This is a genomic window from Pseudomonas sp. USTB-Z (assembly GCF_019691255.1).
In the GTDB taxonomy this organism is placed as follows: domain Bacteria; phylum Pseudomonadota; class Gammaproteobacteria; order Pseudomonadales; family Pseudomonadaceae; genus Aquipseudomonas; species Aquipseudomonas alloputida.
This window is the reverse complement of sequence record NZ_JAECZP010000002.1, coordinates 169,502-226,533: the sequence shown is the minus strand read 5'-3', so window position 1 is coordinate 226,533 and position 57,032 is coordinate 169,502. Positions and strand designations below refer to the sequence as shown.

52 protein-coding genes (2 of these 52 running past the window's edge) are annotated in these 57,032 nt (G+C 63.1%); 22 read left to right on the top strand and 30 right to left on the bottom strand.

What is annotated here, in order from left to right; genetic code table 11:
* Window positions 1-408 carry the 5' portion of a TetR/AcrR family transcriptional regulator gene (locus tag I8746_RS03005; protein WP_070095891.1) on the bottom strand. The gene continues 156 nt to the left of window position 1, outside the view, so the window shows 408 of its 564 coding nt (coding positions 1-408); the start codon lies at window positions 406-408; the stop codon falls past the left edge of the window.
* An 89-nt stretch (window positions 409-497) separates the two neighbouring features.
* Here I8746_RS03005 and I8746_RS03000 point away from each other — a divergent pair, with 89 nt between their 5' ends.
* Window positions 498-1,229, top strand: a complete 732-nt coding sequence (locus I8746_RS03000; protein WP_221100140.1) for an SDR family oxidoreductase — start codon at window positions 498-500, stop codon at window positions 1,227-1,229.
* A gap of 29 nt (window positions 1,230-1,258) precedes the next feature.
* Complete coding sequence (locus I8746_RS02995; protein WP_161773604.1) at window positions 1,259-1,873, top strand: 2-hydroxychromene-2-carboxylate isomerase; 615 nt, start codon at window positions 1,259-1,261, stop codon at window positions 1,871-1,873.
* On the opposite strand, the gene I8746_RS02990 is transcribed toward I8746_RS02995, so the two are convergent.
* The 5 genes from I8746_RS02990 to I8746_RS02970 all read right to left on the bottom strand — a co-directional run bounded on the left by I8746_RS02990 (window position 1,846) and on the right by I8746_RS02970 (window position 5,644).
* The gene (locus I8746_RS02990; protein ID WP_237617314.1) at window positions 1,846-2,145 is read right to left on the bottom strand and encodes a hypothetical protein; all 300 of its coding nucleotides are present in this window, start codon (window positions 2,143-2,145) and stop codon (window positions 1,846-1,848) included. The two genes, I8746_RS02995 and I8746_RS02990, sit on opposite strands and share 28 nt — an antisense overlap.
* A gap of 2 nt (window positions 2,146-2,147) precedes the next feature.
* Window positions 2,148-2,693, bottom strand: a complete 546-nt coding sequence (locus I8746_RS02985; RefSeq protein WP_003248033.1) for a cupin domain-containing protein — start codon at window positions 2,691-2,693, stop codon at window positions 2,148-2,150.
* 81 nt (window positions 2,694-2,774) lie between these two features.
* Complete coding sequence (locus tag I8746_RS02980; RefSeq protein ID WP_221100139.1) at window positions 2,775-3,980, bottom strand: MFS transporter; 1,206 nt, start codon at window positions 3,978-3,980, stop codon at window positions 2,775-2,777.
* 81 nt (window positions 3,981-4,061) lie between these two features.
* Window positions 4,062-4,595, bottom strand: a complete 534-nt coding sequence (locus I8746_RS02975) for a cytochrome b (RefSeq protein WP_003248038.1) — start codon at window positions 4,593-4,595, stop codon at window positions 4,062-4,064.
* Window positions 4,592-5,644 carry a catalase family peroxidase gene (locus I8746_RS02970; RefSeq protein WP_221100138.1) on the bottom strand — a complete coding sequence of 351 codons (1,053 nt, stop codon included), beginning with the start codon at window positions 5,642-5,644 and terminating at the stop codon, window positions 4,592-4,594. Before I8746_RS02970 ends, I8746_RS02975 begins: the two co-directional genes overlap by 4 nt.
* A 124-nt stretch (window positions 5,645-5,768) precedes the next feature.
* Between I8746_RS02970 and I8746_RS02965 the strand changes: the two genes are divergently transcribed.
* Window positions 5,769-6,290 carry a sigma-70 family RNA polymerase sigma factor gene (locus tag I8746_RS02965; RefSeq protein ID WP_221100137.1) on the top strand — a complete coding sequence of 174 codons (522 nt, stop codon included), beginning with the start codon at window positions 5,769-5,771 and terminating at the stop codon, window positions 6,288-6,290.
* Window positions 6,287-7,039, top strand: coding sequence for an anti-sigma factor (locus I8746_RS02960; protein WP_012052546.1), 753 nt, complete (start codon window positions 6,287-6,289; stop codon window positions 7,037-7,039). Before I8746_RS02965 ends, I8746_RS02960 begins: the two co-directional genes overlap by 4 nt.
* A gap of 40 nt (window positions 7,040-7,079) precedes the next feature.
* Here I8746_RS02960 and xthA read toward each other — a convergent pair whose 3' ends face one another.
* Window positions 7,080-7,892: an exodeoxyribonuclease III gene (gene xthA / locus I8746_RS02955; protein WP_221100136.1), complete on the bottom strand. Its 813-nt coding sequence runs from the start codon at window positions 7,890-7,892 to the stop codon at window positions 7,080-7,082.
* Window positions 7,893-8,054: 162 nt separating this feature from the next.
* On the opposite strand from xthA, the gene I8746_RS02950 reads away from it, so the two are divergent.
* From I8746_RS02950 to I8746_RS02940, 3 genes are read left to right on the top strand one after another with little or no spacing between them, the layout of a single operon-like run.
* A complete protein-coding gene (locus tag I8746_RS02950) occupies window positions 8,055-8,705 on the top strand; it encodes an N-acetyltransferase (RefSeq protein WP_004576713.1) in 651 nt (216 codons plus the stop codon).
* A 52-nt stretch (window positions 8,706-8,757) separates the two neighbouring features.
* Entirely contained in the window at window positions 8,758-10,500 is a 1,743-nt protein-coding gene (locus tag I8746_RS02945; protein WP_029611748.1) for an autotransporter assembly complex family protein, read from the top strand.
* Complete coding sequence (locus tag I8746_RS02940; protein ID WP_014756434.1) at window positions 10,497-14,171, top strand: translocation/assembly module TamB domain-containing protein; 3,675 nt, start codon at window positions 10,497-10,499, stop codon at window positions 14,169-14,171. Before I8746_RS02945 ends, I8746_RS02940 begins: the two co-directional genes overlap by 4 nt.
* 19 nt (window positions 14,172-14,190) lie before the next feature.
* On the opposite strand, the gene I8746_RS02935 is transcribed toward I8746_RS02940, so the two are convergent.
* The 4 genes from I8746_RS02935 to I8746_RS02920 all read right to left on the bottom strand — a co-directional run bounded on the left by I8746_RS02935 (window position 14,191) and on the right by I8746_RS02920 (window position 16,620).
* Window positions 14,191-14,745, bottom strand: a complete 555-nt coding sequence (locus I8746_RS02935) for a DUF2589 domain-containing protein (RefSeq protein WP_017147663.1) — start codon at window positions 14,743-14,745, stop codon at window positions 14,191-14,193.
* Between the two features lie 74 nt (window positions 14,746-14,819).
* A complete protein-coding gene (locus tag I8746_RS02930) occupies window positions 14,820-15,464 on the bottom strand; it encodes a DUF2589 domain-containing protein (protein ID WP_012052541.1) in 645 nt (214 codons plus the stop codon).
* 65 nt (window positions 15,465-15,529) lie between these two features.
* Window positions 15,530-15,910 carry a Mor transcription activator family protein gene (locus I8746_RS02925; protein ID WP_003248057.1) on the bottom strand — a complete coding sequence of 127 codons (381 nt, stop codon included), beginning with the start codon at window positions 15,908-15,910 and terminating at the stop codon, window positions 15,530-15,532.
* A 251-nt stretch (window positions 15,911-16,161) separates the two neighbouring features.
* Entirely contained in the window at window positions 16,162-16,620 is a 459-nt protein-coding gene (locus tag I8746_RS02920) for a hypothetical protein (RefSeq protein ID WP_003248060.1), read from the bottom strand.
* Between the two features lie 151 nt (window positions 16,621-16,771).
* Here I8746_RS02920 and I8746_RS02915 point away from each other — a divergent pair, with 151 nt between their 5' ends.
* The gene (locus tag I8746_RS02915) at window positions 16,772-16,960 is read left to right on the top strand and encodes a hypothetical protein (RefSeq protein WP_003248064.1); all 189 of its coding nucleotides are present in this window, start codon (window positions 16,772-16,774) and stop codon (window positions 16,958-16,960) included.
* Between the two features lie 36 nt (window positions 16,961-16,996).
* Here I8746_RS02915 and I8746_RS02910 read toward each other — a convergent pair whose 3' ends face one another.
* Complete coding sequence (locus I8746_RS02910; RefSeq protein WP_012052539.1) at window positions 16,997-17,371, bottom strand: hypothetical protein; 375 nt, start codon at window positions 17,369-17,371, stop codon at window positions 16,997-16,999.
* Between the two features lie 196 nt (window positions 17,372-17,567).
* Between I8746_RS02910 and I8746_RS02905 the strand changes: the two genes are divergently transcribed.
* The gene (locus tag I8746_RS02905; protein WP_311044806.1) at window positions 17,568-19,880 is read left to right on the top strand and encodes an acylase; all 2,313 of its coding nucleotides are present in this window, start codon (window positions 17,568-17,570) and stop codon (window positions 19,878-19,880) included.
* Window positions 19,881-20,001: 121 nt separating this feature from the next.
* Here the strand turns inward: I8746_RS02905 and I8746_RS02900 are convergent, their stop codons facing one another.
* Together I8746_RS02900 and I8746_RS02895 are read right to left on the bottom strand one after the other, a co-directional pair.
* Window positions 20,002-20,724 (bottom strand): UDP-2,3-diacylglucosamine diphosphatase, encoded by a 723-nt coding sequence (locus I8746_RS02900; RefSeq protein ID WP_012052537.1) that lies wholly within the window; start codon window positions 20,722-20,724, stop codon window positions 20,002-20,004.
* A complete protein-coding gene (locus I8746_RS02895; RefSeq protein ID WP_003248071.1) occupies window positions 20,721-21,221 on the bottom strand; it encodes a peptidylprolyl isomerase in 501 nt (166 codons plus the stop codon). Before I8746_RS02895 ends, I8746_RS02900 begins: the two co-directional genes overlap by 4 nt.
* Before the next feature lie 248 nt (window positions 21,222-21,469).
* Here I8746_RS02895 and I8746_RS02890 point away from each other — a divergent pair, with 248 nt between their 5' ends.
* Complete coding sequence (locus I8746_RS02890) at window positions 21,470-23,173, top strand: glutamine--tRNA ligase/YqeY domain fusion protein (protein ID WP_003248073.1); 1,704 nt, start codon at window positions 21,470-21,472, stop codon at window positions 23,171-23,173.
* A 9-nt stretch (window positions 23,174-23,182) separates the two neighbouring features.
* The gene (cysS, locus tag I8746_RS02885) at window positions 23,183-24,565 is read left to right on the top strand and encodes a cysteine--tRNA ligase (protein ID WP_103444506.1); all 1,383 of its coding nucleotides are present in this window, start codon (window positions 23,183-23,185) and stop codon (window positions 24,563-24,565) included.
* A gap of 314 nt (window positions 24,566-24,879) precedes the next feature.
* Here cysS and I8746_RS02880 read toward each other — a convergent pair whose 3' ends face one another.
* The 3 genes from I8746_RS02880 to csiR form a co-directional block, all read right to left on the bottom strand.
* Window positions 24,880-26,271, bottom strand: a complete 1,392-nt coding sequence (locus tag I8746_RS02880; RefSeq protein WP_017147660.1) for a HAMP domain-containing sensor histidine kinase — start codon at window positions 26,269-26,271, stop codon at window positions 24,880-24,882.
* Complete coding sequence (locus tag I8746_RS02875; protein WP_010953809.1) at window positions 26,249-26,929, bottom strand: response regulator transcription factor; 681 nt, start codon at window positions 26,927-26,929, stop codon at window positions 26,249-26,251. The genes I8746_RS02880 and I8746_RS02875 overlap by 23 nt, the downstream gene beginning before the upstream one ends.
* A gap of 74 nt (window positions 26,930-27,003) precedes the next feature.
* Entirely contained in the window at window positions 27,004-27,699 is a 696-nt protein-coding gene (csiR, locus tag I8746_RS02870) for a DNA-binding transcriptional regulator CsiR (RefSeq protein WP_003248079.1), read from the bottom strand.
* Between the two features lie 195 nt (window positions 27,700-27,894).
* On the opposite strand from csiR, the gene glaH reads away from it, so the two are divergent.
* The 6 genes from glaH (at window position 27,895) to proP (ending at window position 35,591) form a co-directional block, all read left to right on the top strand.
* Entirely contained in the window at window positions 27,895-28,872 is a 978-nt protein-coding gene (glaH, locus tag I8746_RS02865) for a glutarate dioxygenase GlaH (protein WP_003248080.1), read from the top strand.
* Window positions 28,873-28,986: 114 nt separating this feature from the next.
* Window positions 28,987-30,237 (top strand): L-2-hydroxyglutarate oxidase, encoded by a 1,251-nt coding sequence (lhgO, locus tag I8746_RS02860; RefSeq protein WP_012052531.1) that lies wholly within the window; start codon window positions 28,987-28,989, stop codon window positions 30,235-30,237.
* Window positions 30,238-30,387: 150 nt separating this feature from the next.
* Complete coding sequence (gene gabP / locus I8746_RS02855) at window positions 30,388-31,779, top strand: GABA permease (RefSeq protein WP_012052530.1); 1,392 nt, start codon at window positions 30,388-30,390, stop codon at window positions 31,777-31,779.
* A gap of 87 nt (window positions 31,780-31,866) precedes the next feature.
* Entirely contained in the window at window positions 31,867-32,760 is an 894-nt protein-coding gene (locus I8746_RS02850; RefSeq protein ID WP_003248085.1) for a PA4780 family RIO1-like protein kinase, read from the top strand.
* Window positions 32,761-32,955: 195 nt separating this feature from the next.
* On the top strand, window positions 32,956-33,930 hold the full coding sequence (hemB, locus tag I8746_RS02845) for a porphobilinogen synthase (RefSeq protein WP_010953815.1): 975 nt from the start codon (window positions 32,956-32,958) through the stop codon (window positions 33,928-33,930).
* 158 nt (window positions 33,931-34,088) lie between these two features.
* A complete protein-coding gene (gene proP / locus I8746_RS02840) occupies window positions 34,089-35,591 on the top strand; it encodes a glycine betaine/L-proline transporter ProP (RefSeq protein WP_003248089.1) in 1,503 nt (500 codons plus the stop codon).
* Here the strand turns inward: proP and I8746_RS02835 are convergent, their stop codons facing one another.
* From I8746_RS02835 to I8746_RS02820, 4 genes are all read right to left on the bottom strand, one after another.
* Window positions 35,592-36,293 carry a YoaK family protein gene (locus I8746_RS02835; RefSeq protein ID WP_003248091.1) on the bottom strand — a complete coding sequence of 234 codons (702 nt, stop codon included), beginning with the start codon at window positions 36,291-36,293 and terminating at the stop codon, window positions 35,592-35,594.
* A 9-nt stretch (window positions 36,294-36,302) separates the two neighbouring features.
* Window positions 36,303-36,932, bottom strand: a complete 630-nt coding sequence (locus I8746_RS02830) for a riboflavin synthase subunit alpha (RefSeq protein ID WP_161774890.1) — start codon at window positions 36,930-36,932, stop codon at window positions 36,303-36,305.
* 172 nt (window positions 36,933-37,104) lie between these two features.
* A complete protein-coding gene (gene treS / locus I8746_RS02825; RefSeq protein ID WP_161774889.1) occupies window positions 37,105-39,171 on the bottom strand; it encodes a maltose alpha-D-glucosyltransferase in 2,067 nt (688 codons plus the stop codon).
* Between the two features lie 191 nt (window positions 39,172-39,362).
* Window positions 39,363-40,280 carry a LysR family transcriptional regulator gene (locus I8746_RS02820; protein WP_161774888.1) on the bottom strand — a complete coding sequence of 306 codons (918 nt, stop codon included), beginning with the start codon at window positions 40,278-40,280 and terminating at the stop codon, window positions 39,363-39,365.
* Window positions 40,281-40,400: 120 nt separating this feature from the next.
* On the opposite strand from I8746_RS02820, the gene I8746_RS02815 reads away from it, so the two are divergent.
* The 3 genes from I8746_RS02815 to I8746_RS02805 all read left to right on the top strand — a co-directional run bounded on the left by I8746_RS02815 (window position 40,401) and on the right by I8746_RS02805 (window position 43,107).
* Window positions 40,401-41,159: a 5-oxoprolinase subunit PxpA gene (locus tag I8746_RS02815; RefSeq protein WP_221100135.1), complete on the top strand. Its 759-nt coding sequence runs from the start codon at window positions 40,401-40,403 to the stop codon at window positions 41,157-41,159.
* Between the two features lie 92 nt (window positions 41,160-41,251).
* The gene (locus tag I8746_RS02810) at window positions 41,252-42,139 is read left to right on the top strand and encodes an allophanate hydrolase subunit 1 (protein WP_221100134.1); all 888 of its coding nucleotides are present in this window, start codon (window positions 41,252-41,254) and stop codon (window positions 42,137-42,139) included.
* Window positions 42,136-43,107 (top strand): biotin-dependent carboxyltransferase family protein, encoded by a 972-nt coding sequence (locus I8746_RS02805; RefSeq protein ID WP_014861077.1) that lies wholly within the window; start codon window positions 42,136-42,138, stop codon window positions 43,105-43,107. Before I8746_RS02810 ends, I8746_RS02805 begins: the two co-directional genes overlap by 4 nt.
* Window positions 43,108-43,168: 61 nt before the next feature.
* Here the strand turns inward: I8746_RS02805 and I8746_RS02800 are convergent, their stop codons facing one another.
* Window positions 43,169-44,017 carry a TIGR03915 family putative DNA repair protein gene (locus I8746_RS02800; RefSeq protein WP_108078615.1) on the bottom strand — a complete coding sequence of 283 codons (849 nt, stop codon included), beginning with the start codon at window positions 44,015-44,017 and terminating at the stop codon, window positions 43,169-43,171.
* A complete protein-coding gene (locus I8746_RS02795; protein ID WP_014591219.1) occupies window positions 44,008-45,228 on the bottom strand; it encodes a putative DNA modification/repair radical SAM protein in 1,221 nt (406 codons plus the stop codon). The genes I8746_RS02800 and I8746_RS02795 overlap by 10 nt, the downstream gene beginning before the upstream one ends.
* Before the next feature lie 142 nt (window positions 45,229-45,370).
* Here I8746_RS02795 and mqo point away from each other — a divergent pair, with 142 nt between their 5' ends.
* Window positions 45,371-46,990 carry a malate dehydrogenase (quinone) gene (gene mqo / locus I8746_RS02790; protein WP_221100133.1) on the top strand — a complete coding sequence of 540 codons (1,620 nt, stop codon included), beginning with the start codon at window positions 45,371-45,373 and terminating at the stop codon, window positions 46,988-46,990.
* Between the two features lie 9 nt (window positions 46,991-46,999).
* Here mqo and I8746_RS02785 read toward each other — a convergent pair whose 3' ends face one another.
* Window positions 47,000-48,328 (bottom strand): UDP-glucose/GDP-mannose dehydrogenase family protein, encoded by a 1,329-nt coding sequence (locus tag I8746_RS02785; RefSeq protein ID WP_221100132.1) that lies wholly within the window; start codon window positions 48,326-48,328, stop codon window positions 47,000-47,002.
* Between the two features lie 244 nt (window positions 48,329-48,572).
* On the opposite strand from I8746_RS02785, the gene I8746_RS02780 reads away from it, so the two are divergent.
* A complete protein-coding gene (locus tag I8746_RS02780; RefSeq protein WP_003248119.1) occupies window positions 48,573-49,619 on the top strand; it encodes a class I SAM-dependent methyltransferase in 1,047 nt (348 codons plus the stop codon).
* A 146-nt stretch (window positions 49,620-49,765) separates the two neighbouring features.
* On the opposite strand, the gene I8746_RS02775 is transcribed toward I8746_RS02780, so the two are convergent.
* The 6 genes from I8746_RS02775 to yghU all read right to left on the bottom strand — a co-directional run.
* Window positions 49,766-51,010 carry a saccharopine dehydrogenase family protein gene (locus tag I8746_RS02775; RefSeq protein ID WP_003248123.1) on the bottom strand — a complete coding sequence of 415 codons (1,245 nt, stop codon included), beginning with the start codon at window positions 51,008-51,010 and terminating at the stop codon, window positions 49,766-49,768.
* A 32-nt stretch (window positions 51,011-51,042) separates the two neighbouring features.
* The gene (locus I8746_RS02770; protein WP_221100131.1) at window positions 51,043-52,140 is read right to left on the bottom strand and encodes a carboxynorspermidine decarboxylase; all 1,098 of its coding nucleotides are present in this window, start codon (window positions 52,138-52,140) and stop codon (window positions 51,043-51,045) included.
* Window positions 52,141-52,324: 184 nt separating this feature from the next.
* Window positions 52,325-53,242, bottom strand: coding sequence for a pyridoxal-phosphate dependent enzyme (locus I8746_RS02765; RefSeq protein ID WP_003248127.1), 918 nt, complete (start codon window positions 53,240-53,242; stop codon window positions 52,325-52,327).
* Window positions 53,239-53,913 (bottom strand): transcriptional regulator, encoded by a 675-nt coding sequence (locus I8746_RS02760; protein ID WP_041168597.1) that lies wholly within the window; start codon window positions 53,911-53,913, stop codon window positions 53,239-53,241. Before I8746_RS02760 ends, I8746_RS02765 begins: the two co-directional genes overlap by 4 nt.
* Before the next feature lie 82 nt (window positions 53,914-53,995).
* The gene (locus I8746_RS02755; protein WP_088512225.1) at window positions 53,996-55,699 is read right to left on the bottom strand and encodes an amidase; all 1,704 of its coding nucleotides are present in this window, start codon (window positions 55,697-55,699) and stop codon (window positions 53,996-53,998) included.
* 585 nt (window positions 55,700-56,284) lie between these two features.
* Window positions 56,285-57,032 carry the 3' portion of a glutathione-dependent disulfide-bond oxidoreductase gene (yghU, locus tag I8746_RS02750; RefSeq protein WP_014756459.1) on the bottom strand. 95 nt of this gene lie beyond the right edge of the window, so only the last 748 of its 843 coding nucleotides appear in the window; its start codon lies off the right edge, out of view; the stop codon is at window positions 56,285-56,287.

Below are 57,032 nucleotides of genomic sequence, written 5' to 3'. Positions count from 1 at the left end.
GCTCCAGGCCTGGTGCAGCTCTACCAGCCAGTGCTCAGCCACTTCACGCACCGGCGTGTCGGCCCGGGCGATTTCCACACCCAGCGGCGGCAGCGGGCATCCACCTTCGGCATTGCGCAGGTGGGCCAGGCTCAGGTACTGCTGCAGACAGCGGCCCAGGCGTTCGCGGTTGGCGCCTTGGCAAGCCAGGCGTGCCAGGGGGCTGTTGCTCAGCTCCTGGCGTACCACCTCGGTAAACAGGTCGTCCTTGGACGGGAAGTGGTTGTAGAAGGCACCGCCGGTCAGGCCGATCGCTTTCATCAACCCGGCCACGCCGGTGCTGGCAAAACCCCCGCGTTTGGCCAGCGCGCCGCTGCTGGCCAGCAACCGTTCGCGGGTTTGCTGTTTGTGTTCGTTGGAATAGCGCATTCACATGCCTCGACAGACAGGCTTGACGATGACCGCGATCATAGCATAGCGTTCGTTTACTAAACGATCATTTACCCATGGAGGCAGGCATGTCAGAACAACAAAAAGTCGTGCTGGTGATCGGGGCGGGCGACGCCACTGGGGGTGAGATCGCCAAGCGCTTTGCGCGTGAGGGCTATATTGCCTGCGTAACCCGGCGCCAGGCCGACAAACTGCAGCCGCTACTGGAGGAAATACACGCCGCTGGCGGCCAGGCCTACGGTTTTGGCTCTGATGCGCGCAAGGAAGAGGAGGTGACCGCGCTGGTGGAGACTATCGAGCGTGATATAGGTCCGATTGAGGCATTTGTCTTCAATATCGGCGCGAATGTGCCGTGCAGCATTCTCGAGGAAACCCCACGCAAGTACTTCAAGATCTGGGAAATGGCCTGCTTTGCCGGTTTCCTCACCGCGCAGGCGGTGGCCCGGTGCATGGTTCAGCGTGAGCGCGGCACCCTCCTGTTCACCGGCGCTACAGCCGGTACCCGCGGCGCAGCCGGTTTTGCCGCCTTCGCCGGCGCCAAGCATGGCTTGCGTGCCCTGGCACAGAGCATGGCGCGCGAGTTGGGGCCACGCAACATCCATGTCGCCCATGTGGTGGTGGACGGTGCCATCGACACGGCCTTCATCCGTGACAGCTTCCCCGAGCGTTATGCCCTCAAGGACCAGGATGGCATCCTTGACCCGGCGCACATTGCCGACACTTACTGGTTCCTGCACGCCCAGCCCCGCGACGCCTGGACGTTCGAGCTGGACCTGCGCCCCTGGATGGAACGCTGGTAAACCCCCGTTAACACGCAAGGACCGTCACCATGCACACGTCTGTCGATTTCTTTTTTGACCTGGGCAGCCCGGCCAGTTACCTGGCCTGGACCCAACTGCCGAACCTGTGTGCCCGCCATGGCGCTACGCTGCGCTACCGGCCAATGCTGCTTGGCGGGGTTTTCCAGGCTACCGGCAATGCTTCGCCGGCCATGATCCCGGCCAAAGGGCGCTACATGTTCACCGACCTGGCACGCTTTGCCCAACGCTACGGTGTGCCGTTCGGGATGCCGCCGGGCTTTCCGGTCAATACCCTGACTTTGATGCGCGGCGTGACAGGTACCCAGTTGCATTCACCGGATCGGTTCGAGGCATTGCTATCGGTGCTGTTCACTGGGCTGTGGGTACAGCGCCGCAACCTGAGCGACAGCGCTGTGCTGAATGAAACACTCGTGCAGGCAGGTTTCGACCCGCAGGGTTTTCATGCCCTGGCCGCTGACAGCGAAGTAAAAGCAGCGCTAAAGCAGGCCACCGAGGCAGCTGTGGCGCGCGGGGTGTTTGGCGCGCCCACCTGTTTTGTCGGTGATGGCATGTTCTTCGGCCAGGACCGCCTGGACTTTGTCGAAGAGGCGCTGCGTCAGGGAGCCAGCAGCCTCTCCAGCTGAGTGCGCTCCCACAGGCTGAGCAGGTCGGTGGGGTTGGTGCCATAGCGCTGCCAGTGCTCGAGCCCGGCCTGTTCGCCGCCGGGGGCTTGGCAATGAACGCAATGCGCCAAGCCTTCAGTATCCAAGGCCAACGTCAGTTGCCAGCCCTGGATACCGACATCGACCAAGCCACCCTCGCGGCGTGCAACCACCTCAAGGTGGTGCACGCCAAGGGCCACATTGCGCAGGCACTGATAGACATCCCGGGCGCTCAGTGAAGGTCTGTGCGTCAAGATCAGAAATTCGCCGGCGTGTTGGCGCTGATGATCTCGGCCTCATCCGGGCCGATGTTCTTGAAACTGTGCGGCAGGGTCGTGGGGATGTAGTAGCCGTCGCCCGAATTGAGGACGCTGACCTGGCCGTCGACCCACAGCTCGACGGTGCCACGGGTGACCAACCCGCATTCTTCGCCTTCAGCGTGCACGATCGGTTCGCCAGAGTCGGCGCCGGGTGCGTACAGCTCACGCAGCATGCGCATTTGGCGGCCTTCGACGCTGGCGCCGACCAGCAGCATGCGCAGGCCATTGCGGCCCAGGTCGGGTTGTTCGCCACCACGGAATACGTAGCGTTCCTCACGCACCGGCTCGTCGAAGCTGAAAAACTCCGCCAGGCTCATGGGGATGCCCTCGAGCAGTTTTTTCAGGGAGCTGACCGAAGGGCTGACGCGATTCTGCTCGATCTGCGAGATCGTCGAATTGGTCAGCCCGCTGCGACGGGCCAGTTCCCGTTGGGAGAGGTTGTTGCGTTCACGCACCAGTTTGAGTCGCGTCCCCGTGTCCATAGCCGCCTTGTAATCAGAGGTGTCAATAATAATGAGCGATGCGCATTAAAACACACTCTGCGCCCTTGCGCGCTGTGCTTCTCAAACCCGCTGCTCACGCGGCATTGGCCACAGCCCGACCAGCAGCAACAGCACGGCCACGGCCAGGAATGGCAAGCGCGGATCAAGGGCATACACCAAGGTACCGGCGAGCGGCCCGATCACCGCGCCCATGCCTTGGGCGGCGCCAATGGAGCCGGCCGTGGCGCCTTGTTCGGAGGCCTGCATGGCATTGGCCGCCAGTGCCGAAAACGCCGGGAAGACGAAGCCCATGCCGGCCGCCGCAACAAAATAGCAAGCCCACAGCCAGGGGGCCGTGGTGGCCAGCGAGCCACAGGCAAAGCCCAGTGCCGATACCGTGGCACCCACCCGGATCATCTTCAGCGGTGGCCACTCCAGTTGGCGCAGTATCACCTGGGCCAGCATCAGTGCCACACCCACGGTGGTCAGGGCTATGCCAGCCGCCTGGGCCGCTTCGGCAGGGCCCAGATGCAAGCGGTCAAGGGCAAAGAAACCGACGATGATCTGCGACACGGTCACGCTGAGCATGGCGCTGAATGCCACCAGCAGCGGCCGGCGCAGGCGCGGGTCGTTCAGCCGCACCGGGCTGGGGGCGTGGCTGTGCGGCAGCGCCTGTGGTTTGAGGGTAAAAAGCAGCACCAGGAAGGCAGTGGCCGGCAGCAGCGACATGATATGGAACGGCAGGCTCAGGCTGTGCCGCGCCAGCAGTGCGGCCAGCGCCGGCCCGACCACCAGACCGACGGCGTTGGCCGCCCCCAGTGAGGCCATGGCCCGCGCCCGGCGTTGCGGCTCGACATGGTCAGCGATCAGCGCATTGCAGCCTACCGGGATGGCGGCATAAAAGGCGCCGATGCAACCACGCGCGATCATCAGGCCGATGAACGCCAAGGTCGCCCCCGGCATCCAGCGCAGTGCGCCTTCGACGAACAGGCACAGCAGCCAGTAGGCCAGGGTGAAGCCGGCGCTGCCCAGCAGCAGGATGCGCCGGCGGCCCAGGCGGTCTGCCGCGCGGCCCCAGGGCCGGGCCAGCAGCACCCAGACCACGCCGGCCACGGTCACGGCGGCGCCGGCTTGCCAGGTGGCCATGCCAAGCTGGCGGGCTATCGGGCCGATCAGGGCGACGAAGGCCATCATCGACATGGTGCAGGCCATGTTGGCCAGCAACAGCGGGCGCAGGTTCAGGGTGCTGGCAGGCAGAAGGGTTGCAGGATCCTTTGCGACGTTCATGGGCAGTCCAGGGCAGAGTGGCAAACAAAACCGATATTATTAGGAATCATTATCGATTGTCGAACCCCGTGCTGCTACCGTTCACTCGCTGCGGTGCAAGGGGCCAGGCCACATGCTACGCAACACACCGTCACGGCGCACCCACGCATGCATCAAAGCGGCCCCCACATGCACCAGCACCGTGGCAAACAGCAGGTAGCCGGCCCAGCCATGGGCCTGGCGCAACACAGCATATAGCTGCAGGTTGTGGGGGGCGATGGCGGGCAAGCCGAGCGGGCGCGGGTAATCGCCTGCCGACAGCATGGCCCAGCCCAGCAGCGGCATGGCCAGCATCAGGCCATAAAGCAGCAGATGCGAGGCTCCGGCGGCCCAGCGCTGCAGTTTTGGCAGATCGTTCGGCAGGGGCGGGTGAGGTAGGGTCAGGCGCACAGCAATGCGCAGTACCACCAGCACCAGCAGGGCCAGCCCGGTGGCTTTGTGCAGGCTGATCAGCACCGGGTGGCGTAGCGACAGGTCGGCGACCATGCTTACGCCGATGAACAGCATGGCCAGAATCAGCACGGCCATCAGCCAGTGCAACACGCGGGCGAAAGGGTGGAAGGCTTGAGGTTTCATGGCTTGGCTCCGGTGCTGAGCGATTCGCGGCTACGGCGGTTGAACGATTCGGAATAGGCGGCCGAGCGGGCGGCGAGGATCGGGTCGGCTGACGCCTCTATGCCGCGGGGCAGGATCAGCGGGTCGAAGTTGAGATCGCGGCAGGCCCCTTGCTCGGGGGCGTCTACCTGTTCCAGTACCAGAGTGCCAGCGTCCACGCTGCGCCGCTCGGCGGGCCACGGCCGGGCAGGGTCGTCCACGGCATCGCCAGGTTCGGCCAGTACCAGTCGCAGCGTCCAGCGCAACGGGCCTTGGGCAAGGCGCTGCTGCAAGTCGTGTTGCAGGAATTGCTTGTCATCAACCTGCGCGGGTAATGCCGCAAATACAGTTTGTGGCTCGAGCTGCCAACGCACCGGGTGGGCCGCACCCGCTGCGTCGATCAGGCGGAAGGCATTGATACTGTGATACTGCGTGTTGGCGAAGCTGTCGCTGGGTTTGTAGCCCGCCGCCCATTGGCGAAACGCCGCGCTTTCCGGGTGGTCGGCGAAGAACGCCTGCAGCTTGCCAGGGTCCGGTTTGCCGGTTGCCGGGTCTGGTGCGCTCGCCAGTACTTGCTGGTAGAACCCTTGCGGCGTGCTGACCGCCAGCACCGGAGGGTTGTTCATGCCGGTCCGCCAGACCTGGCCATCGTCGGTGCTCAGCTCAATCGCCAGGCTGCGTACGGGTATACCCGTATCCGGGGCGAACGGGTTGGCGCCGCCGATGGCAAAACGGCCCACCACCGGCACCCGTTGCTGGCTGAAGGCGCGCGCCGTGGACAGGTTGGCGGCCTGCCCGCTGGCCTGGAAGTAGCCGCTCACGCACAAGCCCTTGGCGTGGTTCTTGCGGTAGCCGGGGTAATGCCCGGCCTGGGCTTCGAAGGTGTCGATGATGCGCTGTGGCGTCAGTCGGGGGGCGCCGAGCCAGCCAGCGGCATAGGCAAAGCCGGCACCTGCGGCCAGCAGCACGCCGCCAATGGCGGCCAGGCGCAAGGCTTTGGCCGAGCCGTGCAAGGGTGTGTTCATGGTCATCGTCCGGTTCAGTGAAGGTGCCAGTACGACGTGTCAGAGAAAAAGTTATTCCCTCATCGGGAATAGAATGTGTTCACAGGCGTCTGCCCTTTACACTGACAACCCCAGAGGCCGGGACCTAGCCATGCATGATTTGGACGACCACCAGTGGCGCGAGCTGCTGGCCCGCCTGCGCCGCTTTGCCGTGTGGCTGACCCGTGAGCCGGGCAGCGCCGACGACCTGGTGCAGGCCACGGTCGAGCGGGCCCTGAGCCGTCGCGACCAGCAACGGGACGCTGATGCCCTGCGTGCCTGGCTGTTCACCATCCTTTATCGACAGTTCCTCGACAGTAAGCGCCGCGAGCGATTGCATGCGCGCTGGTTGTCCTGGTTCGGCCGTAACGAGCACGACGATGAGCCGGTCGGTGACAACCTCGAAACCATCGTTCTGGCACAGGCCGACCTGCAGGCGTTTGCCCGGCTGACGGCGGAGCAGCGTGCCTTGTTGTTGCTGGTCAGCATCGAAGGCTTGAGTTACAAGGAGGCCGCCCAGGCCTTGGGCATCCCCATCGGCACTGTGATGTCGCGCCTGTCGCGCGCGCGCAATGCCTTGCGCGAACTGACCGAGGGCAACCCCCAGCCCCCGGCCTTGCGGAGACTGAAATGAAGCGCCTGATCCCCAGCGATGACGAATTGCACGCTTACGTCGATGAGCGCCTGGAACCTGTGCGCCGGGCCGAAGTGCAGGCCTGGCTGGCGGCCAACCCGCAAGCTGCGGCACGGGTGGAAGGCTGGCGCGCCGATGCCCGGCGGCTGCGCACAGCGCTGGCCGGATTGGGCGAGCTGCCCGGTGCGGCGCAGCTGGACCTTGGCCAGTTGCGTCGGCAATTGCGCCAGCGTCGGCAGCGGCGTTGGGCGGCGGCGGCGGTGGTGATGCTGGCGTTGGGTGTGGGGGGCTTGGGCGGCTGGCAAGTGCGCGATGCAACCTTGGCGCGGGTCGACCTGCCCATGGCTGATGCTGTTCAGGCGCACCGTTTGTTCGCCAGCAGTGAAGCACTGGATATCCAGGCCAGTGATCCTGGGCAGTTACGTGACTGGCTGGGCCGCCATTTCAGCCGGGTGGGCCAGTTACCGGACCTGGCGGGGTATGGCTTCAAACCGGTGGGCGCCCGCCTGCTCAGCAACGAGCAGGGGCCGGCTGCATTACTGGTATTCGAAGATGGCAAGGGCCAGCGCATCAGCCTGTTCCTGCGCTCGCCGGGCGACCTTTATCGGCGCATGCCGGACGGGCAGCGGGTCGATGGCCAGCTGGAGGCGCGGTACTGGTCGCATGGGGCTTATAACTTTGCCTTGGTCAGCGCGGCGGACGATGTGCGTGGGGCGGGGGTGGGGGAGGCGTTGAGGTTGGGGTTGTGAGTGTGGGCCCAAGGTGTGCACCTTGGGCCCGTCACCCGAATCAGCTCAACTCCAGCCAGATCGGCGCATGGTCCGACGGCTTTTCCATCCCGCGCAGCTCATAGTCGACGCCCGCTGCCTTGATGCGCGGCACCAGTGGCTGCGAGGCCATGATCAGGTCGATGCGCAGGCCGCGCTTGGGCTCGTCCTCAAAGCCGCGGCTTCGGTAGTCGAACCAGCTGAAACGGTCGGTCACCTCCGGGTACAGGTGGCGGAAGCTGTCTACCAACCCCCAGCCTTTCAAACGTTCCATCCACTCACGCTCCTCCGGCAGGAAGCTGCACTTGCCGGTCTTCAGCCAGCGTCTGGCGTTGTCCGGGCCAATGCCGATATCACAGTCTTGCGGCGAAATGTTCATGTCGCCCATCACCAGCACTGGCTGGTCGTTGCGGAACTGGCTTTCCAGCAGTGCCTGCAGGTCGCTGTAGAAGCGCTGCTTGGCCGGGAACTTGGTGGGGTGGTCGCGGCTTTCGCCTTGGGGGAAATAGCCGTTCATGATGGTGATCGGGCTGCCGTTGGCATCGGCAAAGGTACCCCAGATGAAGCGGCGCTGGGCATCTTCTTCGTCGGTGGCAAAGCCCTTGTGCAGGCTCAGCGGCGCCTGGCGCGACAGCAGGGCCACGCCGTAGTGGCCTTTCTGGCCATGGTAGTGCACGTGGTAACCCAGTGCCTGCACGTCGGCCAGCGGGAACTGATCGTCGCTGACCTTGGTTTCCTGCAGGCCGATCACGTCCGGCTGGTGCTTTTCGATCAGCGCCGCCAGCTGATGCGGGCGGGCCCGCAGGCCGTTGATGTTGAAACAGACGATCTTCATGGAAAGACAATCCCGGTAAAAGGCGCGATGCTAGCCGACATCGACCTGCATCACCAGCATGGCGGCCAGGCGAGCCTGCTGCTAACGTGCTGTTGGGGGTGAACGAAGCACGCTGGGGCACCTCCAAGGCACTGAACGCCCATTCCAGGAGGTCTGCCCGCAATGCCCGAAACCACAGCCGCCCCGGCCCGTGTATGCCTGCTCGACGATGGTTACAGCCGCGAGGCACGTTCGCTGCTGTACAACGCCTACCGCCACGAGCCCACCTTCGCCTACATCTTCGAAGCCCAGCGCCCGGGGTATGAGCGGCGCCTGCGGGTGATGGTGCGCGAATGGGTGCGCCAGCACTTCTACCTGCAACTGCCCGCCATCGGCCTGCTGGTCGAGGACCGCCTGATTGCCCTGGCCCTGATCGTGCCACCGCAGCGCCGGCTGGGCGTGGCCGACAGCTGGGCCTGGCGCCTGCGCATGATGCTGGGTACCGGCCTGCGCTGTACGCGGCGCTACATGGACTACCAGGCTGCATTGGCCAGCTGTCTGCCCACTGACCAGGTGCATGTGTTGCCTTTGCTGGGGGTGCACCCGCAGTTTCAGGGCAAGCACTACGGCGAGCAATTGTTACAAGCTGTGCACGACTGGTGCGCGGAAGACCCAGGCACCCAAGGGGTGGTGCTGGACACCGGTAACGAGCACTACCTGGCTTTTTACCAGCGTCAGGGTTATGAGGAAATTGGCGAAGTGGCTGTAGGACCAATCCGAGAGAGGGTGTTCTTTCATCCTAATCCAGTCTCTTCAAAACCCGCTTTTGCCTGAACAGGCCGCCGGGCGGCTCCCTTGAGCGCCTGGCTCTGGTAGCATGCGCCGCATGACGTATTCAGGAAGATTGACCTGGGGCCTGGTTTTCTGGGTCGCCAGTTTCGCAGCATGGGGCCAGAGCGAGTTGTTGGTGAAGGTGAAGCCGGCCAACAAGGCGCTCAAGGCCAATGTCGAAGGCTATATAGGCACATTGGGTGACCGCGACGAAGAAGCACTTTTGCGCTTCAGTCGCGGGGCAGAGGAGCAGGCGCGCAAAGCGGCGCAGGCACTTGGCTACTATCAGGCGCAGATCGATACCGAGGTCAAGCCCGCCAGCGACGCAGACCATCCCCCACAACTGATCATCAGCATCAACCCGGGCGAACCGATTCGCCTGCGCAACGTGACCGTGCGCATCGAGGGCCCAGCCAGCGAGATGAAGGCCTTCCGCGTGCCTGACAGCAAGGCGCTGCGGGCGGGTGAACAACTCAATCACGGCCATTACGAGGATGCCAAGCGGTTGATCCAGAACCAGGCGTCGCGCTATGGCTTCTTCAGTGGGCGCTTCAGTAGCCAGCGCCTGGCCGTCGACCCACAAGCCGGTGTGGCGGATATCGAACTAGTCTACCAGAGTGGCCCGCGTTATCGCCTGGGCGCCGTCACCTTCGGTGGCGACACACCGCTGGACGAGGACCTGCTGCAGCGCATGGTGTCGTTCAAGCCGGGTACCCCTTACGACTCGGAACTGGTCGCAGAGCTGAACAACGACCTGCAATCGAGCGGCTATTTCGAAGGCGTGCGTGTGGATGCGGCACCCACTGCTGCTGTGGGCGAAGAAGTCCCGGTGGATGTTCACCTGGAAACCCGTAAACCACGCACCATGGGCCTTGGCCTGGGCTTCTCGACCGACGTCGGGCCGCGCGGCAAGGCCAACTGGACCCGCCACTGGGTCAACCCGCAAGGCCACAGCTATGGCTGGGAAACCGAACTGTCGGCCCCGCGCCAGAACGTCGGCCTGTGGTATGACATTCCGCTTGATCCGCCGCTGACCGACAAGCTGCGCTTTGCCGGTGGCTACCAGAACGAGGAGCTTGCCGGCACCGACACGCTCAGCAAGCTGTTGACGGTCGGCCCCGAGTGGCACAGCAAGCTGCCCAGTGGCTGGCAGCGGGTGATTTCGCTCAAGTACCAACGCGAAGAATATCGCCTGGGGGACGACTCCGGTTTGAGTAACCTGTTGATGCCTGGCATCAGCTATTCCTTCCTGCGCAGTGACAACCGCATCGATCCGCACAACGGCTATCGCCTGCAGTTCGATGTTCAAGGTGCCAAGGAAGGGCTGGTTTCCGACACCAACCTGCTGCACGGCAACGTATTGCTCAAAGGTCTGACCACGCTCGGCCACAACCACCGCTTTCTCGGGCGCGTACAGTTTGGTGGCAGTGCGACCAATGGCTTCAAGAACAACATTCCGCCGTCGCTGCGTTTCTTCGCAGGTGGCGACCAGAGTGTGCGCGGTTACGACTACCAGACCCTGTCGCCGAAAAACAGCGACGGTGACCGTATCGGCGGGCGCTACCTGGTGGCAGGCAGTGTCGAGTACCAGTATTCGCTGACCGAAAAATGGCGGGTTGCGACGTTCGTCGACCAAGGCAACTCATTCAACGACCTGGAGCTGCCCAGCCTCAAGACCGGTGTCGGGTTTGGTGTGCGCTGGGTATCGCCGGTCGGGCCGCTGCGCCTGGACCTGGCCAAGGCGTTGGATGACGAAGGGGGCATTCGCCTGCACTTTTCCATGGGGCCCGAGCTGTGAAACGCGTAATCAAATTTACTTCACTGGGCCTGCTGGGGGGCGTCGCGAGCATGGGCCTGGTGCTCGGCTTGCTGCTGGGTACCCAGGCCGGCAGCCGCTGGGCACTGGGCAAGGTGCCCGGGCTTGAAGTGGCCGACTTCCAGGGTCGCCTGGCGGGCAGTTGGCAGGCCAGCCGGCTAACCTGGGCCGACGGCGGCAGCACGGTAGAGATGCAGGCGCCGTCGCTGGCCTGGTCGCCTGCCTGCTTGCTGCGCGCGACCTTGTGCATTGACCGGTTGCAGGCAGACCGCATTGACATGGCCTTTGCGCCAAGCACTGAACCCACCGAGAGCGCCCCGCTGCAATTGCCGACCCTGCGCTTGCCGCTGGCCATCGAACTGGGCGAGGTCAAGGTCGGGCAGCTGCGCCTGGATGGCAGTGATCTGCTTGGCGATTTGCAACTGGCTGCGCACTGGACCAATAGCGGGATACGCATCGACAGCCTGCGGCTGCTGCGCGACGACCTGCAATTGAGCCTACAGGGCGACCTGCAACCCGAAGGCGACTGGCCGGTAACACTACAGGCGCAATTGCAGTTGCCTGCGGTAGACGAAAAACCCTGGCAACTGGCACTGACGGCCAATGGCCAATTGCAGAAGACGCTGGAGCTCGCCGGCACCAGCAGTGGTTACCTCGATGCCACATTGAGCGGGCAGTTGCAGGCATTGGCCGAGCACCTGCCGGCGACCTTGCACATCCGCTCCGAGGCGTTCAAGCCGGCTGGTGCGTTGCCTGACACCCTGCAATTGAACGCGCTCGAGCTCGATGCCAAGGGCGATCTGCTCGATGGCTATCAACTGTCTGGCAGGGCCAGCCTGCCGGCCGAGCAGTCACCGATCGCCTTGCTCCTGTCCGGTCTGGTCGACAGCAAAGGCGCCAGGCTCGATGCCCTGGACCTGACCGCCAGCGACAGCCAACGGGTCAAGCTGCAAGCCACGGCTGACTGGCAGCAAGGCCTGAGCGCCGATGCGCAGCTGGACTGGCAGGACTTCCCGTGGTTGCGCCTGTACCCACTGGAGACCCCGCCTGAAGTCACCCTCAAGCGCTTCAATACCCAGGTGCATTATCGTGATGGCAATTACCAGGGGACTTTCACGGGGGACTTGGACGGCCCGGCAGGAGCGTTCAGCCTGGCCAGCCCGTTCGAAGGTGACCTCACCCAGGTGAAACTGCCGCAGTTGGCGCTGAGCGCCGGCCAGGGCAAGGCTGCCGGCAGTGTCGCCGTCCGTTTTGCCGACACCCTGGCCTGGGATGTCGACCTGCAGCTCTCCGCGCTCGACCCGGCCTATTGGCTGGCCGAACTGCCCGGTACCCTGGCGGGGCCACTGCGCAGTAAAGGCGAACTGAAAGGCGATACGCTTACCCTGGATGCCCAGCTTGACCTCAAGGGCCGCCTGCGTGGCCAGCCAGCCATGCTCAAGGCCGAGGCCCAGGGGGCAGGGCAAAACTGGACCCTGGGCACACTGGCTATCCAGCTGGGTGACAACCGCATCAACGGCAGTGGCAGCGTGCAACAGCGCCTGGCGGGGCAAATCGACCTTGACTTGCCGCGCCTGGGCCAGTTGTGGCCAAGGCTGCAAGGCGGGGTCAAGGGCCGGCTGGATGTCGCCGGCACCTTGCAGGCCCCGCAAGGTACGCTCACCCTGCAGGGCCAGCGCTTGGCTCAGGGCGAAAACCGCCTGCAGCAGTTGGACCTGGATGCCCGCCTGGACAACGCCCAACGCGGTGTAGTCGGGCTCAAGGCAACCGGTATCCACCTGGGTGATACCGCCTTGGGCACGTTGCAGGCCAACGGCAAAGGCGACATTCGCCAACAGGCCTTGACCCTGGCGCTGGATGGCCCGCAGCTCAAGCTCGACCTTGGCCTGGATGGCCAGTTGAACAAAGGTGACTGGCGCGGGCGCCTGGCCACTGGCCGCATCCAGGCCGGTGGCCAGGACTGGCAGTTGCAGGCGCCCGCACGCCTGCAGCGGCTGGCCAGCGGCCAGCTTGACTTCGGGGCCCACTGCTGGCGCTCCGGCCAGGCCAGCCTGTGTGGCGACGACCAGCGGCTGGCCCCCGAACCGCGCCTGCGCTACCACCTCAAGCAGTTCCCGCTGGGCAGCCTGGCCCAGTGGCTGCCGAAGGACTTTGCCTGGCAAGGCCTGCTCAATGCCGATATCAACCTGGATATCCCGGCCAGCGGCCCCAAGGGCACTGTCGTTGTCGATGCCAGTGGCGGCACCTTGCGCGTGCGCGACAAAGGCCGTTGGGTCGATTTCCCTTACCAGGCCCTGCGCCTGGACAGCACGCTGGCACCGCGGCGCATCGATACGCGCCTGGCGTTTCGCGGTGAGCGCCTGGGTGAGCTGAACGTCAACGCCCGGCTCGATCCGCTGGGCAAGAACAAACCGTTGTCGGGTGATTTCCGCCTGGCCGGGCTGGACCTGTCGGTGGCCCGCCCATTCGTGCCCATGGTCGAACGCCTGGCCGGGCAGCTCAATGGCAGTGGTCGGCTTTCAGGCACCTTGCTGGCACCTCAGGTCAACGGCAACCTGATGCTCAGCGGTGGCGAAGTCAGTGGCGCCGAGCTGCCGGCCAGCCTTCAGGACCTGTCATTGCAGGCGCTGATTGCCGGCGAGCAAGTGCAGCTCAACGGTAACTGGCGCAGTGGCGAGGCGGGACGTGGCCAGTTGAGCGGCAACCTCACCTGGGGGCAGGCACTGGGCATGGACGTGCGTCTGCAAGGCCAGCAACTGCCGGTCGCGGTCGAGCCCTACGCCACACTGGAAGTTGCCCCGGACCTGACCTTGCGCCTGATCGATGACAAGCTGGCGGTGACCGGCAAGGTGCAGGTGCCCAAGGGCAAGATCACTGTACGAGAGCTGCCGCCGTCCACGGTCAAGGTGTCGGATGACACGGTAATCGTCGGTCACCAGACCGAGGAAGGCAAACCACCCATGGCAATGGCCATGGACATCGATGTCGAAGTCGGCCGCGACAAGCTGTCGTTCAGCGGCTTCGGGCTGACTGCCAACCTGCTGGGTCATGTGCACATCGGCGATAACCTCGATACCCGTGGCGAACTGAGCCTGGCAGACGGCCGCTACCGTGCCTACGGCCAGCGCCTCACCATACGCCGGGCGCGTCTGCTGTTCGCCGGCCCGATTGACCAGCCATACCTGGACATCGAAGCGATCCGCAAGGTTGACGATGTGATAGCCGGCATCCGCCTGAGCGGCAGCGCCGAGCAGCCGACGACCAAAGTGTTCTCGGAGCCGGCCATGAGCCAGGAGCAGGCGCTTTCGTACCTGGTATTGGGGCGGCCATTGGGCAATACCGGCGAAGATAACAACATGCTCGCCGAGGCGGCCCTGGGCCTGGGCCTTGCCGGGAGCGCCGGCATAACCGGCAGCCTGGCGTCGAGCCTGGGGATCGACGACTTTCAGCTGGATACCGAAGGTTCTGGCAACAGCACCAGCGTGGTCGCCAGCGGTAACCTTACCGAGAAACTCAGCCTTCGTTACGGGGTGGGCGTGTTCGAACCGGCCAACACGATCGCGTTGCGTTACAAGCTGAGCAAGAAGGTTTACCTCGAGGCCGCCAGTGGGCTGGCAAGCTCTCTGGACATCTTCTACAAGCGCGACTTCTAGGCCCGTAGCGTGGCGGCCATCAACGGACGGTGGCCGCCTCGATGAACTCGTTGGTGTCGGGTGAGGGCGATGGAGTGGTGGCGCGTACCGGGACGATCAGGTTGGTGTATTCCTCGATCAACCGGTTCAGGGCCTCTGGCGGTTCGCTCGCCTGGAACTGCATGCGGATCTGCACTTCGTCGGGGTCGCGGTTTTCGCCCTGACGGCCTTGGCCACCAATGGTGACCTTGAAGCTCGCGGCCTTGCTCTCGCTCGCGGTCAGCAGTGCCTGCTGCGCCTCGGTGCCTTTGACCCTTACCGACAGGTCGACCTGCATGCGCTCAAGGGCCAGGCCTTTCGGTGACACCAGCGCAAACAGGGGGACGCGCATGATGTGCTGCCCATCCATGGCCACCTCGACCATCTTGGCTTTCATGGGGGCGCCCAGCGCTTCTGTGTCGCACTCGAAAAACTGGTCGAACAGGTTGATGTACTGCTGGGCAATCAGGCTGTTGGTGGCACTGGCGGCTTCTTGCAGGCCGCGGGTAATTTCACGCAGGTCAATGGAGGTCATGGGGGCGGGGGGCTTTTGCAATGATTCGACTCCTCAGGCCAGGGTGTGCCCCTCCCGCTACCGGCAGGAGGGGCTATGGGTCAAGCGCTAGCGTTTTACGGGGTCGGTAGGTTTGCAGGCGCGGCCCGTTTCAAGGTGTCCGCCTGGGATATTTCGTCCGGGCTTTCCAGTGCGGCGGTTCGGACAATGGTTGGCTTGGTTGCGGCGTCAGTGAGGAACTCGATTACCCTCATCATCGCTTCGGGCGGTTCCTGACGCTTCAGGGTCGTGTTGAAGGCATAGCGGGCACGGGTGTCTGTTTTACGGGTTTGCGTGGATTTGTGGCTCACGCTGCCTTTCACGTTAAGCCTGAACGGCCCCCATCCCAGTGAGCCGGTAGCTTCTGCACTCATGTCCTTGTTGGAAACATCTTCCGACATCTGGTTGATAACCAGCTCGAACTCTACATTACCCTCTTCGATGGAAATGTTCGGGTGGGTAATGGCCGCCATCAGCGGCACTTTCATGGTCTTGCTGACCACCCCTTTGTATTCGCCCTGTTCGTCGACGATGGTTTCGTCGTAGTCGAACTGGATGGCTACTGCCTTGCCATCCTGGACGCATACCTGCATCAGGAAGTCGGCGTAGGATTTGCTGGCGGTGACCTGCGCCTGGACCATGGCCTGCAAGGGACCGGCGATCATGCGGTCCATCGGCAGGGCATTGATCACGGAGCCTATAAGGCTGTTATCTAACGACATATCGGGAAGCTCGCTCTATCTAGTGGGGTAAGGCCGCCGCGAATAGCAGCCAAGTTGTCCGGGCGTCAGCGCGTGCAAAGCTCCTGGCGCCGGATGTTGCCGATCTGTCGCAGGCTCAGGCCGTACTTGTTGGCCAGCAGGCTGCGGGACAAACCGTTGGCGCTTTCCTTCTGGATCTGCTGGTTGCGCAGCTGACGCAGAAAGTGGTCAGCCTTGGGGATCTCCAGGGCGACCCCGGCAAAGCGCTTGATCAGTGCGTCGAGCGCTTCGGCCGGCAGCACGTCAGCGAGCTTGGTGCGCTCGCGGTGCTTGGGGATGTACTTGGGCCTGCCGCCGTAGGCGCAGGTCAGTTGGTAGGCGTTTTCGATGCCGATACAGTCGATCAGGGCCTGCAGCGAGTGGGGCAGTTGGCTGATATCGATCTGGCTCAAATCTGGCATTTGCATATGGCGCTCCTTCGGGGTAGATGGGATGTGCGACCCGATCACCCGCGGCGTTATGTCGAAGGTGTGAGCAAATTCTGTGCGACAGCCGAGGCGCGTCGCTAGGCGGCATATGGGTTGGGGGTTGTAGCTTCGGTGAACAGGATTTGCAGGCAGCGATATCTGGCGCTGTAGGAAATGGCGTCGACATCTGGCTGTGCTTCCTGGTTTCCTGTCGGGTCGCTCGCGATGATGCGGAGCGGGTGCGGCACCCCTCAATCGCACGGGTAGCTGCTCAGCAAGCTGGCGCTACCCAGATAGGCTTGAGGGGTGGCGCGCATGCCCGGCGGCAACGTGCGCCAATCGACCAGCAGGCACAGCGCGTGCAACGGCTGGCCGTTGCGCTGGCCGATGACCTGGTCGGCAAAGTGGCGGCGGTACAGTACCTGGGTCTGATTCAGAGGCTGTGCCTGGTCGGCCTGCGCCAGCGTTTGTCGGGCCAGGTCGGGCAAGCGGGCTGTGGGCACGCTGAAATGTACCGGTGCAGTTTCGGTCTGCAGGTAGCCGGCCTGGCGTACGCGTTGCCACAGTTGTTGCCATTGGCTGGCACCGGCATGGGTGGCCAACTCGCGGCCCAGTTCGAGCAGGTGTTCGGCCGGCGTCTGCTGGGTGTCCAGTGCATGAAGGGAGAGCGGGGTCAGTAACAGCGATGCGAACAACAGGGGTTTGTACATGGTGCCTCCGGCGTGGGTGCTAGGAAGCCCCATGCTTTCAGGCTGACGTCACCCCACCCAGCAGGAAATCCAGCGCCGGGGGCGGTGACCGTTGTATCATTGCCGCGGCTCGTTGCGAGCCATTTGCCCCTGATGTTGCAAGGAACATTCGATGACACACGTGCAGCGCCTCAAATATTCACTTCTGATCATCCTGGTGGTACTGGGCCTGATGCTGGGCCTGTCCCACCTGCAGAAGCAGGGCACGATCAGTGAGCAGACCTTCCAGATGCTGGCCATCGCCATTGCCGTGGTGGTCGTGGTGATCAACGGCATTCTGCGCCGCAAGGTCAAGCCCTGATCTGCGCGGGCCGGCCAGGTATGGCCGGCCATGCGCTCAGCGCGAGGGTGTTTGCTCCAGTACGGCGCGCGCCTGGGGGTTGAGCCTGTAGCACTTGTCGCTACCCAGTTGTATGACGCCTTCGGTGCACAGGCGCTTGAGCACTTCACGCACACTGAGGAACGACAGCGGGATATCCAGTTGTTCCAGTTGTGCGTGCACCCCGCGTACGCCAATACTGCGGCCATTGCGGTCGGCGGCGTGCAAGGCATCGATAACCTTGAGGCGGATCAGGCTGGTGCGCAGGCCGAAGGTGCGCAACAGTTCGCGGATCTGTTCGTTGCCGATTCGTTCTTCAGCAAATACGTCCTGTCCCTTGGACGTTTTGCCTGGCGCGCGCCCGGCCTGGATCGAGGTTTGCGGGTTGTACATGCGAATGCTCCTTTTCGTGGACGAACCCGAAATGTGGGTGGCTCACTTACTAGGACGAATGAGCACGCAAAAACTGCAACCCATTCGTGAAAAAAATGCCTGTTTCTCATCAAGACGTTCCATCGCCTTGTAATACGTAAAATATTCATCTGGCCATTCGTCTGATCGGGATGACCCCCGAACCCGAGGAGTGCCCGTGTTTCCACTTTGCCGTCCCATGACTTGCGCCGGCCTGGCCGCTGCCCTGGTGGCCTTCAGCGTCGGTGTGCAGGCGCAGCCCGCGATAGCCGACGCCAGTGCCCAGATCCGCTATACCCGATACGGCGTACCGCATATCGTGGCCAAGGATGAGCGTGGCCTGGGCTATGGCGTCGGCTATGCCTACGCCCAGGACAACCTATGCCTGCTCGCCAATGAAGTGCTGACCGTGAGCGGTGAGCGCTCACGCTATTTCGGCGCCAAGGGCAAGACCCTGGAGCAGCGTGACAACCTGACCAGCGACCTGTTCTTCACCTGGCTCAATAGCCCAGCGGCGGTCGATGCCTTCCTGCAGGCGCAACCCGCGCCGGTGCAGGCGTTGCTGGCGGGTTACGCCAGCGGCTACAACCGGGCGTTGGTCGAACGCCGTCGTCAAGGGCTGCCCGCCGAGTGTGGCGATGGTGAGTGGGTGCGGCCCATCAGCAGCCAGGATCTGGTCAAACTGACCCGCCGTTTACTGGCCGAGGGCGGTGCCGGGCAGTTCGTCGAGGCGTTGGCAGGGGCGCAACCGCCAACGCTGGCCCGTGCGCAATCGTCAGCGGGCTTTGCCAGCGCGTTGGCCCGGCAGGAGCGGTTCGCCGCGGAGCGCGGCAGCAATGCGGTGGCAGTAGGCGCGCAGCGTTCAGCCAATGGCCGCGGCCTGTTGCTGGCCAACCCGCACTTCCCGTGGATGGGCGGCATGCGCTTCTACCAGATGCAACTGACCATTCCTGGTCAGCTTGATGTGATGGGCGCGGCGCTACCGGGACTGCCGGTGGTCAACATCGGTTTCAACAAGCACCTGGCGTGGACGCACACCGTCGACACTTCCAAGCACTTCACGCTCTACCGCCTGCAACTCGACCCCAAAGACCCGACGCGCTATATGTTTGATGGCAAGTCGCTGCCGATGGCCCGGCAAACCATCCGTGTGGCGGTCAAGGGCACGGATGGCAGCCTGAGCCAGATTGAGCGGCCGGTCTACAGTTCGCAGTTCGGCCCGGTGGTGCAATGGCCAGGCCGCCTGGACTGGGATGCGCAGGCGGCCTACAGCGTGCGAGACGCCAACCTTGAGAACTCGCGTGTGTTGCAGCAGTGGTACCAGATCAACCGAGCCGACAGCCTGGCGGCATTGAAGGGATCGGTCGAGCAGTTGCAAGGTATCCCTTGGGTCAACACGCTGGCCGTGGACGAGGGAGGGCGGGCCTTGTACCTGAACCAGTCGGTAGTGCCCTATGTTGACCAGCAACTGTTGGATACCTGCAGCAGCCCGCAGGCACAAGGGCGCCTGGTGGTGCTGGATGGCTCGCGTAGCGCCTGCCAGTGGAAGGTTGACGCGCAGGCGGCGCAACCGGGCATCTTCCCGGCGCGGCTGCTGCCAAGCCTGGAGCGTGAAGACTTCGTTCAGAACTCCAACGACCCGGCCTGGATGGCCAACCCGGCGCAGCCGCTGACCGGCTACTCTCCACTGATCAGCCGCAATGATCAGCCGCTGGGCATGCGTGGCCGCTTTGCCTTGCAGCGCCTGCAGGGCAAAGCCCGGTTAGGTGCTGATGAACTGCAGCGCATGGTCACCGATGATGAGGTGTACCTGGCCAGCCTGGTGTTGCCGGACCTGCTGCAATGGTGCAAGGGTGCCAGCGCAGATGTGCAGGGCGTGTGCAGCAGTCTGGCCGCCTGGAACGGCAAGGCCGACCTCGACAGTGGCATGGGCCTGGTGCACTTCCAGAACCTGTTCAATGCGCTGGCCGAGCACCCGGAAAGCTGGCGAGTGGCATTCAACCCGGCCGACCCGCAGCACACCCCGCGCGGCCTGGCTGTCGAGCAGGCGGTGGTGAGCAGGTTGGTACATCAGGCAGCACTGGCGTCGCTCAAGCAGGTCAGTGAAAGTGGCGTTGCCGGGGAAGCGCGCTGGGGGCAGGTGCAACAGGCCCTTGATGGTACGCCGGTACCAGGTGGCCCGCAGGCGCTAGGGGTGTACAACGCGATCTACAGCGTGCCGCACGGGCAGGGCAAGCGGCTGGTGGTGAGTGGCACCAGCTACCTGCAACTGGTCAGCTTTACCGACAAGGGGCCAGAAGCCCGTGGCCTGCTTGCGTTTTCCCAGTCGAGTGAAAAGTCTTCGGCGCATGCCAGTGACCAGACCAAGGCATTTGCGGCCAAGCAACTGGCGGTGATTCCGTTTACCGAGGCGCAGATCAAGGCAGACCCGGCGTATCGGGAAGTGGTGATCAGTGAGCGGGACAAGGGGGTGGTAGTCAGCCAGCCCTGAAGCGTCAGCCTGCGCCGGCCCATTCGCGGGTAAACCCGCTCTCACAGGAATCGCTCCGCTTGCAGCGTTGATGCGGAGCCTGTGGGAGCGGGTTTACCCGCGAAGAAGGCGACCCGCCGGGTCAGGAAAACTCGAACGGCGCCAGCTGAAAGCCCTGCTCGTCAACCTGCAAGGCCCAACCGCGGCGGTCCCAGTCGCCCAGTACGATACGCCGTGCCGGCTGGCCATCGACCACCAGCTTGTGAATCGCTGGCCGATGGGTATGGCCATGCACCAAGGTGCGCACGCCATGCGCCGCCATTACCTTGGGGACTTCCTCTGGCGTGACGTCGACGATTTCGGTGGACTTCATCCGCACTTGCGTGCGGCTTTCGCTGCGCAGCTTGCGTGCCAGCTTGTAGCGGGCCGACAGCGGCAGGTGGCGCAGGATCCACAAGCTCAGCGGATTGCGCAGCAGGCGGCGCATCTTCATGTAGCCCAGGTCGCGGGTGCACAGGGTGTCGCCATGCATCAGCAGCACCTGTTCACCGCCCAGCTCGATCACGCTGGGGTCGCTCAACAAGGTGCAACCAGCGGCATCGCAGAAGGCCTGGCCAATCAGGAAGTCACGGTTGCCATGCATCAGGTAGATGGCCGTGCCACTGTCGCTCAGCCGGCGCATGGCCTGGCAGATCGACTGCTGGAAGGGCGTCATGGCATCGTCGCCAATCCACGCTTCGAAGAAGTCACCAAGGATGTACAGGGCCTTTGCGTGGCGGGCGCGGCCATCGAGCAGATCAAGAAACGCCCGGGAAATATCCGGGCGTTCTTCTTGCAGGTGCAGATCAGAGATCAGCAGAATCACTCAATGATCTCGGCTTTCTCGATGATCACGTCGTCCTTCGGTACGTCCTGGTGGCCAGCTTTGGAACCGGTGGCCACTTTTTCGATGGCGTCGACCACTTCACGGCCTTCGATCACTTCGCCGAATACGGCATAACCCCAGCCCTGCACGTTCTTGCCGCTGTGGTTGAGGAAGTCGTTGTCGGAGGCGTTGATGAAGAACTGCGCCGAGGCGGAGTGCGGCTCCATGGTACGGGCCATGGCAATGCTGTACTTCTTGTTCTTCAGGCCGTTGTCGGCTTCGTTCTGGATGCTGGCGCGGGTTTTCTTCTGGCTCATGCCGGCCTCGAAGCCGCCGCCCTGGATCATGAAGCCTTTGATCACACGGTGGAATACGGTGCCATTGTAGTGGCCGTCCTTGACGTACTGAACGAAGTTTTCGGTAGTCAGTGGCGCTTTCTCGGCGTCCAGTTGCAGGACGATGTCGCCGTGGTTGGTGGTCAGTTTGACTTTGGACATGCTGAAACTCGCTCTTTCAAGGCAATCAGAAATTAGGGTGCGCAGGGCGCCGGTTATCACCTGACGTATGTTCAGGCGATCACGACACATGGCGCGCACTGGCCATTTTGCCAGGCTGCGGCAAAAAGCCGTGATAAATCACATCAGTTTGTCCGGGCGCGGCTGTCAGCAGCTTGACTGCTTCGGCTATGATAGGCCCTTTGATTCAATCGGCCTACCCAGGCTGGACACACGCATTCAAGGATCCTATGAGCAAGCCCACTGCCGACAACGCGCCCAACGCCGCTGCCAAAGGCGCCCCCGCTGTCCCTGCGAACTTCCTGCGGCCGATCATCCAGGCCGACCTGGACTCGGGCAAGCACAGCAGTATCGTCACCCGTTTCCCGCCGGAGCCCAATGGTTATCTGCACATCGGCCACGCCAAGTCGATCTGCGTCAACTTCGGCCTGGCCAAGGAATTCGGCGGCGTCTGCCACCTGCGCTTCGACGATACCAACCCGGCCAAGGAAGACCAGGAGTACATCGACGCCATCCAGAGCGATGTGAAGTGGCTGGGCTTCGACTGGGCCGGCGACGTGCGCTATGCCTCCGACTATTTCGACCAGTTGCACGACTGGGCGGTCGAGCTGATCAAGCGCGGCAAGGCCTACGTCTGCGACCTCACCCCTGAGCAAGCCAAGGAATACCGCGGCAACCTCAAGGAGCCGGGCAAGAACAGCCCGTTCCGCGAGCGTAGCGTGGAAGAAAACCTCGACCTGTTCGCCCGCATGAAGGCTGGCGAATTCCAGGACGGCGAGCGTGTGCTGCGGGCCAAGATCGACATGGCCTCGCCAAACATGAACCTGCGTGACCCTATCCTGTACCGCATTCGCCATGCCCACCACCACCAGACCGGCGACAAGTGGTGCATCTACCCCAACTACGACTTCACCCACGGCCAGTCGGACGCCATCGAGGGCATTACCCACTCGATCTGCACCCTTGAGTTCGAAGGGCATCGTCCGCTGTACGACTGGTTCCTCGACAACCTGCCGGTGCCGGCACACCCGCGCCAGTACGAGTTCAGCCGCCTGAACCTGAACTACACCATTACCTCCAAGCGCAAGCTCAAGCAGCTTGTGGACGAAAAGCACGTCGATGCCTGGGACGACCCACGCATGTCGACCCTGTCCGGCTTCCGTCGCCGTGGCTACACGCCGGCTTCGATCCGCAACTTCTGCGAAATGATCGGCACCAACCGCTCCGACGGTGTGGTCGACATGTCGATGCTCGAGTTCAGCATCCGTGACGACCTGGACCGCACCGCGCCACGCGCGATGTGTGTGCTGCGCCCGCTGAAAGTGGTCATCACCAACTACCCTGAAGGCCAGGTCGAGCAGCTTGAGCTGCCACGTCACCCGAAGGAAGACATGGGCGTGCGTGTGCTGCCGTTCTCCCGCGAGCTGTACATCGACCGCGACGACTTCATGGAAGAACCGCCGAAGGGCTACAAGCGCCTGGAACCGGCCGGTGAAGTGCGCCTGCGCGGCAGCTACGTGATTCGTGCTGACGAAGCCATCAAGGACGCCGACGGCAATATCGTCGAACTGCGCTGCTCGTACGACCCGGACACCCTGGGCAAGAACCCTGAAGGCCGCAAGGTCAAGGGCGTGATCCACTGGGTGCCGGCCGAAGGCAGCGTCGAGTGCGAAGTGCGCCTGTACGACCGCCTGTTCCGCTCGCCGAACCCGGAAAAGACCGAGGAGGGCGGCAGCTTCCTGGACAACATCAACCCTGCTTCGCTGCAAGTGCTCAGCGGTTGCCGTGCCGAGCCGTCGCTGGCCCAGGCGCAGCCCGAGGACCGCTTCCAGTTCGAGCGCGAAGGCTACTTCTGCGCCGACCTGAAAGACAGCCAGCCGGGCCGCCCGGTGTTCAACCGCACTGTCACCCTGCGTGACTCCTGGGGCAGCTGAGGAACCGCCGTGCTTACCATCTACAACACCCTGAGCAAAGCGAAGGAAACCTTCAAGCCGCTGGATGGCAACAAGGTGCGCATGTACGTGTGCGGCATGACCGTGTACGACTACTGCCACCTGGGCCATGGCCGCAGCATGGTGGCGTTCGACCTGGTCACCCGCTGGCTGCGCAAGAGTGGCTATGAGCTGACCTACGTGCGCAACATTACCGACATCGATGACAAGATCATCAACCGGGCCAACGAGAACGGCGAAAGTTTCGACGCCCTGACTGCCCGCATGATCGACGCGATGCACGAAGACGAGCGCCGCCTGAACATTCTGCCGCCGGACCAGGAGCCGCGTGCCACCGACCATATCGCTGGCATGCACGCGATGATCCAGACCCTGATCGACAAAGGGTACGCCTACGCGCCAGGCAATGGTGACGTGTACTACCGGGTCGGCAAGTTCGTCGGCTACGGCAAGCTGTCGCGCAAGAAGATCGAAGACCTGCGTATCGGTGCACGCATCGAGGTCGACGAAGCCAAGCAGGACCCGCTCGACTTCGTCCTGTGGAAGGGCGTCAAGCCGGGCGAGCCAAGCTGGGAATCGCCATGGGGCCCGGGTCGCCCGGGCTGGCACATCGAGTGCTCGGTCATGTCCACCTGCTGCCTGGGCGAGAGCTTCGACATTCACGGTGGCGGCAGCGACCTGGAGTTCCCGCACCACGAGAACGAGATTGCCCAGAGCGAGGCGGCCACTGGCAAGCAGTACGCCAACGCCTGGATGCATTGCGGCATGATCCGTATCAACGGCGAGAAGATGTCCAAGTCGTTGAACAACTTCTTCACTATCCGCGACGTGCTCGAGAAGTACCACCCGGAGGTGGTGCGCTACCTGCTGGTGGCCAGCCACTACCGCAGCGCGATCAACTACTCGGAAGACAGCCTGCGTGACGCCAAGGGCGCGCTGGAGCGCTTCTACCACGCCCTGCGCGGCCTGCCACGGGTGGCGGCCAAGGGTGGCGAAGCGTTTGTCGAGCGCTTCAGCGTGGCGATGAACGACGACTTCGGCACCCCGGAAGCCTGTGCCGTTCTGTTCGACCTGGTGCGCGAGATCAACCGCCTGCGCGACAGCGACCCGGAAGCGGCTGCCGGTCTGGCCGGTCGACTGCGCGAGCTGGGGGATGTGCTGGGTGTGCTGCAGCTGGAGGCCGATGACTTCCTGCGTGCCGGTGCCGAAGGCAAGGTCGATGCGGCTGAAGTCGAGGGCTTGATCCAGGCGCGCCTGCAGGCGCGTGCGGACAAGAACTGGGCTGAGTCCGACCGCATTCGCGATCAGCTGACCGCCATGGGTGTAGTGCTGGAAGACAGCAAGGGCACGACTACCTGGCGCCTGGCTGACTAAAGCAACTGGGGCTGCGTTGCAGCCCTTCGCGGGCACGCCCGCTCCCACAGGTTGGCGCGACATTTCAAGTGTGCGCTATCTCTGTGGGAGCGGGCGTGCCCGCGAAGGGCCGCAAAGCGGCCCCAGCTTTTATTTGCCTAGGCCCGCAAGCGGGCAGTGCAATACCAGCCTGGCCCCACCCAATTCGCTTTCGCCGATCTCCAGCCCGAAGCCGGCATGGCGGTGGCCTCCACAGGGATAGCGCACACTTGAAATGTCGCGCCAACCTGTGGGAGCGGGCGTGCCCGCGAAGGGCCGCAAAGCGGCCCCGGCTTTTATTTGCCTAGGCCCGCAAGCGGGCAGTGCAATACCAGCCTGGCCCCACCCAATTCGCTTTCGCCAATCTCCAGCCCGAACCCATGCAGGTCGACAATTGCCGCCACGATCGACAACCCCAGCCCGAAGCCGGCATGGCGGTGGCCTTCATCGCTGCGATAGAACCGTTTCAGTACGGCCGTCCGCTCTTCTTCGGGAATACCTGGCCCGCTATCCTCGATCGCCATGTGCACGCCGTTGTCATCCAGCGTGGCGCTTATGCGCACCCGACCACCCTCGGGCGTAAACTTGATCGCGTTGCCCACCAGATTCGCCAACGCCTCGAACAGCAGTTCGCGATCACCGTGCAGTGCCGGTAGCTGCGCAGGTTGGTGCAATTGCAGTTGAATGCCGCCATCCTCGGCCAATGGCAGGTAAAAATCGTGCAGCTCTACCAGCAGTTCATGCGGGTCAAGCTGGACGAAGCCGGCGCGGCGCTGGCGGTCTTCCAGCTCGCTGATGCGTAACAACCCGCGAAAGCGCGCCATCAAGGTGTCGGTTTCGCCAATGGCCTGGTCCAGCGCTTCGGCTTGCGCAGAATCCACGTCGCTTTGCTGGCGAATACGGTACAGCTGGGCGCGCAGGCGGGTCAGCGGTGTGCGCAGGTCATGGGCAATGTTGTCGCATACACCCTTGACCTCATGCATCAGCCGTTCGATACGGTCAAGCATGGCATTGACGATCGCCGCAAGCATGTCCAGCTCGTCGCGGCGGGCCGACAGTGGCAGGCGGTGGGTCAGGTCGCCGGCGACGATCAGTTCGGCCTGGGCCTGGATCGCCCGTATACGCTTGAGCGGCCTGCGCCGTAGCAGGTACCAACCGGCAAAACCCGGGATCAGGGTCAGCGAGATGCCCCAGAGCAGGGCGTGCAGGATGATCCGGGTAACCACGAACAGCGAGCCATTGTCACGCACCAGCACCAGCCACCGGCCATCCTGTACCTTGATTGCCACCGCGTCGCAGCTGTCGCGGGGCATACGTGGGTCGTCGGCATCCAGGCAGCGTTCCAACTCATGGATCTTGCCGTCCAGTCTGAGTTCTGGGGGCAAGGCCCGCACGGTGCCGCCAATCGGGTTGAGCTGGCTATCGAACAGGCCGTAGGCGTCAAAGCTGCGCTCCTCGAAGGCCTGGCTGGCAATCAGGGCGTCGTCCAGTTGCTTGCCGCTCATGTGGGCGAACAGGTGCTGGCGCTGCAGCATGGAGTGACGGGTGAGTTTGTTCAGGTAGCTGGATACCTCGAAGTACAGCACCCCCATGAGGATGCTGCTCCAGGCCACGAACAGAAAGCTGTACAGCGCCAGCAGGCGGCTGGTTGAAGAGCTCCAGCCTTTAGACGGGTTCAGCAATGGCATAGCCGGAGCCCCGTACCGTACGGATCAGCGGCGACTGGCCGGGTGAGTCGATCTTCTTGCGCAGGCGGCCGATGTGCACGTCGATCAGGTTGGTGCCCGGGTCGAAGTGATAGCCCCAGACCTCCTCGAAAATCATCATCCGCGTGATCACCTGGCCGCTGTGGCGCATCAGGTACTCCAGCAGCTTGTACTCGGTGGGCAACAGGTTGAGGGTGTTGTCACCGCGGCGCGCCTCGTGGCTGATCAGGTCCAGCTGCAGATCGGCAACCTGCAAGCGGGTCTGAGTCGTGGGTACGCTGTTACGGCGCAGCAATACCTCGACTCGCGCGGCCATTTCGTCGGAGGCGAACGGCTTGGTCAGGTAGTCGTCCCCGCCTGCACGCAGGCCGCGCACCCGCTCATCGACGTCGGAGAGGGCGCTGATCATCAGGATCGGCGTAGCGATCTTGAGGTTGCGCAGGGTGGTGACGATGGTCAGGCCGTCGACCTCGGGCAGCATGCGGTCCAGGGTGATCAGGTCGTAGCCGCCCGCAATGGCTTTGGCCAGGCCTTCGCGGCCATTGTCGGCCCAATCCACTTCCAGACCGTGGCTGGTCAGTTCGGCGACGATTTCCTGGCCGGTGACGGCGTCGTCTTCGATGGTCAGTACGCGAGGCATGCTGGTTCCTGGGCATCTAATGGAGATCTGATTGTGCCAAAGAATAGACAACCGGCGATTTAAGAAAAATTCATCTAGCGGGCACCGATGCCTTCGGCATGCATGATCTGCGCAATGATCGGTACCGGTGTCATCAGGTGCGAGCGCATCATGGCGCTGGCAGTTTTGGCATCCCGGGCGAGGATCACCTCGACCAGTGCCGCATGCTCCTGGCGCTTGAGCGCCAGCGCCTGTTCGGAAAACACCGTCTGCGTCAGCCACAGGTGGCGGTAGCGCTCGGCCTGATCGAACAGGTAGGTGCGTGCCTGCAGCAGGTGCTTGGAGCCGCAGCCCGAGGCAATGGCAGTATGGAACGCCTTGTGCCGCTCGTCCCACACATCCAGCCGCTGCTCGCGAGTTTTCACTTCCACCACCTTGGCCAAGGTATGCGAGTGGGCCAGCACCGACGCCTCCCAGGCATCGTCACCGCGCTCGATGGCCAGGGCAATGATCATCGCTTCCAGGTTGGCGCGGGCGTCGTAGATGTCGTTCATCTCATCCAGCGACATGGGCGCTACCCGGTAGCCTTTCTGACTGATCGCGTTGACCAGGTGCTCGGCCACCAGTTGCGACAGTGCTTCGCGCAGCGGGCCCACACCCAGGTCGTAGCGTTCCTTGAGGGCGCTCATCAATAGCTTTTCACCGGGCTTGAACACCCCGCGGATGATGTCCTTCTTGAGCCTCTCATACCCGCTGAATGCTGAGTTTTGTCGGGGGGCGAGCGCTTCCAAGATCCTGTTCCTCAAAACGTTTTGCCGATCATACCGAAACCCTCTGCCGACGAAAAACAATGGACAAACGCGGTTAGTATCGTTGAAATATAAAAATGTAGACATTTTTACTTAGTGGCGATATTTTTACCTCGCCCGCACTGATCCAGGTCATGACCGGACGGCGCCATCTACTTTTTTAGCCAGGACACTGCCATGAACGCCTTTACGCAGATCGACGAACTTGTCATGCCGCTGCCGCTCGAACCGCAGGGCTACACCATCGCCCCCTCGAAACAGTCGCCGCGCCTGCTTGAACTGACCTTTGCCCGGGAAACCGTCGAAGCGTTCGTGCAGGCCGTTGCCCAATGGCCGGTGCAGGCATTGGAGTACAAGTCGTTCCTGCGTTTTCGCGTAGGCGAAATCCTTGACGAGCTGTGCCAGGGCACGCTGCGCCCGGTGCTGCTCAACACCATCCTCGACCGCGCCACAGGTGGCATGCTGATTACCCCGATCGGCCTGGACGACGTGAGCCAGGCCGAAGACATGGTCAAGTTCACCACCGCCTGTGCACACCTGATCGGCCGTTCCAACTATGACGCTATGAGTGGCCAGTTCTATGCGCGCTTCGTGGTGGTCAACAGCGACAACTCCGACAGCTACCTGCGCCAGCCGCACCGTGTGATGGAGCTGCACAACGACGGTACGTTCGTGAACCAGATCACCGACTATGTGCTGATGCTGAAGATCGACGAAAAGAACATGGAAGGCGGCAACTCGCTGCTGCTGCACCTGGACGACTGGGAGCAGTGCGAGGCGTTCTTCCGTCACCCGATGGCACGTCGCGAAATGCGCTGGACCGCACCGCCGAGCAAAAAGGTTGCCGAAGATGTGTTCCATTCGGTATTCGACACCGATACCGAAGGCCGGCCGACCATGCGCTACATTGACCAGTTCGTGCAGCCGGAAAACTACGAGGAAGGTATCTGGCTGAACGCCTTGTCCGAGTCGCTGGAAGGCAGCGGCAAGAAGGTCTCGGTGCCGGTAGGCGTAGGCAGTTTCCTGCTGATCAACAACCTGTTCTGGCTGCATGGCCGCGATCGCTTCACCCCGCACGAGGGCCTGCGCCGCGAACTGATGCGCCAGCGTGGTTACGTCGCCTTCCCCAAGCCGCTGTACCAGCGCGGGCAATAATGACAGGGCGCGGGGCGGGCGCCCGCCCACGCGTTTTTGCACAAAACAATGCCACCAGGCCCCGTGCGGGCCTTGGTGAGCCTGCCAGGCAATGCCTGCGTGTGAGGTAAGGCTGTGTACGATTTCATCATTATTGGCGGCGGGATTGTGGGCATGTCCACAGCCATGCACCTGATCAAGGTCTACCCGGACGCGAAGATGCTCCTGCTGGAGAAAGAGTCTGGCCCGGCCCGCCATCAGACCGGCCATAACAGCGGCGTGATCCACGCCGGCGTGTATTACACCCCCGGCAGCCTCAAGGCGCGCTTCTGCCTGGAAGGCAACAAGGCGACCAAAGCCTTCTGCACCCAGCACGGCATTCGCTTCGATGAGTGCGGCAAGCTGCTGGTAGCCACCAACGATCTGGAAATGCAGCGCATGAAGGCGCTGTGGGAGCGTACGGCGGCCAATGGCCTGGAACGCTACTGGCTGTCGGCTGACGAGTTGCGCGAGCGTGAGCCCAACATCGTCGGTATGGGGGGCATCTTCGTGCCGTCCAGCGGCATCGTCAATTACGCTCAGGTGACTGCTGCGATGGCCGCAGAGTTCCAGCGTGCCGGTGGCGAAATCCGCTATGGCGCAGAAGTGGTCGGCCTGCAGGAACAGGCAAATGAAGTGATCGTGCGCACCCAGCGTGATGAATTGCGCAGCCGTTTCCTGGTGACCTGCTCGGGGCTGATGGCTGACCGCGTGGTGGGCATGCTCGGGCTGCGTACCGAGTTCGTGATCTGCCCGTTCCGTGGCGAATACTACCTGCTGCCCAAGCAGCACAATCAGATCGTCAACCACCTGATCTACCCGATTCCCGACCCGTCGATGCCCTTCCTGGGGGTGCACCTGACCCGCATGATCGACGGCACCGTCACCGTAGGCCCCAACGCCGTACTGGCGATGAAGCGCGAGGGCTACCGCAAGACCGATGTCAGCCCCAGCGACCTGTTCCAGACTCTGACCACGCCCGGCATCCTCAAGGTGCTGGCGAAGAACTTCCGCCCGGGCCTGATCGAGATGAAGAACTCGCTGTTCAAGGGCGGGTACCTCAAGCAGGTGCAGAAGTACTGCCCGAGCATTACCAAAGCCGACCTCACGCCTTACCCGGCCGGCGTGCGTGCCCAGGCGGTGTCGCGCGACGGCAAGCTGATCGACGATTTCCTGTTCGTCAACACCGCGCGCAGTGTCAACGTGTGCAACGCACCGTCGCCAGCGGCTACCTCGGCCATCCCGATCGGCGCCTACATCGTCGAGAAGGTGTGCGAGCAGGTCGGCCTGCAGGGCGGCAGCTTCCCCAAGGCCGACCTGTCGGCCAACCAGAGGGCTGCCAGCTGACACCCCGGTAACACCTCCTGCGGTTTCGTTTTACTCAACCCGTACTGCCCTGCTCACCATTCAGGGCAGGGCGGGCTTTTTCGCGCCTGCGTCGGTGACGTGCAGCCGGCGGCCCCCGCGTGGGCATGACAAAAACAACAAGGTAGCGCCATGCAAACCCACAAGAACAATTTGAGTCATGGATTGAAATCACGGCATGTCACTATGCTGTCCATTGCCGGTGTGATCGGCGCCGGGCTGTTTGTCGGCTCTGGCCGCGCCATCGCCGAAGCGGGGCCTGCCACCATCCTGGCCTATATCCTGGCGGGCGGCCTGGTGGTGCTGGTGATGCGCATGCTGGCCGAAATGGCGGTTGCCTCCCCGGACACCGGCTCGTTCTCAACCTACGCTGACCTCGCCATCGGCAAATGGGCCGGTTACACCATCGGTTGGCTGTACTGGTGGTTCTGGGTGCTGATCATTCCGATCGAGGCCAATATCGCCGCTACCATCATCAACTCCTGGGTCCCGCAGATGGAGATCTGGGTGTTGTCGTTGGTGATCACGTTGCTGCTGACGGCCACCAACCTGTTCAGCGTGAAGAATTACGGTGAGTTCGAGTTCTGGTTGGCACTGGTCAAGGTGGTGGCCATCGTCAGCTTCATCGCCCTGGGTGTTTGCGCCATTTTCGGCCTGTTGCCGGGGTCCGGCGTCAGCGGCGTCTCGCGCCTGTGGGATACGGGGGGCTTCATGCCCAACGGCTTTGGTGCGGTGCTGAGCGCAATGCTGATCACCATGTTCTCGTTCCTCGGGGCCGAGGTGGTGACCATCGCTGCGGCTGAATCCGACGAGGCGGGCAAGCATATTTCCAAGGCCACCAATTCGGTGATCTGGCGGATAACGCTGTTCTACATCCTGTCGATCTTCATCGTCATCGCATTGGTACCGTGGACCGACCCACGCCTGGCGACCGAAGGCTCTTATGTCACGGTGCTGGACACCCTCGGCGTGCCAAATGCCAAGGCCATCATCGACTTCGTGGTGCTGACGTCGGTGACCAGCTGCCTCAACTCGTCGCTGTACACCGCCTCGCGTATGGTCTATTCGCTTAGCCGCCGTGGTGATGCCCCGGCCTGTGCCCAGATAACCAGCCGCAGTGGTACACCCGTGGTGGCAGTCTTGTTGTCGACGGGGGCTGCCTTCCTGGCGGTGATCGCCAACTACCTGGTGCCGGCTCAGGTGTTTGGCTTCCTCATGGCCAGCTCCGGTGCCATTGCCTTGCTGGTGTATCTGGTCATCGCCATTTCCCAGCTGCGCCTGCGCCAGCGCCTGACGGCACAGGGTAAGACACTGGGTTACCGCATGTGGCTGTTCCCGTGGCTGACCTGGGGCGTGATCCTGTTCATCAGCGGCGTACTGGTATTGATGCTGTTCCGCCCGGATCATCGCCTGGAAGTGGTCTCGACGATGGTGCTGGCGGTGTTGGTGGTGTGCTCGGGGGTGCTGGTGACCCGGCGCCGGGCACGCGGCGGGGCGGTGGCTGGCGTAGGGCAGGGCGCCTGATTCGTCCGGTCTGAAGACAGACGAGCAAGTCGCATCAGGCTGTGAGAGGATGTCCGCCAACAAAGCCAGGACCCTGAACGCAGCCTGATGAAGACACCTAAAAGAATCGAACCGTTGATCGAAGACGGCCTTGTCGACGAAGTACTACGGCCGTTGATGAGTGGCAAGGAAGCCGCTGTGTACGTGGTGCGCTGTGGCAGCGAGGTACGTTGCGCCAAGGTCTATAAAGAAGCCAACAAGCGCAGTTTCCGCCAGGCCGCCGAATACCAGGAGGGCCGCAAGGTACGCAACAGCCGTCAGGCCCGGGCCATGGCCAAGGGCAGCAAGTACGGCCGCAAAGAAGCCGAAGATGCCTGGCAGAACGCCGAAGTGGCAGCACTGTTCCGTTTGGCCGCCGCAGGTGTGAGGGTGCCCAAGCCTTACGACTTCCAGGACGGCGTGCTCCTGATGGAGCTGGTCACCGATGCCGATGGTGATGCGGCCCCGCGCCTGAACGACGTTCACCTCGAAGCGGAGGATGCCCGCGCGTTCCACGCCTTCGTCATTCGCCAGATCGTGCTGATGCTGTGCGCCGGAATGGTGCATGGCGACCTGTCCGAGTTCAACGTGCTGCTCGGCCCGGACGGGCCGGTGATCATCGACCTGCCGCAGGCAGTGGACGCAGCCGCCAACAATCACGCCTTCAGCATGCTGCAGCGCGATGTGGACAACATGGCCCATTATTTCGGGCGCTTTGCCCCGGAGCTGAAAAGCACCCGCTATGCGCAGGAGATGTGGGCGTTGTACGAGGCCGGCGAGTTGCTGCCCGACAGCCCGTTGACCGGGGTGTTCGAGGATGACGAACATGAAGCTGACGTAACCGGGGTGATGCGCGAGATCGACGCCGCCCGGATGGACGACGCTCGCCGCCGTGCAGCACGCGCCGAGGCTGAGCATGGGCCGGCCAAGGCAGAGGAAGTGACGCCGCCCTGGCTGCAGTAATTTATTCCTGTACCGGCCTCTTCTCGGGTAAACCCGCACCTACGGGATTTGTGGGCGCGGTTTTGCCCGCGAAGAGGCCAACACAGGCAAACCCCGGTCGTTGCCATTGACGCAAGACACAATCTCGTCATTTAGCCTTTTCACTGGCGCGCGACAGGCATAAGGTATACGCCGTTCAAATTCCCTGGAGCTGTCATGTCCAACCAATTCCCGTCCGTTCGTCCCCGCCGCCTGCGCCAGAACGAGTCCCTGCGCACGATCTTCCAGGAAACCGAGTTCCGCCTTGAAGACCTGATCCTGCCGATTTTCGTCGAAGAGGGCATCGATGATTTCGTGCCGATCACCAGCATGCCCGGTGTCAATCGTATCCCCGAGAAGCTGTTGGCCCAGGAAATCGAGCGCTATGCCCGCGCCGGTATCAAGTCGGTGATGACCTTTGGCGTATCGCACCACCTGGATGCCGATGGCAGCGACACCTGGAACGAAAACGGCCTGGTTGCGCGCATGTCGCGTATCTGCAAGGACACCGTGCCGGAAATGGTGGTGATGTCCGACACCTGCTTCTGCGAATACACCAGCCACGGCCACTGCGGCGTGCTGCATGACCATGGCGTGGACAACGACGCCACGTTGGCCAACCTGGGCAAGCAGGCCGTCATCGCCGCTGCTGCCGGTGCCGACTTCATTGCCCCCTCGGCGGCGATGGACGGCCAGGTGCAGGCTATCCGCAGCGCGCTGGACGGTGCCGGTTTCCACGACACCGCGATCATGGCCTACTCGACCAAGTTCGCCTCGTCGTTGTATGGCCCGTTCCGTGAGGCCGGCGGCACTGCACTGAAGGGTGACCGCAAAAGTTACCAGATGAACCCGATGAACCGCCGCGAAGCGGTGCGCGAGTCGCTGCTCGACGAGCAGGAAGGCGCGGACGTGCTGATGGTCAAGCCGGCCGGTGCCTACCTTGATGTGATCGCCGACATCCGCGCCGCTTCGCGCCTGCCACTGGCGGCGTACCAAGTGAGTGGCGAGTATGCGATGATCAAGTTCGGTGGCCTGGCCGGTGCCATCGACGAAGGCCGGGTGGTGCGCGAAAGCATTGGCGCAATCAAGCGTGCCGGTGCCGACCTGATCCTGACCTACTTCGCCATGGACCTGGCGCGCGAAGGTATCTGAAGCCAGGCCTTGGGCATGAAAGCCGCTGCCATTGCAGCGGCTTTTCTTTGGGCGCCGTTGGGTGTTGCCGCAAACACACAAAAAAACAGTAAGCGCTGAATTATTTAGTGTCCCGTTGTATCTGATCCCTTAGAGCATTCATCGACAGGGATACGGGTATGAAACCTCGCAAGAAAAGCGTCCAGCCAATCGGCCTGAAGGACATCACCATCGTCGACGACGCCAAGATGAAGAAGGCGATCACGGCCGCCGCGCTGGGCAACGCCATGGAGTGGTTCGACTTTGGGGTCTATGGCTTCGTCGCTTATGCCTTGGGCAAGGTGTTTTTCCCCAACGCCGACCCCAGCGTGCAAATGATCGCGGCCTTGGCCACCTTCTCGGTGCCGTTCCTGATTCGGCCCCTTGGCGGGTTGTTCTTCGGCGCCTTGGGCGACAGGTTCGGGCGGCAGAAAATCCTCGCGGCGACCATCGTGATCATGTCCCTGAGCACCTTCGCCATCGGCCTGATACCGTCCTATGCAAGCATTGGTATCTGGGCGCCGATCCTGTTGCTGCTGGCCAAGATGGCCCAGGGCTTTTCGGTGGGTGGCGAATACACCGGTGCCTCGATCTTCGTTGCCGAGTACGCGCCTGACCGCAAGCGCGGCTTTCTCGGCAGTTGGCTGGATTTCGGTTCGATTGCCGGCTTTGTATTGGGCGCAGGGGTGGTGGTGCTCATTTCCACGGTGCTGGGTGAAGAAAAGTTCCTCGAATGGGGTTGGCGCCTGCCGTTTTTCCTGGCCCTGCCGCTGGGCATCATCGGCCTTTACCTGCGCCATGCGCTGGAAGAAACACCTGCGTTCCAGCAGCACGTCGACAAGCTGGAACAGGGCGATCGTGAAGGCCTGGCCTCCGGGCCCAAGGTGTCGTTCAAGGAGGTGGCCACCCAGCACTGGCGCAGCCTGGTGACCTGCATCGGCGTGGTAATCGCCACCAACGTCACCTACTACATGCTGCTTACCTACATGCCCAGCTACCTGTCGCACAACCTGCACTACAGCGAAGACCATGGCGTGCTGATCATCATCGCGATCATGGTCGGCATGCTGTTCGTGCAGCCGATCATCGGCCTGCTCAGCGACAAGTTTGGCCGACGGCCGTTCATCATCGTCGGCAGTGTCGGCCTGCTGGCCTTGGCCATTCCGGCATTCATGCTGATCAACAGTGGGGTGCTTGGGCTTATTTTCGCCGGCCTGCTGATCATTGCCGTGTTGCTGAACTTCTTCATCGGCGTCATGGCCTCGACGCTGCCGGCCATGTTCCCCACGCACATCCGTTACAGCGCCCTGGCCAGCGCCTTCAATATCTCGGTGCTGATCGCCGGCCTTACTCCAACCCTCGCTGCGTGGCTGGTGGAGACCACAAACGACCTGTACATGCCGGCCTATTACCTGATGGTGATCGCTGCTGTCGGCCTGGTCACCGGCCTGACCATGAAGGAAACCGCCAACAAGCCCCTGCGCGGCGCCGCCCCTGCGGCGTCAGACATCGAAGAGGCGCGTGAACTGCTGCAGGAGCACCACGACAACATCGAGCAGAAGATCGAGGACATCGATGCGCAGATCGCCGAGTTGGAAGCCAAGCGCGAAAAACTGGCACAGCAGCACCCGCGTATCGAATGATCAGCGCGGCATGTAGCCACGCTGCCAGGAACGCGGTATGAACCGCGATACCAATGCCAGCACGCAGGCCAGCGCACAACTGCCGGCCAGCGCCTGCAGGCCCAGGTGTTGTTGCAACCAGGCGCCGAGCGCGGCGCCCAGCAACATCCCGGCCCAAGGTATCAACTGGACCCGCCAGCCATTGCGCCGCTCGCCCAGCAGCCAACGCCCCAGGCCGCGGCCGAAACGCGACAGGGCGCCCGTCACGTAAGTCAGGCCAATGGGCAGGCCATTCACCTGTTCCACGACCGCATTGATCATGCCCATGGCCAGCGTGGCCGCCAACAGCGCAGGGAAGGTGGCCGGCAACGGCCACGCTGCCGCGAAAGCCAGCAGTGCGGCAACCACCAACAGCACCGGCCAGGCTCGACGGCGCAATCCGCGAGCCAGGAGCACACCCAGCGCATTGCCCGCAACAAAGCCCAGTACCGCGCCACTGAGGCGTAGCACTAGGGCCAGGTCTGCTTCACTGATGGCCACCGCCAGGCGTGTGGTGTTGCCACTCATGAACGACACGAAATCGCCCAGTGCCAGCAAGCCGATGGCATCGGTCATGCCGGCCAGCACCGACAGGGCGGCGACCAGGCCGAGGCCGACGCGACCGCGCATTACCTGCAGGCGCAAACGCCTGGCTGTGCGCGCGGGGAGGGCGTTAGGGAGCATGTGCAGGCCTCAGGGCAGCAGGTTTTCGCGGGCCAGGGTACCTTTGATGGTGCGCTCTACCACATCGACCAGCACCATGGTCTGGTGGTCGACCTCGATGTTGAGCAGTTCACCTGTGTGGTAGCTGGCGAAGGTAGTCTGACGCAGGGTTTCCGGGATCAGGTTGATGGTGATCACGTTATCCTCCACGTCAGCGACCGTCAGGCTGCAGCCATTGACCCCGATGAAACCGCGCGGGAACACGTACTTGCCCCATTGCGGCGGCATGCGGAACTTGATGAAGGCGCCGGTTTCCTTGATCGACAGCTCGACGATCTCGGCGGTGGTGGCGATATGGCCGGCCATCAGGTGGCCGCCGACTTCGGCGTTCATCTTCGCTGAGCGTTCGATGTTCACGCTCCGGCCAGGCTTGAAGCTGCTCAGATTGGTGCGTTCGAGGGTAGCGGTCATGGCGTCGAACCTGACCTGGCTGCCGTCGATTTCGGTCACGGACAGGCAGGTACCTTCGACACTGACGCTGGCACCGATTTTCAGCTCGTCGAGCAGTTCCGGGGTGAGGTCGATGGTGAACTGGTTGTGGCCCGGGTAGGTGGTCACATCAAGCAGAGGGCGCACGGCCTGGACGATGCCGGTGTACATGGAGTTGCTCCTGGGCACGGAAAAGAAAACTTCCGAACGCTATGCCCGTAGCGCCGTAAATGCAAGACCGGCTTCTTGGCTGGCAAGCCGGCTTGCGAGTCTGGCGCCTGCGCGGGGCAGGCGACGTGCTTGTGGGCGAAACCGGTTTGCCGACGGCAGGGCCACGCCAGATTCAAACATGCCCGCTGCTGTTGACGATCCGCAGGCACAGCGCCTCGTAGGGGTCCAGGTTCACCATCAGGCGCCCGTCCTCGGTCAAATCGCCTTCGACCGTCTCGTTGATCATGTCGACCACCGGCCCAGGTGTGAAGCCGGTCAACAGCAGTTCCTCGGCAATTGCCTCCTGGCCGAAATTCAGCGCAGTGATCTGGATACCGCGCCCGGCTGGCAGTTCATGCACCATCACCAGTAGCCCAGGGCTGCTCACCTCAGGTACCAGCACCTGACGACTGGTGGCAATACCGTAAGCCTGGCGCACAGCCAGCAGTTTCTTCACCTGGCAGGCAAATGAATCACCCTCGTCCAGCTGGCTGTCGAGGCTGCCGTACAGCGCTCGGGCACGCGGCATGCCACGCACGGAAGCCTGTGCCTGTGGGTCAAGCCCGGCCAGGTCATAGCCGCCTCGGTGAATCCAGCGGGTATCGCCGTCGAGCATGCGTTCGGCCACCGCTTCGGCGGGCAAGGGCAGGGCACCGACCAGGTCCCAGCCGGACAAGGCGACTACCCCCGGCTGCATGGCGTTGTACATGACCAGCAGCAGGTGCACCTTCTTGATCAATTCGATATCCGTTGCGCCAATCTGTTCGAGGTCGCGAATACCCAGTGCAGCGGCGATCAGGCTGGCGGTGGTGCAGGCAATGCCGTTGGTCACGAAACGCAGGTTGTACGGCGCATGTTCCCCCGACAGCCGTTCGTAGATCTCTTCGCGGATATGTTCGCGCAGGATGCTGCCAGGCAGGGTCTGGCCCTTGTACAGGTACATGTCGTGTGCGTGCAGTGTCCAGAAGTGCACCAGCTCCACGGTCAGCTCGTCATGGTTTTGCAGGGCATGGATCAGCGAGGCCGGGTCGATACCGAAGGCGTGCATCTCCTTGAGCATCAGGCGCAGGAACTCGGTGTCGCCGGTCAGCAGCGCATGCTGGTAGGCCGGCCGGGTAATGAAATCGTAGGACAGGTCGGCACCGCCCCTGGACATCTGCGCAATGTCATCGAGGGTCAGGTTCAGCTCCTGGAAGCTGAAACCGCCGGCCTTGCGGATCATGCCACCGATCAGCTGGTTGCCGACGAGCGACAGCGGGTGGCTTTCCGACCAGGCGGTGCCGCTGGCGCGGGTTTCCACGCCGAGAAAGCCGTTGGCGTCCAGGCGCAGGCCGCGTGCACCCAGGCAGTCCAGCGCGTGCAGTGCGTCACCAATGATCATTTGTTGCGCGGCGAAGGTAGGGTCCAGCCAGTTCAGCGAGGGCTGGCCTTCCTTGAAGTAATGCAGGTACACCCAGCGGCGGGTCTTGCCGTCGACGCCTGTGATCGGCGGCGTGGCGCTCCAGTCGGTTTCCTTCACGCCCGGCTCGAAGAAGATTACCCGCTGCAGCTGGCCAACGATGTAATGGCGCGCCTTCAGCTCGTCACACTGAGCTGGCAGTAAATTGACCGCATCGCGCCCGGCGGGCACCTCGGGCAGCAGCGTCCAGTCTTCTTCGCGGATCTCGACCATGTGGTACAGCCCCGGGTAGGGGCCATGGGCGATCTCGGCCAGGCGGAAGTCGGCGCCCTTGCCGGTGTGCGAGGGGATCAGATCGTCGATGGTCACGGCATTGTGCGCAGCGGCCATGCGGCTCATCTGGATCAGTTCCTGCTCGCTGCCGTACAGCGGGTCGATGTCGAAGCTGATGCGGTCGAAGTTGCCATCCACGCTGGGGGTGAGCTCGCGGCCGCGGATGCCACCGGACAGTTTGATCGGGCCCGTGTGCAGCCCCTGCACGCCAATCTCCGAGAGGCGCTTCCACAACGCTTCGTGGGCCAGGGCACCGAGTACCGAGCAGCCCTCGGGCGCGATGATGGCGTCGGGGTAGACGGTCAGCCACACCGAGGCGATTTCGGTGGCGCGGCGGGGCTGGGCCTCGGCGTACGGTTGTTGCCACAGGCGCGACTGGCCTGAGTACAGGCTGGCGCGCGCCTGGGAGGCCTTGAGCATGGCGCGGTCTTCGAGCCATTTGACGTACGACGGGTCGGGCTGGGTCATTTCGCGTCCTCTTTGCGTGTCGGCACCGGCTCAGGTTATGACGGCGCTGCGGCCTGAACGTTCGGCCCGAGATGGGTGTTGGTTTCTTCGCGGGCTTGCCCGCTCCCACAGGCTCCCATACCGCTGAAGATTTGCGCTGCACCTGTGGGAGCGGGCGCGCCCGCGAAGAGGACGGGCTTGCAAAGGCAGGCTCAGCGCCGGGCCGACAACTGCTGCGGCGTCAGAAACGCATCATGGAAGTAATTGCGCACCGCCTGCATCGCCGGGCTGAATGCCCGTTCCCGGTGCCAGGCCAACCCCACGCTCATCGGTGTGACCGGGTCGCTGATGCTCACTGTCTCGATACGCTTGCCCTCCAGCGACCAGGGCCGGTGCACCAGGTCCGACAGGATCGCCACACCGCTGCCATTGGCGACCATGCTGCGCACGGCCTCCACCGAGCTGGTCCGTACCCTTACGCTTGGCCGTTGCCCGGCCTGTTCCCAGTAGCGCATGGCACTGTGCTCGGCCTCGTCGACGGTCAACAGAATGAACGGCTCACAGGCCACATCGGCCAGGCTCACGGCCGAGCGCTCGCACAGTGGGTGATGCCCGGGCAGCCAAAGCCGGCGCTCGGAGTTGAACAGGGTTTCCGAGACGATGTCGGGGTGGGTGAGGTTGGCGGTGAGCACCACCGCCATGTCGAAACGCCCCTCCAGCAGGCCTTGCTCGATGGCGCTGCGCTCCTGCTCGTACAGCTCCAGGGTTACGTCCGGATGCCAGTGCTCCAGGCGCTGCAAGTGGTGCGGCAGGAAGTAGCCGATCACCGTGTAACTCGCCGCCAGGCGCAACAGGCCACTGGCACGCACGTCCGGAAGCGGGCTGTTCAACGCATCGTCGACACTGCGCAGGATGACGTAGGCACGGTTCAAGAAGTGCCGGCCGGCTTCGGTCAGGCTCATGCCTTGGGCCGAGCGCTGGAACAACAGCACGCCGAGCATCGCTTCCAGCTCCTTGATGGCCGTGGTCACTGCCGACTGGGAGATGTTCAGGTGGATTGCCGCTTGGGAGATCTGGCCGATTTCAGCGGTGGCAACGAAGTAGCGGACCTGGCGCAAGGTGAGTGACACGGTAGGCTCCCGAGGTATCTGATTTTCAGAAGACACCCCATCTGTTTATAGATCTTCCCAAGGGGGTGTAGAGAATCTAACGTGGCTTGCATGCAGTCACAAGTGCCAGGAGACGCGGTCATGCAAGCAGTGGATTTCAACTCGGACATGGGTGAGGGCTTTGGCCCGTGGACAATTGGCGACGGCGTCGATCACGAACTGATGGGCTACATCAGCAGCGCCAACATCGCCACCGGTTTCCATGCTGGCGACCCCGGCACCATGCGCCGCACCGTCGAGCGCGCCAAGGCCCTTGGGATTGCGGTGGGAGCACACCCGGGTTTCCGCGACCTGGTCGGCTTTGGCCGCCGGCACATCAATGCCTCGGCGCAGGAACTGGTGGACGACATGCTCTATCAATTGGGCGCGCTGCGTGAAATCGCTCGTGCCCAGGGCGTGCGCCTGCAGCACATCAAGCCGCATGGGGCGCTGTACATGCACTTGGCGCGTGACGAAGAAGCGGCGCGCTTGCTGGTGCAGAACCTGCGGGTGATCGAGCCCGAGTTGCTGCTGTACTGCATGCCGGGTTCGGTGATCTGCCGCATTGCCCAGGAAATGGGGCAGCCGGTGATTCGCGAGTTCTATGCCGACCGCGAGTACGACCTGAGCGGGTCGATCGTGTTTACCCGCAATGTGCGTGGCTACGAGCCCCAAGCCGTCGCCGAGCGGGTGCTGCGTGCTTGCCGCCAAGGCGTGGTGCGCACGGTCGAAGGCCAGGACCTGGCGATCGAATTCGATTCCATTTGCCTGCACAGTGACACCCCGGGCGCGCTGGACCTGGTCGAGGCCACGCGCAAGGCACTGGATGCGGCCGGCATCGTGGTGCGTGCACCGCGCTGAACCCGTCAGGCATCCGGCAAACAGACACGCCGGAGCCCGTGCATTTTGTTTTCGCCTGCCTTTCTATAAAGATTCCAAGAAAAGGAACTGTCATGGCCGAACCGCTTGCTACAACCCCGATCCGTTACAGCTTCGGCGCCGACGAGCACCTGTTTGCCGAAGTCAGCGAAAGCATGTCGCTGGAGGCCTTTTTCAAGGGTATGGCCGTCACCCGTGCGGTGGAGCGCATGGCCCTGGATGGCGTGCTTGATGTGTGCCTGGCCAACGCGTCGTTCCAGGTCCGCTTCGACCCGGACCGTATCGCCCCCGAGGCACTGCTCGAAGCCGTGCGCGGCGCCGAAGCGCAGGCGGTGGCCGAGCGTTCGTTGCAGACGCGGATCATCGAGATCCCGGTGCTGTACAACGACCCCTGGACCCATGAAACCCTGATGCGCTTTCGGGATCGCCACCAGGACCCCACCAGCACTGACCTGGAGTACGCCGCGCGCATCAACGGCCTGGCCGATGTCGAGGCCTTCATCGCCGCCCACAGTGGCGCGCCATGGTTCGTGTCGATGGTCGGTTTTGTTGCCGGCCTGCCGTTCATGTTCCAGATGGTCGAGCGCCAGCGGCAGCTGCAGGTGCCCAAGTACCTGCGCCCCCGTACCGACACGCCCAAGCTCACCCTGGGCCATGGCGGCTGCTTTGGTTGCATCTACTCGGTGCGCGGGGCCGGGGGCTACCAGATGTTCGGCGTCACCCCGGCACCGATCTACGACCCGCAGCAGACCTTGAATTACCTGAAAGAGCACATGGTGTTCTTCCGCCCGGGTGACATCGTGCAGTTCAAGCCTATCGACCGCCGCACCTACGACCGGGCGGTGGCGGAGGTGGAGGATGGCTGCTTCGACCTGCGCATTCGCCCGGTGGCGTTTTCCCTGGACGCCTTCCTCGCCGACCCGGTCGGCTACCCCAAATCGTTGCAGGAGGTGCTGGCATGATCAAGGTACTCAAACCGGGCTTGGCCACTTCTGTACAGGACCTGGGCCGCGAAGGTTACTACCACCTGGGCATTCCACCGTCCGGCGCACTCGACCAGTACGCCTTGAGCGCAGCCAACCACCTGGTGGGCAACCCGGCCGGCGCTGCGGGCCTGGAGTGCGCGCTGGTGGGGCCGGAGCTGGAGTTCCAGCAGGACGCACTGGTCGCTGTGTGCGGCGCGCAGATGCCAGCGTTGCTCGATGGCCGCGAGCAGCGCCCGGACACGGCGTTTGCCGTGCGGGCCGGGCAAGTGTTGCGTTTCGGCTTTCCAACAGCGGGCGCCCGGGCCTACCTGGCAGTGGCCGGAGGCATCGATGTGCCCGAGGTACTGGGTAGCCGGTCCACCTACGCGCTAGGCGCGTTGGGTGGCTTTCATGGGCGCAAACTGATGGCGGGCGACCTGCTGCCGGTCGGCGTGCCCAGCGGCAAGACCCGTGCCGGTGCAAGCTTGCCCATGGCCCTGCGTCAGGCCTTGGGGGGCGAGGTGGTGTTGCGGGTGGTGCCTGGGCTGTACTTCCACCGCCTGACCGAAGCTGCAGCGCAACGTTTCTTCACCGATGCCTGGACCGTTGGCTCCGAAGCGGACCGCATCGGTTATCGCTACAAAGGCGGCAGCGCCTTGAGTTTCCAACCGCGCGAGCAGCCGTTCGGTGCGGGGTCGGACCCGTCCAATATCGTCGACAGCTGCTACCCGATCGGATCGATCCAGGTGCCGGCAGGGCTGGAACCGATCATCCTGCATCGCGATGCAGTGTCGGGGGGCGGCTACGCCATGATCGGCACGGTGATCAGTGCCGACCTCGACCTGATCGGGCAGATGCAGCCCAACCAGCAGGCGCGGTTCCTGCCGGTGAGCCTGGAGCAGGCACTGGAGGCGCGGCGTTCGTACAAGAAGAAGCTGGCCTGCCTGGCCAGGCTCTTCAGTTGAGCATGATGTTTTCGCTGTAGCAGCGGCCTTGTGCCCGACGGGGTCGCAACGGGCTGCGCGGCTACACCGAGCGCGCAGGTTTGCTGATGGTCTTGCCAGTTTGCGAGGCCACCTCAAGGGCTTGGCCGTCCCGCTGTTTGCCTTGGCGCGCCAGGCCTTCAAGCTGCGGTATCAGCATGCCTTCCGGCAAATGCCGCCAGAACCGCCCAGGCATGTGCAGGCGCAAGGCGTCCGGGTTGAGGCGGGCCGGGTTGAAGGTGTGGCGGTAGTAGGTGCGCCAGAGTTCGGCGCCGGGGTCTTCGGCGTTGCGGGCCCACTGGCGCCAGGGCTCGGGGCACTGTCGCTGGTAGTCGAACGACTGGCCGTCGAAGCGAATGCCATCCTGTGGCGTGGCAATCAACCAGCGCAAACGCCCCAGGCGGTCGGCAAAATGCGCGCTGGCACTGTGCAGAATGTCGTGTGCCGGCTCGTGATAGGCCACCAGCTCCAGTTGCAAGTGCTCAGCCAGTTCATCAGGCAGCGGCACGAAGCGTACAAACGCGTGCAAGTGATGTGCCTCGCGGGTTACCTGCTTGATGCGCCGTTGCAGCTCACTGCCCAGCCGGTCACCGGCCAGCATTGCCGTGCGGTCGCCATGGGCGACGCGCCACAGCACTTCATACAGCAGGTTCCAGCGCTGTTCGCCACGGTAGCGCGAGGCCTGCTCCAACTGGCTCAGCAGTGCGGCCGGGACTTTGGCCCGGAAAGGGCCAGGCCCTTCAGGCGGTGCAGCCGGCACGGCCAGCAGGTCCGCCATCGGCCCTTGCGACCAGGTGACTTCCGACGGGTCGATGCCATGGCTCAACAACACCCGGGCCTGGTCGCGCCAGGTGGCGAACAGGTCGTCGCAGTCGAGTGCGATCACCCCCATAACCCCATCTGCACGGGCGCTGGCGGCTCACTCAAGCGCGCGCGCAGCAAGCCGCTGCGCAGCTCGGCCTGGGCGGGGCGGTAGTCACTGGTGACGATGAACGGCCGTGCCTTGTCCAGCACGCAGCGCAGCTGGATCAGGTCGTCATAACGGATGCGCCGCTCCCGCCGCAGGGCGACCAGGCGCTGTACGCTGCGCAGGCCGATGCCGGGGATACGCGCCAGTAGCGCAGGTTCCGCGCGGTTCACGTCCAGCGGGAACACGTCGCGGTTGGCCAGCGCCCAGGCCAGCTTGGGGTCGATGTCCAGTGCCAGGTTGCCGCTGTGGCCCAGCAGCTCGCCAGCCTTGTAGCCATAGCCACGCAGCAGAAAGTCGGCTTGATACAGGCGGTGTTCGCGCAGCAGCGGTGGTGCGGCGAGGGGCACGCTGCCGGGGCTGTCGGGGATCGGGCTGAAGGCGGAGTAGTACACGCGCTTGAGGCCGTAGCCCTGGTACAGCGACTCGGCATTGCGCAGCAAGGTACTGTCGTCGGTGCTGTCGGCGCCGACGATGACTTGGGTGCTCTGCCCGGCCGGGGTAAAGCGCGGCGCCCTGGGCTCGTTGGCCACGGCCTGCTGGCCCTGATGAATCACGCCCATGGCCTGGCGAATGGTGCGCCCTTGCTTTTCCGGCGCCAGGCGCTTGAGGCTGGCGTCGGTGGGCAGTTCGATGTTGACGCTGAGGCGGTCGGCCAGGCGCCCGGCCTCTTCGATCAGCAGCGGGTCGGCATCGGGGATGGCCTTGAGGTGGATGTAGCCGCGGAAGCTGTGCTCTTCGCGCAACAGCCGGGCCACACGGATCAGCTGCTCCATGGTGTAGTCCGCCGAGCGGATGATGCCGGAGCTGAGGAACAGGCCGCTGATGCAGTTGCGCCGGTAGAAGTCCAGGGTCAGGCGTACCACTTCCTCGGGGCTGAAGCGCGCGCGTGGCACGTTGCTGGAGCGGCGGTTGACGCAGTACTGGCAGTCATACAGGCAGAAGTTGGTCAGCAGTACCTTGAGCAGTGATACGCAGCGGCCGTCGGGGGTATAGCTGTGACAGATACCCATGCCATTGGTAGCACCCAGGCCGTCAGCGCCGCGCGAGTTACGCTTGGGCGCGCCGCTGCTGGCGCAAGATGCATCGTACTTGGCGGCATCGGCCAGGATGCCGAGTTTGGCGATGAGTTGCATGGCGCTGTCTCGCAATACTGAATATTCATACAGTATTTTGAGATTTGATGGATTGCAAGCAGTTTGCGCCAGCCATGCCCGACCCTAACCGTCAGCTAAGCTTTGGCTGAGTCTTGCAGGGCAACGAGGCATGGGAGAGGTTATGAAGATCACCATCAAGCCAACATTGGCGCTGGCCGGTCTGGCGTGGGCAATCGCTATGCTCAATGCCCAGGCTGCAGAAACCCGAAAGGTCGATGTGCTGCTGGTAGGCGGCGGCATCATGAGTTCCACCTTGGCTGTGTGGCTCAACGAACTGGAACCCGGCTGGTCGATGGAAATGGTCGAGCGCCTGGACAAGGTGGCCGAAGAAAGCTCCAACGGCTGGAACAATGCGGGTACCGGCCACTCGGCCCTGGCTGAGCTGAACTACACGCCGGAAAAAGACGGCAAGATCGACATCAGCAAAGCGGTGGAAATCAACGAATCTTTCCAGGTGACCCGGCAGTTCCTTGCCTGGCAAGTGAAACAGGGCGTGCTGAAAAAACCGCATTCGTTCATCAACACCACCCCGCACATGAGCTTTGTCTGGGGCGATGACAATATCCGCTTCCTGAAGAAGCGCTACGAGGCGCTGCAGGCCAGCCCCCTGTTCAAACCCATGCAGTATTCCGAAGACCACGAGCAGATCCGCAAGTGGGTACCCTTGATGATGGAAGGGCGTGACCCCAATCAGAAGCTGGCCGTGACCTGGACGCCGATCGGCACCGACGTCAACTTTGGCGAGATCACCCGGCAGTATGTGGGTTACCTGCAGACGCGGCCGAACTTCGATCTCAAGCTGTCGAGCGAAGTGCAGGACATCACCCGTAACGACGACGGTTCCTGGCACGTCGAGTACAAGAACCTGAAGAATGGCAGCAAGGCAGCCACCGATGCCCGGTTCCTGTTCATCGGCGCTGGCGGGGCGGCACTGCCGCTGCTGCAGAAGTCGGGAATCGACGAGGCCAAGGACTATGGCGGCTTCCCGGTCGGTGGCTCGTTCCTGGTCACTGACAACCCGGCTATCGCCCAGCGTCACATGGCCAAGGCCTATGGCATTGCCGCAACCGGTGCGCCGCCCATGTCGGTGCCGCACCTGGACACCCGGGTACTTGATGGCAAGCGCCTGATCCTGTTTGGGCCGTTCGCCACCTTCTCGACCAAGTTCCTCAAGCAGGGCTCATTGCTTGACCTGCTCGCCAGTACCAGCGTGCACAATGCCTGGCCGATGGTGCGGGTAGGGGTACGCGAGTTCGACCTGGTGCAGTACCTGATCGGGCAGGTGCTGCAATCGGACGATGACCGCTTCGAAGCGCTGCGCACCTACTTCCCCGAGGCGAAGAAAGAAGACTGGCGGCTGTGGCAGGCAGGCCAGCGGGTGCAAATCATCAAGAAAGACGAAGCGTTGGGCGGTGTGCTCAAGCTCGGTACCGAGGTGGTGACGTCCAGGGACGGCAGTATCGCCGGCTTGCTGGGGGCCTCTCCCGGTGCGTCGACCGCTGCGCCTATCATGCTCGACGTGTTGAACAAGGTGTTCAAGAACAAGGTGGCGTCGCCCGAGTGGCAGGCCAAGATCAAACAGATCATCCCGTCCTATGGCATCCGCCTGAACGACCACCCGGATCAGCTAGAGAAGGAGTGGGCATATACCAACGAGGTGCTGCAGCTTGAGCCGCCTGTCAGTCCACAGCGCCCTGAGTCCATAAGACCGGCTGACAGCCAGGGAGTGGCCAGCCGGTAATCATTGCAGTCAAGCTGGCGCAATCTTGCCACGTCCGATGCCGTAGTAAGTCAGCCCTGCCGAGGCCATGTGCTCGGGTTCGTACAGGTTGCGGCCATCGAACACCACCCGGTCGGCCAGCTGCTGCGGCACCTCGTCCAGGTTGAGCACACGGTAGTCCTGCCATTCGGTGACGATCACCAGGGCATCGGCGCCCCGCAACGCATCGTCCTTGCAGGGCACCAGTTGCAAGTCGGCACGCGGGCCGTAGTGGCGCCGGATTTCTTCCATGGCCTGAGGGTCGTGGGCCTGCACCCGCGCGCCCGCGGCCCACAGTGCTTCCAGCAGGACCCGGCTGGAGGCTTCGCGGATATCATCGGTATTGGGCTTGAACGACAACCCCCACAGGGCAAACACCTTGCCCCGCAGGCCGCCAGGGTAGTGGCGCTGGATCTTGCTGAACAGCCGGCCCTTCTGCTGCTCGTTGACCGACTCTACTGCGCGCAGCAACTGCGTCTCGAAGCCTTCTGCCTCGGCACTGTGGCGCAGGGCTTGCAAGTCTTTGGGGAAGCACGAGCCGCCAAATCCGCAGCCGGCGTAGATGAAGTCATAACCGATGCGCGGGTCCGAGCCGATGCCACGGCGCACCATTTCGATGTCGGCCCCCAGGTACTCGGCCAGGTTGGCGATTTCGTTGATGAAGGAAATCTTGGTGGCCAGCATGCAATTGGCTGCGTACTTGGTCAGCTCGGCACTGCGCGCGTCCATGACCATGAACTTTTCGCGGTTGCGGTTGAACGGCAGGTAAAGCTCGCGTAGCAACTCCACTTCGGCCGCTTCTGCGCCGCCGATGATGATGCGCTGGGGGCGCATGCAGTCATCCACCGCAGACCCTTCCTTGAGAAACTCCGGGTTGCTGATCACCTGGAAGCGACTGGTATCGGCCACGGCCTGGGCGATGCGTGCCTTGATGCGGTGTACGGTACCCACCGGCACGGTGGACTTGTTGACGATTACTTTGGGCCCGTCAGCATGCTCGAGGATGCTGTCGACCACGGCGAAAACGTGCTTCAGGTCGGCACTGCCATCGGCTTGCGGCGGAGTACCGACGGCAATGAACTGCAACCGGGCATGGTTGGCAGCCACTGCGGCATCCGTGGTGAAGCGCAGCCGACCGCAGGCGAGGTTCTTCTCCAGCAGCGGCGCAAGGCCGGGCTCGAAGATCGGGCAATGGCCCTCACTCAGGCTGGCCACCCGATCGGCATCGACATCCATGCACAACACCGAATGGCCCACCTGGGCCAGGCACACCGCCTGGGTCAGGCCGACATAACCGGTTCCGAAAACCGTGACCTTCATTTGACAGCTCCTTGATAGGAAAGCTGAAAAAAAATGTCACATCGTTGTTTAGGAATTGTGACCTGAAGGATGTGCGCGTGGACCATATGGCCGTTATTCCACGTCGCCCAGGCAGAGCATCTAAACTTAATGACAGCTCGCGTTAGCGCGTTGTACCGCGAACGAAAACCCTTGAACCGACCACCGCCTTCCCGGAGCGGATGTCCCTCGTTGGCGATGGCCTTCTTGCAGAGGAGGGCAGGTCATGGACGAGGCAAGGCTTCACGATTTCATGGGCAAGCTGGTGGGCGACATGGGCGCAGCGGCGACGCTGGCCAATGTCATTCTCGGCGATGAACTGGGGCTGTACCGGGCCATGGCCGACAGCCAGGCGGTCACCCCAGAGCAACTGGCGGAAAAGACCGGCTGTCACCCGCGGCTGGTGCGAGAATGGTTGAATGCCCAGGCGGCATCGGGCTACATGGTCCATGACAAGGGCCGTTTTGTGCTGCCTGAAGAACAGGCCATGGCCCTGGCGCTGGAGGATTCTCCGGCCTACATGGCCGGCGGCGCGTCAGTGGTGGCGGCGCTGTTCCATGACAAGGACAAGCTGGTAGCCGCCATGCGCGGCGATGGCGGGTTGGCCTGGGGCGATCACCACCCGTGCATGTTCAGCGGTACCGAGCGGTTTTTCCGGCCGGGGTATCGCACCTTCCTGGTAGCGGATTGGCTGCCGGCACTGGAGGGTGTGGTGGCCAAGCTGCAGGCGGGCGCCAAGGTGGCGGATGTGGGGTGCGGTCATGGTGCCTCGACGCTGGTGATGGCGCAGGCGTTTCCGGCGTCGACCTTCGTGGGGTACGACTATCATCAGCCTTCGATCGTCACCGCCAACGCGCGTGCGCGTGAAGCGGGGTTGGAGTCGCGGGTGAGCTTCCAGCAGGCCAGCGCCAAGGAGTACCCGGGGCATGACCATGACCTGGTGTGCTTCTTCGATTGCCTGCACGACATGGGTGACCCGGTCGGGGCAGCCAGGCATGCCTACCATGCTTTGAAAGCGGATGGCACGGTCATGCTGGTGGAGCCTTATGCCGAGGACTCGCTGGAGGGTAACCTGACACCGGTCGGGCGCTTGTTCTATGCGGCGTCGACGTTTATCTGCACGCCCAATTCGTTGTCGCAGGAAGTGGGGCTGGGGTTGGGTGCGCAGGCCGGGGAGGCGCGATTGCGGGCGGTCTTCGAGGAGGCAGGGTTCAGCAGGTTCCGGCGGGCGACGCAGACGCCGTTCAACCTGATTCTGGAGGCCCGCAAGTAGAGCGTGATCCTGCACCGGCCTCTTCGCGGGCTCGCCCACACAGGTTACGTGCTTGTTTCAGGCCTGTGGAGCGCCTGGGCTGCCCGCGAAGTGGCTGGGCCTGGAAAGCAGAAGGGGCGCCATGTGGCGCCCCTTCTGTTTGTTGCTTAGGCTTCAGCGTCCCAAGGACGATCGCCTTTTTCATCTTTGACACGGGTCGGCAGGCCCATCACGTCCAGCGCCTTGAGGAACGGCTCGGCTGGCAGCTCCTCGACGTTGACCATGCGCTTGGCATCCCACTCGCCACGGGCTACCAGCAGGGCGGCAGCCACTGGCGGTACGCCGGCGGTGTAGGAAATGCCCTGGCTGTCGGTCTCGGCGTAGGCTTCTTCGTGGTCGGCCACGTTGTAGATGAACACTTCGCGCGGCTGGCCATCCTTGGTGCCTTTGACCAGGTCGCCGATGCAGGTTTTGCCGGTGTAGCCAGGGGCCAGCGAGGCCGGGTCTGGCAGTACAGCCTTGACCACTTTCAGCGGTACCACTTCCAGGCCTTCGGCGGTTTTCACCGGTTGCTCGCTGAGCAGGCCCAGGTTTTTCAAAACCGTGAACACATTGATGTAGTGCTCGCCGAAGCTCATCCAGAAGCGCACGTTCGGGACGTTGAGGTTCTTCGAAATCGAGTGAACTTCATCGTGGCCGGTCAGGTACAGGTTTTGCGAGCCTACCACTGGCAGGTCGTCGGTACGCTTGACCTCGAACATGGTGTTGCTGGTCCACTGGCTGTTCTGCCAGCTCCACACTTGTCCGGTGAACTCGCGGAAGTTGATTTCCGGGTCGAAGTTGGTGGCAAAGTACTTGCCATGTGAACCGGCATTGACGTCGAGAATATCGATCGAATCAATGCTGTCGAAATACTGTTGCTGCGCCAGCTTGGCGTAGCTGTTCACCACACCCGGGTCGAAACCGACGCCGAGAATGGCGGTAATGTTCTTTGCCTGGCACTCTTCGAGGTGTTTCCACTCGTAGTTGCCGTACCACGGTGGGGTCTCGCAGATCTTGCCCGGCTCTTCGTGGATGGCGGTGTCCAGATAGGCGACACCCGTATCGATGCAAGCACGCAGCACCGACATGTTGAGGAAGGCGGAACCCACATTGATCACGATCTGCGATTCGGTTTCGCGGATCAGCGCCTTGGTTGCCTCGACATCGAGGGCATTGAGCGAGAAGGCCTGGATGTCGGCGGGTACCTTGAGGCTACCTTTGGCCTTGACGCTGTCGATGATGGCCTGGCATTTGGAGATGTTCCGTGACGCGATGGCGATACGACCCAGTTCGTCGTTATGCTGCGCGCACTTGTGGGCCACCACCTTGGCGACACCTCCTGCACCAATGATAAGAACGTTCTTCTTCAATTTACCCTTTGCTCCTTACTTGAAAGCCGGTCTTACGACAGGCTGGAAACGTAGTCTTCGAAACCGAACTCGCGGACGACTTCGACGCTGCCGTCGAGCTGCTTGACCACGATGGAAGGCATCTTCAGCCCGTTGAACCAGTTTTTCTTGACCATGGTGTAACCCGCCGTGTCGATGAACGACAGGCGATCGCCAATGGCCAGCGGACGGTCGAATTGGTACTCGCCGAAGATGTCACCGGCCAGGCATGACTTGCCGCAGACCATGTAGGTATGCTCGCCGTCATTGGGGGCCATCTTGGCGTTGAGGCGGTAGATCAGCAGGTCGAGCAGGTGCGCTTCGATCGAGCTGTCGACCACGGCCAGGTGCTTGCCGTTGTACAGGGTATCGAGCACGGTCACTTCCAGCGAGGCGCTGTTGGTGATGGCGGCTTCGCCCGGCTCCAGGTAAACCTGCACGCCGTATTTTTCCGAAAACGCCTTCAGGCGCGCGCAGAAGGCGCCTACTGCATAGTCTTCACCGGTGAAGTGAATGCCACCACCAAGGCTGACCCACTCGACCTTGTGCAGGAGGTGGCCGAATCGCTCTTCGATGTGCGTGAGCATCTTGTCGAACAGGCCGAAGTCACCGTTCTCGCAGTTGTTGTGGAACATGAAGCCGGAGATGTGTTCGATCACCTGCTCGATCTTGGCCGGGTCCCATTCGCCCAGGCGGCTGAACGGGCGGGCCGGGTCGGCCAGCAGGTAGTCGGAGCTGCTGACCTGCGGGTTGACGCGCAGACCACGCACCTTGCCTTCGGACTGTTCGGCAAAGCGTTGCAGCTGGCCGATCGAGTTGAAGATGATCTTGTCGCAGTTCTCAAGCATCTCCTCGACCTCGTCGTCGGCCCAGGCCACGCTATAGGCATGGGTTTCGCCGGCGAACTTCTGGCGGCCGAGCTTGAGCTCGAACAGGGAGGACGAGGTGGTACCGTCCATGTACTGCTGCATCAGGTCGAACACCGACCAGGTGGCGAAGCATTTGAGGGCGAGCAGCGCCTTGGCACCGGAGTGTTCGCGCACGTAGGCGATCTTCTCCATGTTGCTGAGCAGCTTGGTTTTATCGATGAGGTAATACGGCGTCTTGATCATTTAAAGGCCCCCGGCCAGGCCGGCCAAAAAAAGGACACGCATTGTGCCTTCACTTGCCGCAGACCGAAAGGGCGGGATACGCATTTCGTCAGGGTTGACGCCATTGCGTGGGCTTTTCGGTTGCGGCGAGCCTAGTAGATCAGGTGCATGTGACTGTCGTAATCACCCCCGACAGATGGCAGCTTCAGTCTGCCTGCTGCAGCCAGGCCTGGATCTGCTCCAGTGTTGCGGTAGCGCCGCCACAGACCACCACCAGTACATTGCGCAAGGCGCCCAGTGCCTTGGCATCATAGGCCACTGCCAACGCCGCCCCGCACGCGGGCTCGACCAGCACACGGTGGTCCAGCAAGAACCGCTCACAGGCCTCCAGCGCTGCGCGATCGCTGACCAGATGGCTGTGCACCGGATGCTGCTGCACGCACGTCAGCGCCTGATCAGCCACACGCTTGGCCCCCAGCGACGTGGCCACCGAGGCGATGCGCTCCAGCTCCACCGAATGCCCGGCCTGCATGGCCGCATGCAGCGACGCCGCGCCCTCGGTTTCTACTGCCAGCACCGGCACATCGCCCCAGCCATTGCGCTTGAGCCCCTCTACCACGCCACTGAGCAAGCCGCCCCCGCCGACTGACAACACCACCGCGTCCGGCTTCAGGCCGGCTTCGGCCACTTCATCCACCAGGCTGGCATGCCCGGCCCACAGCAGTGGGTCGTCGAATGGGTGGATGAAGGCATCGTTCGGGCCTACCAGTGTCTGTGCCAGGGCGTTGGCCTCTTGCCAGGAACTGCCGTGCACCACCACCTTGGCGTCTTCCAGGTGCAGCAACTGCTTGGCCCGTTCGGTGGTGGTTTCGGGTACCACCACGGTCACCGGCACCCCCAGCTTGCGTCCGGCGTAGGCGACTGCCAAACCGGCATTGCCACCTGACGAGGACACAAAGTGCCGGGCGCCACGCGCGTGGTGTACCTCGCAGGCGTAGCCTACACCGCGCAGTTTGAACGAACCGCAGGGTTGCAGGGCGTCGAGCTTGAGCCAGATATTACGACCGGCCGCCAACGACAGCGGGCGCGACTCGATCAGGGGGGTATGAATGTGCAAGGTCATTGGCTGGCTCCGCGTAGTTGCTCGAGGTAGTTGTAAATGGTGTAGCGCGTCACGCCGAGAGCGCTGGCAGCCTTCTCGACGCCGCCCTTGACGATGAACAGGCCGCGCTCCTGCATGACGCGCACGGCCTCGACCTTGGCCTGTTTGTTCATCCGCCCCTGGCCGCTGCGCTGCAGGGCAGCCTGGATGATCTCGCTCATCAGCAGCTCCATGTCGGCCGGTTCGTTGACCGCCGGTATGGCCCCCAGCGGCTGCAACTGCTGGAGAAAGCTCATGGCAGCATCCAGGCCGGTGACGTCGGTGTTGACGCACAGGCTGGCGAAGGGGTGGCCGCTGCTGTCACGGAAGATTGCCGTGGCACTCCGTAGCGTGCGGCCTTTGAGCGTAGTGGGGTAATCGGGCAGCACCACCGGCTCACAGCCGTGCTGGTCGGCCGAGGCCTGCATCAGTGCCTTGAAACCCTGGTCCTGCTCCGGTGCGGCGAGGATCGGGCTGCCCACGCTGCGGCCGGAAAGATGACCGTTGACGATCGCCACCACCGAGTGTTCGGGGTGGTCAAGGTCGTGCAGGAGTATTTCCATGTTGCGCGCGGCAACGCTGCCCAGGGCCTGGATCGCGGCCTTGAGCACGGTGAGGGTGAGTTGGCGTTCTTCGCTGGGGGGGATAGGCATGGCAGACCGCAAAATCAACTGTTTGTGCATTTTTACACATATGGTTGAAATTCGCGATCTGCTTTTGCGGGCCCTGTAAGACTCAACCGAGCGCCGGCGTGCGCGGCGGAACCATCCGGCGCGAGCCGGTGGCCTCGAACGCGGCAGCAAAGCTCAGCAGCGCGTTGTCGCTATAGGCCTTCCCGGCAAAGGTCAGCCCCACCGGCATACCGATATCGGCCATCACGCCCATCGGCACGGTCACGGTCGGCACGCCCAGGTGACGGATTGCCAGGTTGCCGTTGGCTACCCAGACACCGTTGCTCCAGGCGATGTCCGCCGATACCGGGTTGATATCGGCATCGGCCGGGCCAACGTCGGCTACGGTGGGGAACAGCACCGCGTCCAGGCCCAGCTTGTCCATCCAGTCTTCCAGGTCCAGCTTGCGGGTCTGCTCCAGCCCGCGCAGGCCGTCGGGCAGGGTCTCGATCTGGTCCCAGGTCTTCAGGCCACGTTTGGCCATGTTGACGTACTCGTCCATGCCGGCAGCCAGGTCATCTTCACGGTTGGGCAGGGTGCCCGGGTCGTGGGGGAAGATCTTCAGCCCGTCGACGTCGGCCAGGCGGTTAAGCTTGGGGTCATCGTTGGCGCGCAGGAAGTCGTCAAAGGCCCAGCCCGACAGTTCCCACAGTTCGTCATGCAGGAATGCCTTGCTGACGATGCCACGGTTGTACACGGTCGGCGCGCCTGGGCGGTCGCCTTCGCAGTTGGACACCAGCGGGAAGTCCACTTCCAGTACCTCGGCACCCGCCGCTTCCAGGGCCTGGCGTGCTTGTTGCCACAGGTCGATCACCGTGGCGCGGGTGTTGATGCGTTGGCCGGTCGGCCCGCCGATGCCTGGCTTCTCGGCGGTGCCCGCTTCGGGATCGGCATTTATATACATGCGTGGTACGCCAAAGCGCTTGCCCTTGAGCGCGCTGGCATCTACCGCCAGTTCAAGGTACGAAGCCGGACGTACCGTCGAGGCAGCGGGGATTGGCACCCACGGCTGCAGGCGCCACAGGTCGCCGCGCTTGTCGGCGTCATCGGCGACCACCACGTCGAGGATTTCCAGCAGGTCGGCCATGGTGCGGGCGTAGGGCACCACCACGTCCATGGTCGGCGTCAGCGGCCAGTTGCCACGCACCGAAATCACCCCGCGCGACGGGGTATAGGCGCACAGGCCGTTGTTGGACGCCGGGCCACGGCCGCTGGACCAGGTTTCTTCGGCCAGGCCAAAGGCGCTGAAGCTGGCGGCGGTGGCGGTACCGGCACCGTTGGACGAGCCCGAGGCGAAGGGCGCGGTCAGGTAGTTGGCGTTGTACGGGCTTTCGGCGCGGCCATAGACGCCGCGCTGCATGCCACCGTTAGCCATGGGCGGCATGTTGGTCTTGCCCAGGCACACGGCACCGGCGGCGCGCAGGCGCTCGATGGTGAAGGCATCGCGCTGGGCGACCAGGTCCTTGAAGGCAGGGCTGCCGGAGGCAGCAGTCAAGCCTTTGACCAGGTAGCTGTCCTTGGCGGTGTAGGGGATGCCGTCCAGCGGGCTAAGCACCTGGCCCTTGGCACGACGGGCATCGGAGGCCTCGGCCTCTTTGAGCGCCTCCGGGTTGCGTACCACTACGGCGTTAAGGGCTGTGGCCGTGTCGGCGCCATCGTAGGCGTCGATGCGCGCCAGGTAGGCCTTGACCAGCTCGACCGCTGTCGTGCGGCCCGACTCGAGCGCGTCGCGCAGCTCGGCAATGGAAACCTCGGTTACCTCGATCATGCGTTCACCAAAAAAAATGTGCAGGTGGGGGCTAATGCGAGGAGTGTACAAGAAGGGCTTGGCGGACGCAGGTTTGCGCAGGGGCAAATGGTTTTATGCAGGGGGGCATTGTCGGGGGCATTCGCAGGTATTACCCGGCCCATTGGGGGGCGGCCTTTCAGTCACCAAAGGGCCGCCCACAGGCTGGTGCTCAGCCTCAGCCCTGCGCGATATCGAGAAACATCATCACCGCAAACCCACCCACAACCCCAGGGTCGCCGTTGTTTCCCACAGGTATGAACTGCAGATGGTCATGGTAGGGCAGCAGGACCTGGCGCGGGTAATGGACCTGGGGGCAGTGCTGGGCATCAAGGTCGAACCGGCGCTGGAAGCCCTGAAACTCGTCGTCCACATCTAAAGCCTGGCGCAGTCCCTGTGGGAGCGGCCTTGTGTCGCGAAAGGGCTGCATAGCAGCCCCGGGATTTCAGCGTCGATGCAAATAATGCTGGGGCCGCTTCGCGGCCCTTTCGCGACACAAGGCCGCTCCCACACGGATCGCGCCAGCTTATGGAAATTGAGCAAGACAGTTGCTCCACACGGTTTGCGTCAACCTGCCAGGTCGGCGGCGCTATGGCGCTCCGGCACCTGGCTGTGTTCTTCTCCCCAGGTACGGTTCACGCGTGTACCGCGCTGCACAGCAGGGCGCTGGGCGATGTCCTCGGCCCAGCGCTGTACGTTCGGGTACTCGTCAACCGCCAGGAACTGCGCCGCGTCATACAGGTTGCCGCGTACCAACTGGCCATACCACGGCCACACGGCAATATCAGCAATACTGTATGCCTCGCCGCCCAGATAACGGCTTTCGGCCAAGCGACGATCAAGTACGTCCAGCTGACGCTTGGCCTCCATGGTGAAGCGGTTGATGGCGTACTCGAACTTTTCCGGTGCATACACGTAGAAGTGGCCAAAACCACCGCCCAGGTAAGGCGCCGCACCCATCTGCCAGAACAACCAGTTCAGGCATTCGGTGCGCGCAGCCGGCGATTTTGGCAGCAATGCTCCAAACTTTTCTGCCAGGTACAGCAGGATCGAACCTGATTCGAACACCCGCACCGGCGGCTCCACGCTGCGGTCGAGCAGGGCGGGAATCTTCGAGTTGGGGTTGACCTGGACGAAGCCACTGGAAAACTGATCACCCTCGCCGATGCGGATCAGCCAGGCATCGTATTCGGCACCGGCGTGGCCCAGGGCAAGCAGCTCTTCAAGGGCAATGGTGACCTTGACGCCGTTGGGCGTAGCCAGGGAATACAGCTGCAGCGGGTGTTTGCCCAGCGGCAGGTCCTTGTCGTGAGTC

Bases quoted from the DNA above. Each gene is read 5' to 3' on its own strand.
- I8746_RS02785 (WP_221100132.1), bottom strand. From the start codon at position 48,328: ATGAAGGTCACGGTTTTCGGAACCGGTTATGTCGGCCTGACCCAGGCG.
- xthA (WP_221100136.1), bottom strand. From the start codon at position 7,892: ATGAAGATCGTCTGTTTCAACATCAACGGCCTGCGGGCCCGCCCGCAT.
- I8746_RS02945 (WP_029611748.1), top strand. From the start codon at position 8,758: ATGACGTATTCAGGAAGATTGACCTGGGGCCTGGTTTTCTGGGTCGCC.
- I8746_RS02880 (WP_017147660.1), bottom strand. From the start codon at position 26,271: ATGCCATTGCTGAACCCGTCTAAAGGCTGGAGCTCTTCAACCAGCCGC.
- I8746_RS02800 (WP_108078615.1), bottom strand. From the start codon at position 44,017: ATGGGGGTGATCGCACTCGACTGCGACGACCTGTTCGCCACCTGGCGC.
- mqo (WP_221100133.1), top strand. From the start codon at position 45,371: ATGAAGATCACCATCAAGCCAACATTGGCGCTGGCCGGTCTGGCGTGG.
- hemB (WP_010953815.1), top strand. From the start codon at position 32,956: ATGTCCAACCAATTCCCGTCCGTTCGTCCCCGCCGCCTGCGCCAGAAC.
- I8746_RS02755 (WP_088512225.1), bottom strand. From the start codon at position 55,699: ATGATCGAGGTAACCGAGGTTTCCATTGCCGAGCTGCGCGACGCGCTC.
- I8746_RS02960 (WP_012052546.1), top strand. From the start codon at position 6,287: ATGAAGCGCCTGATCCCCAGCGATGACGAATTGCACGCTTACGTCGAT.
- glaH (WP_003248080.1), top strand. From the start codon at position 27,895: ATGAACGCCTTTACGCAGATCGACGAACTTGTCATGCCGCTGCCGCTC.
- I8746_RS02970 (WP_221100138.1), bottom strand. From the start codon at position 5,644: ATGACCATGAACACACCCTTGCACGGCTCGGCCAAAGCCTTGCGCCTG.
- I8746_RS02765 (WP_003248127.1), bottom strand. From the start codon at position 53,242: ATGACCTTGCACATTCATACCCCCCTGATCGAGTCGCGCCCGCTGTCG.
- I8746_RS02975 (WP_003248038.1), bottom strand. From the start codon at position 4,595: ATGAAACCTCAAGCCTTCCACCCTTTCGCCCGCGTGTTGCACTGGCTG.
- I8746_RS02805 (WP_014861077.1), top strand. From the start codon at position 42,136: ATGATCAAGGTACTCAAACCGGGCTTGGCCACTTCTGTACAGGACCTG.
- I8746_RS02965 (WP_221100137.1), top strand. From the start codon at position 5,769: ATGCATGATTTGGACGACCACCAGTGGCGCGAGCTGCTGGCCCGCCTG.
- I8746_RS02830 (WP_161774890.1), bottom strand. From the start codon at position 36,932: ATGTACACCGGCATCGTCCAGGCCGTGCGCCCTCTGCTTGATGTGACC.
- I8746_RS02890 (WP_003248073.1), top strand. From the start codon at position 21,470: ATGAGCAAGCCCACTGCCGACAACGCGCCCAACGCCGCTGCCAAAGGC.
- I8746_RS02850 (WP_003248085.1), top strand. From the start codon at position 31,867: ATGAAGACACCTAAAAGAATCGAACCGTTGATCGAAGACGGCCTTGTC.
- I8746_RS02950 (WP_004576713.1), top strand. From the start codon at position 8,055: ATGCCCGAAACCACAGCCGCCCCGGCCCGTGTATGCCTGCTCGACGAT.
- I8746_RS02910 (WP_012052539.1), bottom strand. From the start codon at position 17,371: ATGTACAACCCGCAAACCTCGATCCAGGCCGGGCGCGCGCCAGGCAAA.
- I8746_RS02760 (WP_041168597.1), bottom strand. From the start codon at position 53,913: ATGCCTATCCCCCCCAGCGAAGAACGCCAACTCACCCTCACCGTGCTC.
- I8746_RS02770 (WP_221100131.1), bottom strand. From the start codon at position 52,140: ATGATCAAGACGCCGTATTACCTCATCGATAAAACCAAGCTGCTCAGC.
- I8746_RS02895 (WP_003248071.1), bottom strand. From the start codon at position 21,221: ATGTCCAAAGTCAAACTGACCACCAACCACGGCGACATCGTCCTGCAA.
- I8746_RS02925 (WP_003248057.1), bottom strand. From the start codon at position 15,910: ATGCAAATGCCAGATTTGAGCCAGATCGATATCAGCCAACTGCCCCAC.
- I8746_RS02795 (WP_014591219.1), bottom strand. From the start codon at position 45,228: ATGCAACTCATCGCCAAACTCGGCATCCTGGCCGATGCCGCCAAGTAC.
- I8746_RS02930 (WP_012052541.1), bottom strand. From the start codon at position 15,464: ATGTCGTTAGATAACAGCCTTATAGGCTCCGTGATCAATGCCCTGCCG.
- I8746_RS02810 (WP_221100134.1), top strand. From the start codon at position 41,252: ATGGCCGAACCGCTTGCTACAACCCCGATCCGTTACAGCTTCGGCGCC.
- I8746_RS02780 (WP_003248119.1), top strand. From the start codon at position 48,573: ATGGACGAGGCAAGGCTTCACGATTTCATGGGCAAGCTGGTGGGCGAC.
- I8746_RS02875 (WP_010953809.1), bottom strand. From the start codon at position 26,929: ATGCCTCGCGTACTGACCATCGAAGACGACGCCGTCACCGGCCAGGAA.
- I8746_RS03000 (WP_221100140.1), top strand. From the start codon at position 498: ATGTCAGAACAACAAAAAGTCGTGCTGGTGATCGGGGCGGGCGACGCC.
- I8746_RS02980 (WP_221100139.1), bottom strand. From the start codon at position 3,980: ATGAACGTCGCAAAGGATCCTGCAACCCTTCTGCCTGCCAGCACCCTG.
- treS (WP_161774889.1), bottom strand. From the start codon at position 39,171: ATGACCCAGCCCGACCCGTCGTACGTCAAATGGCTCGAAGACCGCGCC.
- I8746_RS02835 (WP_003248091.1), bottom strand. From the start codon at position 36,293: ATGCTCCCTAACGCCCTCCCCGCGCGCACAGCCAGGCGTTTGCGCCTG.
- I8746_RS02815 (WP_221100135.1), top strand. From the start codon at position 40,401: ATGCAAGCAGTGGATTTCAACTCGGACATGGGTGAGGGCTTTGGCCCG.
- I8746_RS02985 (WP_003248033.1), bottom strand. From the start codon at position 2,693: ATGGACACGGGGACGCGACTCAAACTGGTGCGTGAACGCAACAACCTC.
- I8746_RS02995 (WP_161773604.1), top strand. From the start codon at position 1,259: ATGCACACGTCTGTCGATTTCTTTTTTGACCTGGGCAGCCCGGCCAGT.
- gabP (WP_012052530.1), top strand. From the start codon at position 30,388: ATGCAAACCCACAAGAACAATTTGAGTCATGGATTGAAATCACGGCAT.
- proP (WP_003248089.1), top strand. From the start codon at position 34,089: ATGAAACCTCGCAAGAAAAGCGTCCAGCCAATCGGCCTGAAGGACATC.
- I8746_RS02915 (WP_003248064.1), top strand. From the start codon at position 16,772: ATGACACACGTGCAGCGCCTCAAATATTCACTTCTGATCATCCTGGTG.
- I8746_RS02920 (WP_003248060.1), bottom strand. From the start codon at position 16,620: ATGTACAAACCCCTGTTGTTCGCATCGCTGTTACTGACCCCGCTCTCC.